Source organism: Bdellovibrio bacteriovorus, from assembly GCF_048286975.1.
Taxonomy (GTDB): Bacteria; Bdellovibrionota; Bdellovibrionia; order Bdellovibrionales; family Bdellovibrionaceae; genus Bdellovibrio; species Bdellovibrio bacteriovorus_H.
This window is the reverse complement of the sequence record NZ_JBLVRT010000005.1, coordinates 113373-168696: the sequence shown is the minus strand read 5'-3', so window position 1 is coordinate 168696 and position 55324 is coordinate 113373. Positions and strand designations below refer to the sequence as shown.

The 55324-nt window shown below is 49.3% G+C and carries 57 protein-coding genes, 1 tRNA gene and 1 riboswitch (2 of these 59 only partly in view); of the genes, 37 read left to right on the top strand and 21 right to left on the bottom strand.

Features of this window, described 5'->3' with window-relative positions:
- The 3 genes from lon to ACNQKP_RS15140 form a co-directional block, all read right to left on the bottom strand.
- Window positions 1-1385 carry the 5' portion of an endopeptidase La gene (gene lon / locus ACNQKP_RS15150; protein ID WP_417865679.1) on the bottom strand. Its footprint begins 997 nt before the window's first position, so 1385 of the gene's 2382 nt are visible here — the first part of the coding sequence; its start codon is at window positions 1383-1385; its stop codon lies beyond the left edge, outside the window.
- A gap of 64 nt (window positions 1386-1449) precedes the next feature.
- The gene (locus ACNQKP_RS15145) at window positions 1450-1857 is read right to left on the bottom strand and encodes a response regulator (protein ID WP_417865677.1); all 408 of its coding nucleotides are present in this window, start codon (window positions 1855-1857) and stop codon (window positions 1450-1452) included.
- The gene (locus tag ACNQKP_RS15140) at window positions 1854-3194 is read right to left on the bottom strand and encodes an ATP-binding protein (RefSeq protein WP_417865675.1); all 1341 of its coding nucleotides are present in this window, start codon (window positions 3192-3194) and stop codon (window positions 1854-1856) included. The genes ACNQKP_RS15145 and ACNQKP_RS15140 overlap by 4 nt, the downstream gene beginning before the upstream one ends.
- Window positions 3195-3425: 231 nt before the next feature.
- Between ACNQKP_RS15140 and ACNQKP_RS15135 the strand changes: the two genes are divergently transcribed.
- Both ACNQKP_RS15135 and ACNQKP_RS15130 read left to right on the top strand, forming a co-directional pair.
- Window positions 3426-3911: a hypothetical protein gene (locus tag ACNQKP_RS15135; RefSeq protein ID WP_417865673.1), complete on the top strand. Its 486-nt coding sequence runs from the start codon at window positions 3426-3428 to the stop codon at window positions 3909-3911.
- A 130-nt stretch (window positions 3912-4041) separates the two neighbouring features.
- Window positions 4042-7029: a DUF3857 domain-containing protein gene (locus tag ACNQKP_RS15130; protein WP_417865671.1), complete on the top strand. Its 2988-nt coding sequence runs from the start codon at window positions 4042-4044 to the stop codon at window positions 7027-7029.
- On the opposite strand, the gene ACNQKP_RS15125 is transcribed toward ACNQKP_RS15130, so the two are convergent.
- Window positions 7030-7917, bottom strand: coding sequence for a 3'-5' exonuclease (locus ACNQKP_RS15125; protein ID WP_417865669.1), 888 nt, complete (start codon window positions 7915-7917; stop codon window positions 7030-7032).
- Between the two features lie 140 nt (window positions 7918-8057).
- Here ACNQKP_RS15125 and ACNQKP_RS15120 point away from each other — a divergent pair, with 140 nt between their 5' ends.
- Genes ACNQKP_RS15120 through ACNQKP_RS15110 form a run of 3 tightly spaced genes read left to right on the top strand, consistent with a single transcriptional unit; the run spans window position 8058 to window position 9673 of the window.
- Entirely contained in the window at window positions 8058-8672 is a 615-nt protein-coding gene (locus ACNQKP_RS15120; RefSeq protein ID WP_417865667.1) for a LuxR C-terminal-related transcriptional regulator, read from the top strand.
- Window positions 8645-9139 (top strand): ribonuclease H family protein, encoded by a 495-nt coding sequence (locus ACNQKP_RS15115; RefSeq protein ID WP_417865665.1) that lies wholly within the window; start codon window positions 8645-8647, stop codon window positions 9137-9139. Before ACNQKP_RS15120 ends, ACNQKP_RS15115 begins: the two co-directional genes overlap by 28 nt.
- Before the next feature lie 36 nt (window positions 9140-9175).
- Window positions 9176-9673 (top strand): transposase, encoded by a 498-nt coding sequence (locus ACNQKP_RS15110; protein WP_417865663.1) that lies wholly within the window; start codon window positions 9176-9178, stop codon window positions 9671-9673.
- Here ACNQKP_RS15110 and ACNQKP_RS15105 read toward each other — a convergent pair.
- Together ACNQKP_RS15105 and ACNQKP_RS15100 are read right to left on the bottom strand one after the other, a co-directional pair.
- Entirely contained in the window at window positions 9670-9876 is a 207-nt protein-coding gene (locus ACNQKP_RS15105; RefSeq protein ID WP_417865661.1) for a SlyX family protein, read from the bottom strand. The two genes, ACNQKP_RS15110 and ACNQKP_RS15105, sit on opposite strands and share 4 nt — an antisense overlap.
- Before the next feature lie 9 nt (window positions 9877-9885).
- Window positions 9886-11001 carry a calcium:proton antiporter gene (locus ACNQKP_RS15100; RefSeq protein ID WP_417865659.1) on the bottom strand — a complete coding sequence of 372 codons (1116 nt, stop codon included), beginning with the start codon at window positions 10999-11001 and terminating at the stop codon, window positions 9886-9888.
- Window positions 11002-11226: 225 nt separating this feature from the next.
- Here ACNQKP_RS15100 and ACNQKP_RS15095 point away from each other — a divergent pair, with 225 nt between their 5' ends.
- The gene (locus tag ACNQKP_RS15095) at window positions 11227-11520 is read left to right on the top strand and encodes a hypothetical protein (protein ID WP_417865657.1); all 294 of its coding nucleotides are present in this window, start codon (window positions 11227-11229) and stop codon (window positions 11518-11520) included.
- A gap of 62 nt (window positions 11521-11582) precedes the next feature.
- Here ACNQKP_RS15095 and ACNQKP_RS15090 read toward each other — a convergent pair.
- Window positions 11583-11659, bottom strand: a tRNA-Met gene (locus tag ACNQKP_RS15090).
- A gap of 137 nt (window positions 11660-11796) precedes the next feature.
- Between ACNQKP_RS15090 and ACNQKP_RS15085 the strand changes: the two genes are divergently transcribed.
- Window positions 11797-12768, top strand: a complete 972-nt coding sequence (locus ACNQKP_RS15085; protein ID WP_417865655.1) for a hypothetical protein — start codon at window positions 11797-11799, stop codon at window positions 12766-12768.
- 29 nt (window positions 12769-12797) lie between these two features.
- Here the strand turns inward: ACNQKP_RS15085 and ACNQKP_RS15080 are convergent, their stop codons facing one another.
- Window positions 12798-13850, bottom strand: a complete 1053-nt coding sequence (locus ACNQKP_RS15080) for a rhodanese-related sulfurtransferase (protein WP_417865653.1) — start codon at window positions 13848-13850, stop codon at window positions 12798-12800.
- Window positions 13851-14151: 301 nt separating this feature from the next.
- On the opposite strand from ACNQKP_RS15080, the gene ACNQKP_RS15075 reads away from it, so the two are divergent.
- From ACNQKP_RS15075 to ACNQKP_RS15060, 4 genes are read left to right on the top strand one after another with little or no spacing between them, the layout of a single operon-like run.
- A complete protein-coding gene (locus ACNQKP_RS15075) occupies window positions 14152-15759 on the top strand; it encodes a peptide chain release factor 3 (protein WP_417865651.1) in 1608 nt (535 codons plus the stop codon).
- Window positions 15759-16676, top strand: coding sequence for an ABC transporter ATP-binding protein (locus ACNQKP_RS15070; protein WP_417865649.1), 918 nt, complete (start codon window positions 15759-15761; stop codon window positions 16674-16676). The genes ACNQKP_RS15075 and ACNQKP_RS15070 overlap by 1 nt, the downstream gene beginning before the upstream one ends.
- Complete coding sequence (locus ACNQKP_RS15065) at window positions 16673-17446, top strand: ABC transporter permease (RefSeq protein WP_417865647.1); 774 nt, start codon at window positions 16673-16675, stop codon at window positions 17444-17446. Before ACNQKP_RS15070 ends, ACNQKP_RS15065 begins: the two co-directional genes overlap by 4 nt.
- Before the next feature lie 6 nt (window positions 17447-17452).
- Window positions 17453-17707: a DUF2945 domain-containing protein gene (locus ACNQKP_RS15060; RefSeq protein WP_038449336.1), complete on the top strand. Its 255-nt coding sequence runs from the start codon at window positions 17453-17455 to the stop codon at window positions 17705-17707.
- Between the two features lie 54 nt (window positions 17708-17761).
- On the opposite strand, the gene ACNQKP_RS15055 is transcribed toward ACNQKP_RS15060, so the two are convergent.
- Window positions 17762-18265, bottom strand: a complete 504-nt coding sequence (locus ACNQKP_RS15055; RefSeq protein ID WP_038449334.1) for a hypothetical protein — start codon at window positions 18263-18265, stop codon at window positions 17762-17764.
- A 349-nt stretch (window positions 18266-18614) separates the two neighbouring features.
- Window positions 18615-18884, bottom strand: coding sequence for a hypothetical protein (locus ACNQKP_RS15050; protein ID WP_417865645.1), 270 nt, complete (start codon window positions 18882-18884; stop codon window positions 18615-18617).
- A gap of 189 nt (window positions 18885-19073) precedes the next feature.
- On the opposite strand from ACNQKP_RS15050, the gene ffh reads away from it, so the two are divergent.
- From ffh to ACNQKP_RS15000, 10 genes are all read left to right on the top strand, one after another.
- A complete protein-coding gene (gene ffh, locus ACNQKP_RS15045; RefSeq protein ID WP_226988149.1) occupies window positions 19074-20405 on the top strand; it encodes a signal recognition particle protein in 1332 nt (443 codons plus the stop codon).
- Between the two features lie 68 nt (window positions 20406-20473).
- Window positions 20474-20722, top strand: a complete 249-nt coding sequence (gene rpsP / locus ACNQKP_RS15040) for a 30S ribosomal protein S16 (RefSeq protein WP_011164565.1) — start codon at window positions 20474-20476, stop codon at window positions 20720-20722.
- Between the two features lie 64 nt (window positions 20723-20786).
- Entirely contained in the window at window positions 20787-21026 is a 240-nt protein-coding gene (locus tag ACNQKP_RS15035) for a KH domain-containing protein (protein WP_038446499.1), read from the top strand.
- Between the two features lie 108 nt (window positions 21027-21134).
- A complete protein-coding gene (gene rimM / locus ACNQKP_RS15030) occupies window positions 21135-21653 on the top strand; it encodes a ribosome maturation factor RimM (RefSeq protein ID WP_231839123.1) in 519 nt (172 codons plus the stop codon).
- Entirely contained in the window at window positions 21646-22473 is an 828-nt protein-coding gene (gene trmD / locus ACNQKP_RS15025) for a tRNA (guanosine(37)-N1)-methyltransferase TrmD (protein WP_038449327.1), read from the top strand. Before rimM ends, trmD begins: the two co-directional genes overlap by 8 nt.
- Window positions 22451-23050 carry an RNA methyltransferase gene (locus tag ACNQKP_RS15020; protein ID WP_232469285.1) on the top strand — a complete coding sequence of 200 codons (600 nt, stop codon included), beginning with the start codon at window positions 22451-22453 and terminating at the stop codon, window positions 23048-23050. The genes trmD and ACNQKP_RS15020 overlap by 23 nt, the downstream gene beginning before the upstream one ends.
- Before the next feature lie 50 nt (window positions 23051-23100).
- The gene (gene rplS, locus ACNQKP_RS15015; RefSeq protein ID WP_011164560.1) at window positions 23101-23472 is read left to right on the top strand and encodes a 50S ribosomal protein L19; all 372 of its coding nucleotides are present in this window, start codon (window positions 23101-23103) and stop codon (window positions 23470-23472) included.
- 164 nt (window positions 23473-23636) lie between these two features.
- Window positions 23637-24254: a ribonuclease HII gene (locus ACNQKP_RS15010; RefSeq protein ID WP_048349745.1), complete on the top strand. Its 618-nt coding sequence runs from the start codon at window positions 23637-23639 to the stop codon at window positions 24252-24254.
- A gap of 58 nt (window positions 24255-24312) precedes the next feature.
- Window positions 24313-24606: a YraN family protein gene (locus ACNQKP_RS15005; RefSeq protein WP_011164558.1), complete on the top strand. Its 294-nt coding sequence runs from the start codon at window positions 24313-24315 to the stop codon at window positions 24604-24606.
- Window positions 24607-24638: 32 nt separating this feature from the next.
- A complete protein-coding gene (locus ACNQKP_RS15000) occupies window positions 24639-24977 on the top strand; it encodes a hypothetical protein (protein WP_417865641.1) in 339 nt (112 codons plus the stop codon).
- Here the strand turns inward: ACNQKP_RS15000 and ACNQKP_RS14995 are convergent.
- Window positions 24974-27334 (bottom strand): LPS-assembly protein LptD, encoded by a 2361-nt coding sequence (locus ACNQKP_RS14995; RefSeq protein ID WP_417865639.1) that lies wholly within the window; start codon window positions 27332-27334, stop codon window positions 24974-24976. The genes ACNQKP_RS15000 and ACNQKP_RS14995 overlap by 4 nt on opposite strands.
- Window positions 27335-27506: 172 nt before the next feature.
- Between ACNQKP_RS14995 and ACNQKP_RS14990 the strand changes: the two genes are divergently transcribed.
- Window positions 27507-27833, top strand: coding sequence for an STAS domain-containing protein (locus ACNQKP_RS14990; protein ID WP_417865637.1), 327 nt, complete (start codon window positions 27507-27509; stop codon window positions 27831-27833).
- Here the strand turns inward: ACNQKP_RS14990 and ACNQKP_RS14985 are convergent.
- Window positions 27830-28963: a hypothetical protein gene (locus ACNQKP_RS14985; protein WP_011164554.1), complete on the bottom strand. Its 1134-nt coding sequence runs from the start codon at window positions 28961-28963 to the stop codon at window positions 27830-27832. The genes ACNQKP_RS14990 and ACNQKP_RS14985 overlap by 4 nt on opposite strands.
- A 141-nt stretch (window positions 28964-29104) precedes the next feature.
- On the opposite strand from ACNQKP_RS14985, the gene ACNQKP_RS14980 reads away from it, so the two are divergent.
- Entirely contained in the window at window positions 29105-29695 is a 591-nt protein-coding gene (locus tag ACNQKP_RS14980) for a hypothetical protein (protein WP_088565156.1), read from the top strand.
- Window positions 29696-29729: 34 nt separating this feature from the next.
- Here ACNQKP_RS14980 and ACNQKP_RS14975 read toward each other — a convergent pair whose 3' ends face one another.
- A complete protein-coding gene (locus tag ACNQKP_RS14975) occupies window positions 29730-30938 on the bottom strand; it encodes a vitamin K epoxide reductase family protein (RefSeq protein WP_417865634.1) in 1209 nt (402 codons plus the stop codon).
- Between the two features lie 82 nt (window positions 30939-31020).
- Between ACNQKP_RS14975 and ACNQKP_RS14970 the strand changes: the two genes are divergently transcribed.
- Complete coding sequence (locus ACNQKP_RS14970) at window positions 31021-32652, top strand: ChaN family lipoprotein (protein WP_417865632.1); 1632 nt, start codon at window positions 31021-31023, stop codon at window positions 32650-32652.
- The gene (locus ACNQKP_RS14965; RefSeq protein ID WP_417865630.1) at window positions 32649-33053 is read left to right on the top strand and encodes a DUF4339 domain-containing protein; all 405 of its coding nucleotides are present in this window, start codon (window positions 32649-32651) and stop codon (window positions 33051-33053) included. Before ACNQKP_RS14970 ends, ACNQKP_RS14965 begins: the two co-directional genes overlap by 4 nt.
- On the opposite strand, the gene ACNQKP_RS14960 is transcribed toward ACNQKP_RS14965, so the two are convergent.
- A complete protein-coding gene (locus ACNQKP_RS14960) occupies window positions 33046-33318 on the bottom strand; it encodes an HU family DNA-binding protein (RefSeq protein ID WP_011164549.1) in 273 nt (90 codons plus the stop codon). The two genes, ACNQKP_RS14965 and ACNQKP_RS14960, sit on opposite strands and share 8 nt — an antisense overlap.
- A 171-nt stretch (window positions 33319-33489) precedes the next feature.
- Between ACNQKP_RS14960 and ACNQKP_RS14955 the strand changes: the two genes are divergently transcribed.
- The 5 genes from ACNQKP_RS14955 to pyk all read left to right on the top strand — a co-directional run bounded on the left by ACNQKP_RS14955 (window position 33490) and on the right by pyk (window position 38914).
- Window positions 33490-34203, top strand: coding sequence for a hypothetical protein (locus ACNQKP_RS14955; RefSeq protein WP_417865628.1), 714 nt, complete (start codon window positions 33490-33492; stop codon window positions 34201-34203).
- A gap of 41 nt (window positions 34204-34244) precedes the next feature.
- Window positions 34245-34919, top strand: coding sequence for a tetratricopeptide repeat protein (locus ACNQKP_RS14950; protein ID WP_417865626.1), 675 nt, complete (start codon window positions 34245-34247; stop codon window positions 34917-34919).
- A 34-nt stretch (window positions 34920-34953) separates the two neighbouring features.
- Complete coding sequence (locus ACNQKP_RS14945) at window positions 34954-35658, top strand: hypothetical protein (protein ID WP_417865624.1); 705 nt, start codon at window positions 34954-34956, stop codon at window positions 35656-35658.
- An 86-nt stretch (window positions 35659-35744) separates the two neighbouring features.
- Window positions 35745-37421 (top strand): hypothetical protein, encoded by a 1677-nt coding sequence (locus tag ACNQKP_RS14940; RefSeq protein WP_417865622.1) that lies wholly within the window; start codon window positions 35745-35747, stop codon window positions 37419-37421.
- 5 nt (window positions 37422-37426) lie between these two features.
- Window positions 37427-38914, top strand: coding sequence for a pyruvate kinase (gene pyk, locus ACNQKP_RS14935; protein WP_417865620.1), 1488 nt, complete (start codon window positions 37427-37429; stop codon window positions 38912-38914).
- 61 nt (window positions 38915-38975) lie between these two features.
- On the opposite strand, the gene ACNQKP_RS14930 is transcribed toward pyk, so the two are convergent.
- The 4 genes from ACNQKP_RS14930 to ACNQKP_RS14915 all read right to left on the bottom strand — a co-directional run bounded on the left by ACNQKP_RS14930 (window position 38976) and on the right by ACNQKP_RS14915 (window position 42651).
- A complete protein-coding gene (locus ACNQKP_RS14930; protein WP_417865618.1) occupies window positions 38976-39959 on the bottom strand; it encodes a cyclic nucleotide-binding domain-containing protein in 984 nt (327 codons plus the stop codon).
- 146 nt (window positions 39960-40105) lie between these two features.
- Window positions 40106-40762: a CoA transferase subunit B gene (locus tag ACNQKP_RS14925; RefSeq protein ID WP_417865616.1), complete on the bottom strand. Its 657-nt coding sequence runs from the start codon at window positions 40760-40762 to the stop codon at window positions 40106-40108.
- Window positions 40763-40771: 9 nt separating this feature from the next.
- A complete protein-coding gene (locus tag ACNQKP_RS14920; RefSeq protein ID WP_011164541.1) occupies window positions 40772-41470 on the bottom strand; it encodes a CoA transferase subunit A in 699 nt (232 codons plus the stop codon).
- Window positions 41471-41475: 5 nt separating this feature from the next.
- On the bottom strand, window positions 41476-42651 hold the full coding sequence (locus tag ACNQKP_RS14915; RefSeq protein WP_417865614.1) for a thiolase family protein: 1176 nt from the start codon (window positions 42649-42651) through the stop codon (window positions 41476-41478).
- A gap of 146 nt (window positions 42652-42797) precedes the next feature.
- On the opposite strand from ACNQKP_RS14915, the gene ACNQKP_RS14910 reads away from it, so the two are divergent.
- The 3 genes from ACNQKP_RS14910 to ACNQKP_RS14900 all read left to right on the top strand — a co-directional run bounded on the left by ACNQKP_RS14910 (window position 42798) and on the right by ACNQKP_RS14900 (window position 45462).
- Complete coding sequence (locus ACNQKP_RS14910) at window positions 42798-43778, top strand: DUF4097 family beta strand repeat-containing protein (protein WP_417865612.1); 981 nt, start codon at window positions 42798-42800, stop codon at window positions 43776-43778.
- Between the two features lie 65 nt (window positions 43779-43843).
- Window positions 43844-44740 (top strand): hypothetical protein, encoded by an 897-nt coding sequence (locus ACNQKP_RS14905; protein WP_088565170.1) that lies wholly within the window; start codon window positions 43844-43846, stop codon window positions 44738-44740.
- Between the two features lie 150 nt (window positions 44741-44890).
- Window positions 44891-44988, top strand: a riboswitch (purine riboswitch).
- On the top strand, window positions 44983-45462 hold the full coding sequence (locus ACNQKP_RS14900) for a hypothetical protein (protein ID WP_417865610.1): 480 nt from the start codon (window positions 44983-44985) through the stop codon (window positions 45460-45462). It overlaps the preceding riboswitch by 6 nt.
- A 70-nt stretch (window positions 45463-45532) precedes the next feature.
- Here the strand turns inward: ACNQKP_RS14900 and ACNQKP_RS14895 are convergent, their stop codons facing one another.
- The 3 genes from ACNQKP_RS14895 to ACNQKP_RS14885 form a co-directional block, all read right to left on the bottom strand.
- The gene (locus ACNQKP_RS14895; protein WP_417865609.1) at window positions 45533-46288 is read right to left on the bottom strand and encodes a substrate-binding periplasmic protein; all 756 of its coding nucleotides are present in this window, start codon (window positions 46286-46288) and stop codon (window positions 45533-45535) included.
- A gap of 96 nt (window positions 46289-46384) precedes the next feature.
- Complete coding sequence (locus ACNQKP_RS14890; protein WP_417865607.1) at window positions 46385-50155, bottom strand: tail fiber domain-containing protein; 3771 nt, start codon at window positions 50153-50155, stop codon at window positions 46385-46387.
- Window positions 50156-50272: 117 nt separating this feature from the next.
- A complete protein-coding gene (locus ACNQKP_RS14885) occupies window positions 50273-50902 on the bottom strand; it encodes a hypothetical protein (RefSeq protein ID WP_417865605.1) in 630 nt (209 codons plus the stop codon).
- A gap of 94 nt (window positions 50903-50996) precedes the next feature.
- Between ACNQKP_RS14885 and miaB the strand changes: the two genes are divergently transcribed.
- The 4 genes in view from miaB to ACNQKP_RS14865 are tightly spaced (at most 59 nt apart) and all read left to right on the top strand, a layout consistent with a single transcriptional unit that may run on beyond the window.
- The gene (gene miaB / locus ACNQKP_RS14880) at window positions 50997-52358 is read left to right on the top strand and encodes a tRNA (N6-isopentenyl adenosine(37)-C2)-methylthiotransferase MiaB (protein ID WP_417865603.1); all 1362 of its coding nucleotides are present in this window, start codon (window positions 50997-50999) and stop codon (window positions 52356-52358) included.
- Between the two features lie 2 nt (window positions 52359-52360).
- Window positions 52361-52918: a hypothetical protein gene (locus ACNQKP_RS14875; RefSeq protein WP_417865601.1), complete on the top strand. Its 558-nt coding sequence runs from the start codon at window positions 52361-52363 to the stop codon at window positions 52916-52918.
- A gap of 18 nt (window positions 52919-52936) precedes the next feature.
- Window positions 52937-55177: a cation:proton antiporter gene (locus ACNQKP_RS14870; protein WP_417865599.1), complete on the top strand. Its 2241-nt coding sequence runs from the start codon at window positions 52937-52939 to the stop codon at window positions 55175-55177.
- A 59-nt stretch (window positions 55178-55236) separates the two neighbouring features.
- On the top strand, window positions 55237-55324 hold the 5' end (the start) of the coding sequence (locus ACNQKP_RS14865) for a patatin-like phospholipase family protein (protein ID WP_417865597.1). 1082 nt of this gene lie beyond the right edge of the window; the window shows 88 of its 1170 coding nt (coding positions 1-88); its start codon is at window positions 55237-55239; the stop codon falls past the right edge of the window.

The window sequence follows — 55324 nt, the reverse complement described above, 5'->3', positions numbered from 1 at the left end:
GATAAATCAAATGGCGTGTCCAGATAGTGATCCTGGAAAGTGTTGTTTTGTTCAGGATCCAGAACCTCCAGCATCGCACTGGCGGGATCGCCGCCAAAGCCGCGGGTCAGTTTGTCGATCTCATCCAGGATAAAGACAGGATCATTCTCGCCTGCCTTTTTGATTCCCGCGATGATTCTGCCAGGCAGAGCGCCGATGTAAGTGCGGCGATGCCCGCGGATTTCCGCGTCATCTCGAACACCACCCAAAGCCACGCGTACATACTTTTTACCCAGGGCGCGGGCAATGCTTTTGCCTAAAGATGTTTTACCCACGCCCGGAGGGCCGATGAACATCAGAATTGACCCTTGCTGTGACTTGCGCAGTTTCATGACCGCCAAGTGCTGCAGGATCCGTTTTTTGATTTTATCCAGACCATAGTGGTCCTCATTCAGCACGCGTTCAGCGGCTTCCAGATCGATATCCTGTTGAGCTGACGACTGATTCCATGGAAGGCTTGTCATCAACTCAAGGTGGGTTCGAATCATCTGGTATTCCGGTGACGCCGAGTTGGAGGTTTCCAGTCGTCGCAGCTGGTTCTTTGCCAGCTCCAGCGCCTCCGTTGGCATTCCAGCTTTATCAATCTTGTCTTTGAATTTGGTGAAAAGGTCCTCGCCCTCGTTGTCGCCAAGCTCCTCGCGGATTACGCGCATTTGTTCGCGCAGAATGCTTTCTTTTTGATTCTGTTGAAAGCTTTCCTGCAATTTGTCGCGGATGCCGCGCTGAATTTTCAGGCGTTCTTTCAGTTCTTGCAGACGGTCCAGGAGTTTCAGGGCACGGTCTTTCAAAACCGGGATTTCCAGGATTTCCTGTTTGTCTGATATATTGATATCTGCGTAGGCAGCACACATGTTTACGAGTGTCTGCAGATCTTCAATTTCAGCAATCATCTCACGGATCTGCCTTGTGTTTCCGGGCAGAAGGTCCAAGAGGTCATCGCTGAGTTGGCGCAAAGAGGAAAGCAGGGCTTCTTCGGTCTTTTTATCCAGACCTCCGGTATCCTCCACGGCTTCGGTTTGAGCTTCAATATGTCCGTCGGATTCACGGCTGTGAATCAGGCGAATGCGCTGGTGCGCTTTGACGAAAATATTGTAACTTCCGTCTTCTTCCATACGGAAGGATTCAACTTTCGCCAGGGTTCCGACCTGATAGAGGTCTTCAATTTTATCCACCGACGCATTGGGATTTTTTTGCGTCAGCAATATCACCCAGTGATTGTCGCGCAGGGCTTTTTGTAAAGCCGATATACTTTTTTCACGTCCAATTCTTAAAGGCATACTGATGTCAGGAAACAGTACGGAATTCTTCAGAGGAATGACTGGGACGTAACCAGAGACGTATGACACGTGTTACCTCGTTTTCTCCCCATTATTGGGGGCTTCCTTAAAGATGAGCACGATCCGCCCGCCGTCAAGCCAGGGTGACTCCATATTCTTTTTCGATACGGGATATGAGTTCCTTATAGTTTACCGGCTTTGTAAAATAGCCCTGTGCACCAAGGTTGAGGGACTTTCGGATACTAAGTTCATCGTCATAGGCACTCATCATATAGACATCAATGTCCGGAAAACGCTGCTTTACCTTCTTAAGCAATTCAAATCCCGAGACATTGGGCATATTGATGTCAGTGAATAAAACTTCGGAGCCCGGATTTCTTTTTGCTCCTTCCAGATATGTCAGGCAGGACTGGGCGTCTTCAAAGTAATGAAATCGCATGTTGCCTTTTTCGATGGGCTTTCTGAATTTCAGTTCGCACAGCGCTCCGACGCTGCGTTCGTCATCGACGACGACGACATCCAGGGGGGCTGACGCATTCATAGGCTGACCTCTGCCACGCGTTGGGCGCTGGGAAGTTCAATCGTGATTTGGGTGAATTCATTTTCCTTGCTCATGATCTGGAAAGACCCGCGGTTCTTTTCAACATTCTGCTTGGCAATCCACAGTCCCAGGCCGGTTCCTTCGCCCGGAGGTTTTGTGGTGTAGAATTCATCACACACATTGGGCAGGTGATTTTGCGGAATGCCGGTTCCGTTGTCCCGAATCGTCAGGCGGCACAAAGTTTTCCCGGGGGTCAGCTCGACCTGCAGTTCCGGAACAAAAGTCGTGCGGTTTCTTTGGAATTTTTCATTCAGGGCATAAAGGGCATTGTCGATGATGTTAATAAAAACTCGCTCCATGGCCGGAGCATCCACCAATTTTGTCTGGACCTGGGGAGCAATGCGGATCTTTTTAACCAAAGCAGTTTTCAGGTCGATATCAGAGATGGATCGTAAAAACATATCCAAGGCCCGTTCGACCAGAGTGGAAAAATTGACCCATTCCGGTTCCTGGCTTGTTTCCTGGCGTGCCTGTTTTAGCATATTGGTGATGATGTCATTGGCACGCACACTGTGCTGCTGAATCATCTCGATGGCGCGCAAGTGGGACTCTTTATCCAGGTCCTCATCTTGAAGCAGTTCCGAAGCGTTGATGATGATGTTCAGTGGATTCTTCAATTCATGGGCAATGCCAAACGTGATTCTGCCGATGGTCGCGAGTTTTTCCTGCGAGATCAGTTGTTTCTGTGTGGCCTGCAGCGAGGCGAAGGCTTTCTGCAGTTCACTGGTTCGCTCATTTACCAGACGCTCCAGGCTTTCGTTGATTCTTTTCAGTGAATCCTCGGCGGCCAGACGGCGGTACTCAGTGCCTATGCGGGCGGCGAAGAATTCGACGATCGCGGTGGGTAGTTCCAGATTTGTAAAGGGTTTGTCGTCCATAATGACCAGCAGGCCGATCAGACGCCCGTCGGTGTGAAGAAACGGGGCCCCAAGATAGGATTGAACATTCATATCCTTCAGCATCTGATCTTTGGGGAACTCTTTTTGTACATTCGTGGAAAAGCAGGCCACCCGGGTGCCGCAAAGCACCTGAGTGCATGGAGTGTCTTCAAGGCTATAAACGACGTTGTCAGTGAAGCCATTGTCGGCCCATAGAAAATCGGTTTGGATGGATTTTCGTTCGGGCTCTAAGGCGTGACCAACCATCACGTATTTGACGTCCAGGGTGGTCGCCAGACGGTGTACCAACTCGCGAATGTATTCTTTTCCAGAAAGCAACTGGTCGACATTATAGATGTCCTTAATGACCTCCAAGGATTGTAGCGTGTTGCTTTCCATAGCTGGCCTCCAGCGAGTCCATTTTATCACTCCATCCGGGGAAAGATCGTTTTGGTCCGCAGGCGTGTCAAAAGTCATCCTATTTTCCGGATTTCAGGACAGTTCGTCTTGAAATGTAGAAGGCGGGGACTGCGATGACATCAACTGCCGGCTGGATGGGTTTGACAGGGCACACCCCTTGCTCAAAGTTCGATCAGCATTGGAAATGAGTTTTTTCCAGAAAGGTCATATATGAAAAAGTTAGTGTTTTTGGTTATTGGTTTGGTGTTGGCGGCGGGCGGGGCGGGAGCTCAGGCGGCCAAGGCATCTTTGACGGAGCGAGCTCAAAAGCTGTCGGCTCACTTGAAGGGCGTGGAAGGTCAGTTGATCTATGCGGATTATGAAGAGGTCCGTGACAGTCTGGACAGGTTGGAGTTGGTTTTGAGTCGTTACCAAAAACCAGAAGTTCGTTCCTCTTTGGTTTGTATTTCTGATGGTAATGCGGATTTGTTTGAGCGTTTTCTGCCAACAGATTTGAATTCTGGAGCTGCTTTTGGTGGAGCAACGACAAGAAAGAACTGTGAGACTCTTGTGGCGCAGGCGACAGAAAACTTCATGTGTGTTTCTGATGGCAATGCGGACCTGTTTGAGCGCTTCATCGTGTACGATATCAAGAAAGCCCGCAAAGTCGGTGGCGGTACATCTTTGAAGAGCTGTCTTGCCGCAATTCCCCGTTAATTTGTTAAAAAATGCAGCTTTCCGTAAAGCCACCTGAATAATAGGGTGGCTTTTTTGTTTCGAAATGAGATGGATTGTGAAATAAACTTAATGCTGTTAAGTCCTTCCATGGATATCCGATCCAGAGAATATGACTAAAATCTTGTTTATCTCCATTTTTTTTAGTTTGAAGTCGTTACCGGTTCTTGCTGATTGGGCACCTTTGGAAAGTGCGCCGTATGAAATTGTTTCTTCAAATGATGAGATCTCGGTTTCAAAAGACGGGTCCTCTGAAATTGTCTCTGACATCACCCTTAAAGTGCTGAATGAGCAGGGTCGGAACTCACTTGTTCTTAAAAGCATTCCATTTATTCCTGACGTGAACAAAGTGACTGTGCTTAAGGCCTCAAGTGTAACGGATGGAATGGATGTGCCGGTAAAATTGAATACAATCAAGGCCAGAGCTGTCGCCGGTCCCCAGGGAGGTCTTACTCACAATCAAGAGATGGTGATTCCTTTTACAAATATCAAAATTGGCTCCCAGATTAAGTACAAGTATCGCGATCAGCAGTTGAAAACATTGGTCCCAGGTCATTTTGCGATGCAGTTCGTATTTGGTACGTCTGTCCCCGAAGAGGGTTCTTATACAATCATCAAGTCTGAACTTCCATTGAATATGGCCGTGACGGATCCCTGGAAGTCATTGGCAGTAAGCCCTCGCAAAGAGGGAAATCTGTATGTTCTGGAGATTCGACAAACAAAGAAGATCTACAAAGTTCCCCTTGAGTTAAATCCGCATATTCGAAAGAACCAGATCACAATGGTGGAAGTAAGTACTATGAACTCATGGAAGACTTACGTCGAGCCTATTGCCCAACGCTATGAAAAAGAATTAAAAAATGTGCCACTTCCTGCAGTCCTTCAGAAAATTGCGGATAAAGCTGTTAAGGGTGCAAGTATCATTGAAAAGATCGATATCGTAACATCTGAGCTTCAAACGAGCATGACTTACTCAGGGGACTGGACGAGTTTTGAAAAGATGTTCATTCCAAAGTCTTTGAAACAGATTGCTGCCTCAAAAACGGGAGATTGCAAAGACTTTTCGCTTGCCACGGTGGCGATCCTGAAAAAAATGAATATTGATGCGGAAGTGGCAATGACAATGAGAAAGCTCAGTGTGCCGCAACTGGGAGTGATCGTAGTGGATCCGATAGACCTCAAGCTGCCCGCCCAGCGCTTCAATCATGCCATCGTGAAAGTCAGAGATGGCGAGCAGATTATTTGGGTTGATCCGACAAATGTGGTTAGTAATGCAGGTTACGTTTTCAACGATATTGCCGGTTCCTATGCTCTTGAGGTGTCTGGTCGCGCGGTGGAGCTTGAAAAGATTCCTTACCCGGCGGAAGGCAAGAGTGCTCTAAAGGTCCGAAAAGAATATATCATCAGAGAAGATATGAGTGCGGAAACAACTTCTTCTTTTGAACTGACAGGTGGGTTTGCCAAATATGTTGCTGAAACGGCACTTACCAGCAGTCAGGTTGATGCCGGCAAGCTTTTGATGTTGTTTAATCGAACAGACAGCGAAAAAACACGGCCTCATTATGAGGGGGTTGATTTCAAGACTCGCATCGCATCTCAGGTTAAAGGGGTTGAGAAAGCTGTCGGTGAGGTTGTGGTGAAAGAGAAGGAGGGGAAGAAGTATTTCTACGCTCCATTGTCTTTCACTTTGAGGGGATTGTTGTCAGTTGCAGGCACAAGAAGGGTGACTGATCTTAACATTGAGGCTCGCTCTTCTGAAGAAACAGTGTTGGTTGTCTCGGGGTTTGATTTTGTCGGTTTTCCCGAAGGTTGCACCGTTATAACTCCATGGTTTGCATTGTATAGAACATTTATCAAAACAAAGAGTGGATTTGAAGTCAGGGATGTCTCATTCTTTCGTTCGGTTGAGATACCTGTTAATGACGTAAATTCCGACAAATTTAAGATGGCGGTTCAGGATGTATACGAGTGTGCGGGAACACAGGCTGTAGAGGTTAAGAAGCTTGAACCTCTCGACACCTGGGAAGCGCGAACCAAAGGATATACTCCATCTGTCGCGCGGGAGCTTGTTGATAAAAGAGGTCCCGGGATGGTGTCTGCGGCCAGACAAGCACTGCATATAGTGAATAATATCCTGTCGGAACAGCCGAAAAATAAAGAGGCTATGATTGAGAAGATTCGCGCGATACGTTGGGTTGGCTATAAGAGCAATGCCGTTGATGGTCGGGAATATCATATGTACTCTGATGCATTTCTCGCAGCACTCTCTGTTGAGCATCCTTCGGATTCCGAGGTTTTGCGGCAGAGGACCTGGAGCGCCTGGTTTGCGAAAGATAATGCCCGACTCACGGAAAACTTCCATAAGTATCATGCTGTAGCGGCAAAAAATTTTAATTTCTATAATCTCGGGGGAAATGTCGCTGAAAGACTGGGTAAACAGGATGCCGCGCTGGGCGCTTATCTCAAAGCTCTGGAGCTTGCCGAGAATAATGGTGATAAAAGCAGCGCAATGGTAAGTATCGCGGAAATTCTCATTGAAAAAGGCGAGATCGATAAGGGAATTACTTATTATAAAAACGGGGCAATGAAAGATCCTGAGAATACCTGGGTGCAAGGCAATCTTATGTCTATCCTCAGTCAGCTGAAGAGATGGGATGATGCGATTGAACTTGGTGAGGCGGTGATGAAGACCGGTGGCTACGGTGTCGCCAGGATGGGGCTTGCTTACGCGTATAACGGCAAGGCGCAAGATATGTACTTCAAAGGTTTAGGTTATGACTTCAGAACCGATGAAGGTAAAAAGCATCTTGATGAAGTTGAGTCCGTATTGATGAAAGGACTAAAACACTATTCAGATTGTGGACCCTGTCTGGTGGCTATGGGAGCTGTCTATAGATTGAGAGCGACAGTGACTTTGGATCGTGAGATGGCGATTAAGTCGAAAGCTTACTATGAAAAGGCAACAAATGAGGGCGAAGTAAATGAGTCACAGGTGAAACTAAGCATGCTTGAGGTAGGTGATATTATCTCGGGACGCCGTAAGTTAGCTTCTGCACCTGGGGCTGCCATAAAGCGCAGCCCCGTTGATCTGAAAAGATGATCAGGACTTAAACCCATCCACCAAGGCGATATCCCGGGTCATGCCGCCGAAGGGGCCGCAATAAACGGTCTCTTCAAGCCATTTGGTTTCATCCGGGACTTCGTCTTTGAAAATGATTTTAGACCAGAAACGATTGATGCTGTCCCAGTTATAACCGCGACCCTTCAGGTGGTCTTTGGATTCAAAAGGTGCCGAAGTCGCAATCACATGAGTCATGGGGCGGCGGGCATTGTTGATCAGCTCAAAAAGGTAAGGCTTCTGTGTTTCAGCATCTGGAAGACTCAGCAAATAAAGCAAAGCATCCACGTCGTTGATCGCACGGTGGGAATCCGTAAAGAACCCGTGGTAGATATTCAAAAGCTCCAGCTTCGGGCTGGTGAATCCCTTGTCGGACCATTCAACCTGTTTAAACGAACAAGCCCACACGCGTTCAGGGGATGTTTTGGATCTGCGATCGATGAACGGGCGGTCAAACTTCGCGTTGTGAGCGATGATCAGCTGACATTCATTTAAAAGAGCATCGACAGTCGTCCAGTCAATCTGCTTGCCCGCGACCATTTCGTCGGTGATTCCGGTCAGTCCCTGAATTTCGGGACTGATGGGTCTGCCCGGATCCTGGAAGCTTGAATATGATTTGGTGATGGCCAGGACTTCGCCCGTGTTTTTATTGAAAAGGAACTGGCGAATTCCGATTTCGATAATGGTGTCCTCTGCCTGATTCAGACCTGTGGTTTCAACGTCTAAAATGGCGGCAACGCGAACGATGTCGGCATTGTCCCGAACCCAGGTCGTGGTTGCGTAGGGGGGTGTGTTTAGTTTGCAGTCCTCAAGGTGTTTGAGGGTGACTGATTTGCCGTCTTCTGATTTGCCGATCCAACGAAATGCCAAGGGACAACTCCTTAAAAATCGGGCCCATTTTAGAGGGGCTGAAGTCCACTTGTCACGGGGCGCCTGTGGCGAAGCGATGCGGCGAGAACCTGAGTCCCCCCGGAATTGACTTTTTTGGGCCGGGCGTAAACAATTTTGATATGAGCTTGGAAAAAGTTTTGATTATTGATGACCATCCGATTGTCCGCGCCGGTTTGAAAACTGAAGTGGAGCGCCTTTCTGACACTTTCACCGTTGTGGGGGAAGCGGAAGAAGCGGTTCGTGCCCTGCAAATGATTCAGACCGAAAATCCTTCGGTGGTTTTGCTGGATCATCATCTTCGGGGATCCAGTGGCTTTGAAGTTCTGGAATTCATTCGCAAGTTCAACGCATCCATCCGCGTGATCGTTTTCACGCAGTCACTGGAATCTGCCATTTTGAAGACGTATTGGAATTCTCCGGTGGTGGCCATTGTCAGCAAAGGTTCCTATCTTGAAGATGTACCAAAGGCATTGCTGGCGTTGAAAAAAGGAGAGCGTTTCTTGTCTGATAATATCCGCCAGGCCATTGATAAGGCGGGCGTCGAGATTCTGACCAAACGAGAGGTCGAAGTCGCAAGAATGATTGCCACAGGCCGCTCCAATAAAGAGATCGCCGAGGTTCTGGGCTGTTCGGACCAGACGATCAAAACACACAAGACCAATATCATGACTAAATTGGGCGTGAACACTTCTGTGGAAGTTGCCATGTGGGTGACGAAGCAGGGGTTATCCTAAGTTTCATTCAATCTGTTATTCACAAGGTGCGCAGATTCTTTCTGCCGCGCTTTGAAGTGTACACCGACGGCAGCGTTAAAAACGGCCGTGGTTCCTGGGCCTATGTTATTGTCCGTCGGGATCGGGTTCTTCGCGAAGCCAGCGGGACACATTTAAGGCCCACCAGCAATCAGATGGAGTTTCAGGCGGCCATTGAGGCGCTGTCGTCTTTGCCGGAAAATTCCCGTATTGAACTTTACACCGATTCGCGTGTCCTGATTGAAACCCTGCAAAAGGTCCCGGAATGGAAAGTTCTGGGGTGGGTGAAGTCCCGGGGGCAGCCGATTCCGCAGGTGAGTCAGCTGAAACAGCTGGATCAGTTGCTGGCGGTGCGGGATGTTCAATTGAAATGGGTGAAGGCGCATTCAGGAATTAAGCACAACGAACGATGTGACGTGCTTTGTATCCAGGCGCGGTCTGGGTCCTGAGTTGACTTGAGATCAGCTCAACGTCATCATTACTTCATGTTTAAATCCAAAATCATCCTGGCGTTGTCATTGTGTACTTTGTTTGCGGCTTGTTCTCCGATCAGCTCCATGACTGCAAATAAACGAGATGTGGAATTTTATAGCCGCTTCGTAAATCCGGCGGAGCAAATGCCCAGCGCTCCGGAAAAATTGGATCAGGTAAAACTTCTTGAAACCGGTTCTGACTATCCAATGCGCATGGCTTTGTTCACGAACGGCAAATTCTATTATCAGGTGGATAAGCTGGGTGATGGACAGGGTCTTTGGGATGTGGCTGACGGGGTTTTGCGTCTGAGAGCTATTCGCCCTCTGTTTGATATGCACCTGTTTGTATCCGGTGCGCAGGCTGATGGGGATGAAACCGTGATTCGTTTCATTGATCGCCATGGCTTTAATTCAATCAAGATCCAGTTGCGTGATCCTGAACTGATGAAGCAGCAGGGGGTTGTTCCCCCGGCACTGCCGCTGTATCAGGCTTCTGAAAAAGATATCTAGTAGTGAGGCGGCTTTTCATTGCCGCGAATCTCGTCACCCTCTGAGCCCAGCAGCTCTTTTAATCGACTGGTCAGACCCTGCAGCAGGGTCTCCAGTTTGTCGATGGTCTTTTGCTGTTCGTAAAGCACCTGGTGCAGCTCTTCCAGTTTTTGTTCCTGATGAGTCAGCTTTATTTCAAGATCCACGAATCTGTCTTCGCTCATAAAATCCTCTTAAGGGATGAAGGACATCACAAAATAAGTTAATAGAATCACACCGTGAACGGCGCCCTGAAGCAGAGTGGCCTTTCCTGTGCCCAAAGTGATCGTCCCCGCCATAAATGTCATGATCAAAAAGACCATGTTCTTGTTATCAAGACCCAACATCAGGGTCTGGTTTGTGAAAAGGCAGAACACAATGACTGTGGGAATGGTCAGCGCAATACTGGCGATGCCGGAACCCAGCGCCAGATTCAAACTTGTTTGCAGACGGTTGGCGCGAGCGGCATTGATCGCGGCCCAAGTCTCAGGCAAAAGGACGATACCCGCAATCAGCAGACCCACCATGGATTTCGGTGCCCCAACGTAGTCCACGCCCTGTTCGATCAATGGTGAAATCATTTTCGCAAGACCAATCACCGCAATCAGACTGACTGACAAAGAAATGAAACTCAGCCATGCATCGGCTTTGGTGATTTCATGGGTGGACTCAATCGGTGAAATATCACTTTTGGTGTCCACGGCCTCGAAGTATGTTTTGTGTGTGGTGGTCTGGAAAAGAATGAACAGAAGATACAAGACCACGCAGATAATGCCGATAAAGATCATTTGTGGGGGATTGTAGGTCCCTACGGACGTGGTTGTGGTGTAGTTCGGAAGCACAAACACCAAAAGTGCCAGGGTCATCAAGACAACCATCAGGCTCTTTGAGCCTTGAACCTGGAACTCCTGCTCTTTGTACTTCATTCCGCCCAGAATCAGGCATAGCGCCACCATCCCGTTGGTGATGATCATCACCGCAGCAAACACGGTGTCACGAGCCAATACTGCCGAATCCGCGCTGACGGTGGACTGGTTCATCAAAGATACGATCAGCCCGACTTCGATGATTGTCACGCAAAGGGCAAGAACCAGGGTGCCCAGGCCTTCGCCGATTTTGTGGGCGATGACTTCGGCATGATGGACAGATGACATGACGGCAACACCCAGAAATACCGCAGCCGTGATGGAAACCCACATGTTGTCCGTGGCGAAGATGCCGGAAAGCAGAAAAACCACAAAACTTAAAGAAGAGACCAAGTGCTGGGGTTCCAGTCCTTTACGGATGAATTGGGCTGTGCTCATGATCATAGATGTCCTCCTGTTAAGTGTTGAATAAAAGCCTTAGAACGGGAGGGTCCCTGTGCGCAAGTATAAATCCAAAATAATCCAAGAAATTAACTATTTGAGAACGATAATGCCCTTTATGTGGGCAGATATTTCCAGGCTGGATAAATAGTGAGAGATTTACTAAAAATTGAGATCGGCATTGACGAAAATTACGAAATCCCCGAAATCATTTAATCAGGAGATTATATGAAGCAGTTATTCTTGGTTTTGTTTGTGGTGTTTGGGCTTGCAGGGAACGCACTGGCTTTGGATTGCAGTGACAGTGTTCTGCGCTTTCCGATGAGTGAAATCACGCGCATGGTGCAAATAAATCCGAATGCTGCTGATACGCTGGAAGGTGTTCATCTGTATTGGATCCGCTGGCAAGATTATCCGGAGGCGATTCAAGTGACAGAGCTTGCATTGTCCTGCCTTGAAAGTCAGGGCGTGATGGAACAGTTCCATGTTGCGAATCGAGTTTTGTGGAGACGCGCTCGATAGAGCGCTTAAAACAAAAGGCCTAAAAATGGAAAAGGCCCGATGGTTTACCATCGAGCCTTTATTGGTTGCGGGGGCAGGATTTGAACCTACGGCCTTCGGGTTATGAGCCCGACGAGCTACCAGACTGCTCCACCCCGCGACAAGGAAACATAGGTATAGGTGCAAAGCGCCGAGGGGTCAACCCCTCATTATTAATAATTCTAATATAGCACCATGTATCATTGTCAGTACTCGCTTTTCATGGTTCAGTTCGACTGTGTTGCAGGAGGCGTGAATATGAATGCGAAAAACTTGCTAAAAATTCTGGGAATCAGCTTTGTCATTTCAGCAGTAGGTCTGGTGGGTTTCTTATTCTGGGGTCTTTCCAAACTTCCCTCAGCTTCTGATCTTAAGAAAGCGCTGACGCCTCCAGCTTTGCAAAAAAATGCTCACGCCAGCAGCACTGAGGCTGCGGAATCCTCGGTAACAAGCAATTCTGATAAATCTTCCGAGACAGCCGAAACATCTTCCGCAACACCCGCGACTACACCGGTGTTGAATGCGCGTGAAAAACTGGCTCAAGACACTGTTGATGTTTTGTTAAAGGACTTTGCGGATCCCCGCAAACCTTTGGTAGATGGCTGTCGCAACCTTGAAAAAGCAGCGCAAAGCGGTCTTTTGCGTGATCCGCAGAATGCTTCGGCGAAATACTTCTTCAGCAGTTTGTCGGATGGGAATCATGACCCGATGGTTGAAACGGCTGCGCCGATCTTGCGATTTATCTTCCGTGCCCCGGGCATGGAGCAAGTGGTGGAGCAGATTATGAATGCAGATGCACAGAACGATCAGGGCCTGCTGAAAAAAGCAGAGTTCTATTACGAGATCTATCGCGCCGGAGATTACCTGCAAAAGCACACGGCCGACATGGATCAGATTCTGCAAAAAAGCTACAACATGCACTATCTGGCGCGCGCCGTGGCTGCGAAACCTGAGCTGGCCCGCGATTCGGCGACGTTGGATTTCTGTGATCAAATGGAAAAAAACATCAATGCCGGGGGCGAGTTCAACGCTGACGAAGCTGCTTCAGAGATGTCCAAGTTCTTAAATAGCGCAGGTCTTGATGCCAAAGCGATTGGTTATGATCCCGCTTACCGTTCCAAGGTGAAAGTGCAGTTCAACAGCACCCGTGTGGGTGTGAATGATTCCTGGGTTGTCAGCTTGTTCGCGCGGGATATAGAGAGGGCTCAGAAAGCCCCCTCAGGGAAATAGATAGCTACTTCAGCTTTCGCGACTGGCGCCTATTCAGCAGTCTCTTTGGTGGAGCGGGTTTCCGCTTCGCCGTTCTTGTTCAAAGAAATATACTTCGTGCGGGTCACACGGATTTGCGGAACTGCTCCGGTGTCCTTGCCTTCGGCTTTCATCTTTTCAATTTCAAATGGCACCAGTTGTTTCTGGCCTTTGCGGGCCGGATGTTTTTCCAGCTGGTAAGCGCAGTTTCTAGAACAAGTGTCTTTGGCGTAATCGATTTTGATGCAGTCTTCGCAAACCAGTGCATGGGAATCACAGCGTTTGCAGTCGACATTGATTGTCGCGGGCTGACCACAGTGCGGGCACAGACCGAACTTGGTGGATGGTTGCAGGTTCTGATCCACCGCCACACGATGATCAAAGACGAAGCACTCGCCCTCGAACTGATCGTTCGGGTACTCTTTCATGTAATTCAGAATGCCGCCGTCCAATTGGAAGACGTTGTTGTAGCCCTTGTCCTGAAGTTCCAGAATGCCTTTTTCACAGCGAATGCCGCCGGTGCAGAAAATCAGCATCTTTTTGTCTTTAGGGATGCCCTGGGCCTCGATGTATTGCGGGAATTCGGTGAACTTTTCAATGTTCGGATTCAGCGCGCCCTTGAAGGTGCCGATTTTGTACTCGTACCAGTTGCGCGTGTCGATCATGACGTAATCAGTCTCTTCTTTCATGACCTTGTTCCACTCTGTCGGGGACAGGTGATGATTGACACCTTCCGGAGGCATCACTCCAGGAATACCCGTGGTCACGATTTCATTGCGGACTTTGACCTTGAAGCGACGGAACGGAGACTTCGTGGATTCTGAATCCTTGAAGAACTGATCCGGAGAATTGAAGTACTCGCGGATAAAGGTTTTCCAGGCTTCGAAGGATTCGATCGAAGAAGCTGCGCATGTGGAGTTGTAGCCCTCATCGCCCAGGATCACGAGTCCTTTGACGTTAAGTTCTTCCGCTTTGTCTTCCAGAGCTTTTTGGATGGCTGGCAGATCCGCCAGTTTAGTAAAACGATAATAGGCCGTAACATAATAGTTCAGCGATTCAGACATTGTGTCACCTTCGTGTCCTGCCGGCGCGCGAGCGTCCGGGTAGCTTGGCTCCAAACCAAGGGGAGTTCAAAGTAGTCGGACGGTTATAAGGTCTTTTGCGGTTTGGCGCAAGGGGGCCTCTGCAATCCGTCCGGAAAACGAGGAGAAGTCTGTATGAATTGCCCGGTTTTGGGCATGATCGCCGTCAGGTTGGGCCCAAATCCACCCAAGGAGGGTTTCTAGCGCCAAGGGCAGTGCGGCAAATGCTTGTAACCCGTCGGATTTCCCCGTAAAAAGGAGTTTTCAAAGGAAAGATTCCACAATGCAAGTCACTCCTCAGATCCAAAAAGAAATTCAGCGTCGCCGCACGTTTGCGATCATCTCTCACCCGGATGCGGGTAAGACCACGCTGACAGAAAAATTGCTTTATCACGGGGGCGTGATCCACGAAACCGGGGAAGTAAAGGGCAAGCAGGGGACCAAGGCTGTGACATCGGACTGGATGGCCATGGAGCGCGAAAAAGGGATCTCTATCACATCGTCCGTGATGACTTTTGATTTCGATGGTTTGCGTGTGAACCTGTTGGATACACCGGGGCACAAAGACTTCTCTGAAGATACTTATCGAGTCTTGATGGCCGTGGAATCCGCCTGCATGCTGATCGACGTTGCCAAGGGTGTGGAAGAACGTACCAAAAAACTTTACGAAGTCTGCCGCCTGCGCAAGATTCCGATTTTCACATTTGTAAACAAACTCGATCGTGAGGGGAAAGATCCTCTGACTTTGATTGATGAAGTTGAAAAGACTTTGAACATGCAATGTTATCCGGTGACCTGGCCTCTGGGTATCGGTCAGCGTTTCCGTGGTATTTACAACCGTCTGACCAAAGAAATCTGGATCTACGATCAGCGCCGTGAAGAAGTGGAAGACTACAAAATCATTCCATTTGAAAAAGGCAAGGACGATCAAATCCTTTACGACTATCTGGACAAGGAATCCGCGGACCAGGTCCTGGAAGAGCTGGATCTGATTGAAAGTGCGTTGCCGCCATTTGATGTGAACGAATTCCTGAACGGCACGATCTCGCCGGTGACCTTTGGTTCTGCCAAACAGAACTTCGGGGTGGATACATTCCTGCAGTTCTTCACCAAGTACGCTCCAGGTCCCCAGCCGCGCCATTTGAAGGACGGTAAGGACATGGATCCATGTGACGCGAACTTCTCGGGTTTTGTCTTTAAAATTCAGGCCAATATGGACAAGCGTCACCGCGACCGTATTGCCTTTATCCGTATCTGTTCTGGTAAATTTGAGCGTGGCATGAAGGTGAAACACTCCCGTCATGACAAAGAACTTAGACTTTCTTACGCCAGTCAGTTCGTCGCCGCTGATAAAGAAACCGTGGATGATGCCTACGCGGGCGATATCGTCGGGGTGGGTGACACAGGAAACTTTGCCATCGGGGATTGCGTTTATGCATCCGGCAAAATCCATTTCGAAGACATTCCCAAGTTTGCGCCGGAACTGTTCGGCAAATTGTCCGTGCGTGATGCCTTGAAACGTCAGAAGATGAACGAGGCCCTGAATCACTTGTCTGAAGAGGGGGCGATTCAGTTGTTTATTGATCCTATCATCGGTCATCAGGATCCGATTATCGGCGCGGTCGGTGAACTTCAGTTCGAAGTTTTGATCCGTCGCCTGCAGGATGAATACAACCTGGAAGTGAAGTTGAGCCGTCTGCCATACGGTGTGGCCCGCTGGCCGCGCACTGAAGACGGAAAACCAGTCACGGACCTTAAAGGCGGCGCCAACATGTTCCGCGACCTGCAGGACAACCCGGTTGTTCTGGTAAATCAGGAATGGGACTTGAACTGGCTAAAACGCGAAAACCCGACAGTGGAATTCCACACTAGCATATCGAGAGCTAGATAATGAATTTGCCATTGGAAATCACTGATCTAAGAAAAACCTACCGCGGCGGCACAGTCGAAGCGGTGAAGGGTATGACCTTTTCCGTAAAACCCGGCGAAATCTTCGGTCTGCTGGGTCCTAACGGGGCGGGTAAGACGACGATCATTTCAACCATCACGACGCTAGAAAAGCCCACTTCCGGGACGGTGAAAGTGTTCGGTGTGGATGTTTGCAATGATCCGATGTTCACTAAAAAACAAATCGGCGTCGTTCACCAGGAAGTGATCACTTCCGGATTCTTCGACGTTGAAGAGATTCTGACTTTCCATTCCGGCTATTATGGTCTGCGCAAGAACAAAGAGCGCATTCACTTCCTGCTGGAAAAACTGTCCTTGTATGAGCACCGCCACAAAAAAGTAAAACAGCTTTCCGGCGGGATGAAGCGCCGTTTGATGATTGCTAAAGCGCTTGTGCACAATCCCAAACTTTTGCTTTTGGATGAACCCACTGCCGGTGTGGACGTTCGCTTGCGCGAAGACCTGTGGAAGTTTGTGCAGGAGCTTCGTGGCGAAGGTATGTCGATTCTGCTGACAACGCATTATCTGGAAGAAGCCCAGCAGCTGTGTGACCGTGTTGGCATTATCAACCTGGGATCTTTGGTGGTTCTGGGTGACACCAAGGCCATCATCCGTGAATACACGCATAAAAAGATCCGTGTTCTTTTGACAGAAAAACATCTGATCCAGTCCGACTATCTGACTGAAGTGGATGGGAAGGAATACAGCTTCGTTGTGCCTCAGAATAAAACTTTGGGTGAATTCCTGAACGAAGTGAGCATTCCGACGGGACTTATTGCTGACGTTCAGATCGAGGAGGGCAGTCTGGAAGACGCGTTCCTGAAGCTTGTTGCCAAGAAAGAATCGCAGGTGTCGCTATGACCGGGTTTGTGACTATTTTCCAGCGTGAAATTGCACGATTCCTGAAGGTGCTGGTGCAGACAGTGGTGACGCCGTTTGTTTCTTCCTTCCTGTATCTTTTGATCTTTGGTGTGTCTTTGGGTGAACAAATGGCTTCACACCAGGGCGTAAGCTATCTTAGCTTTCTGATCCCGGGTCTGATGATGATGGGTATTATCAACAATGCTTTCCAGAACTCATCCTCTTCGATTGTGTCTTCCAAATTCTCGGGTGATCTGGAGGATCTGCGTGTGGCGCCTGTCACTGATCAGGAGATCATCTGGGCCATGAGTCTTGCGGCCCTGGTGCGTGGCAGTATTGTGGCGGTGATCACCTATATCGTGGGATCAATGTTCATGTACTATCAAAATGGCGCATGGCTGGTGATTGCCCACCCGGTGGCTGCATTGTTCTTTGTTGTGCTGGCAGGTCTGATCTTTGGAATGATCGGAATCAGTATTGCCTTCTGGGCGAACACTTTTGATCAGTTGTCGGCGTTTTCCGCGTTCATCCTGCTTCCACTGACTTATCTTGGTGGGGTGTTTTTGTCGATCGAACATCTGCATCCCTTCTGGCAGGCGGTTTCCAAAGCCAATCCGCTGCTGTATCTGATCAATGGACTTCGTTACGGAATTCTGGGAGTCAGTGATGTGAATGTATGGACCGCGGCCCTGATTTCACTGATTGGTATCGGTGTGTTCTATGCGGTGGCCCGGATTTCTTTGCGCAAAGGCTCTTTCCAGCGCTGGTAGGTGTTTATGAAGCCCTTTAAAGTGCACGACAAAATTCAATGGCAGTGGCTCGGCAGAGCAATTACAGGTACAGTTGAAGAAGTGTATCTGGAATCAGTCACCCGGACCATTAAAGGCAAAAAAATCACCCGGCATGGCAGTCCGGAAAAGCCGGCTTATCTTGTTAAGTCCGACGCGGGTAATGAGGCCCTGAAGCTGCATACCGAACTGCAACCTCTTAAGAAAACCAAGGGTCCATTCAAGATTTTTGCGGACAAATAAATCGACCCTTGGAAACTGGAAAAGCCCTGACGAAACTTCAGGGCTTTTTGTTTTTTAGTGAGGATAAACGCCTTCACAAGTAGGGAAGGTGAAACGCTTCCAGAAAGACTGGTCCGCTTCACCGCGAGTGATGATTACTTGGGTGTCGATAGTGCGTGGCACTGTCACGATTTTGGAACCAAAACGGGTGCACTCTGGAGTTTGCTCACCGTTGGCAGGAGTGAACTCTTCACACACCGGTTGCTCGTAGCTGCGGGAAACAGCCAAGGTTGTAGTTTCATAGCGGGCGCAAACCCACTCAGTGTAGCCACCTTGCTCACTGTTTGGATTGCCCACCTGGCGAGGCACCAGTTCTGCGCACTCACGTGTTGGTGTGATGGAGCGGATTTCAGTGTCAGTCATACAGGCATTTTCAAGCTTGATGCCGCCCAATGCATATCCGTGGGTTACAACCGCGTGACGGGACGCAAAGATTTCAGACCAGGAACTGCCCTGGTGAACGGCGTGAGCACTGACAGAAACCAGCATTGCGGCCATTGTGAATAGAACCTTTTTCATTGGAACTCCTTACCAAAATTGGTGTGGTTATTGTTTGTTTCGCAAAAGGAGTAAAACACTCCAAAAGCGCACGACAAAACCTAGTAAGAAATTCGTGGAACGGTCTAAATACAAAAATGTAATTGGCAACTGACACGAAAAAACCGTGGCTTTCCGTGTGTATCCACAGAATTCCAACAAAAAAACCATTTCAAACGTGTAGAGGTTCAAAAAAGAAATAAAAAATGGGCGCAAGTTTTACGCCCATTTTTCAGTTAAATCGAGATCGCAGTCGCGGGATTTTGTGAAACAATCCTTTGGCAAAAATGCGCAGGAAGTGTTTCGAAAAAATCCGCGAAAATCCGGTTTTTTAGAAGGAAGAAGTCGTCGGTGCGGACGCTTGAGTGTCGTCGTTCACCACGCTGAAGTTCAAAGAGTCGAATTCGCGGAAACGTTTCTTTTCGTCTTCCATGCGTTGTGCTTCCAGTTTTTCCAAGATGGAATTTTCAGTCTGAACTTCCATTTGTTTGCGGGCGTCGCGAAGACCTTCCATTGTCGTGGTGTGAGTCGTTCTTAGTCCTGTCTGCGCATTTGCGATTGCAGCAGTCCCCAATACAGAAACAAGTACAATTTTTTTCATAAAAGTGCCCCTTTGCGAACTCTCATACACACAAAGCATGGAGAAAGAATGGATTGACGCTCCGCCGGAGTATATTATTCCCAGTGTGAAACGGTGCCAGGCAACCCGTATCGGGGCGCGCCGCGTTAAGTGTGGTTCTTTGTCATTCCGCCGGACTTGTTATAAAGAATGATCCTTCAGGAGTTTCACATGTTTGAGAATCTATCAGATAAAATCATGACAAGCCTTAAAAAGGTCCGCGGTCAGCATAAGATCAGCGAAGCCAATATTGAGGAAGTCATCAAGGAAATCCGTCTGAGTCTTCTTGAAGCCGACGTGAACTTCAAAGTGGTGAAAACCTTTATCGACAAGGTGAAGGAAAAAGCCCTGGGTCAGGATGTTCTGACCAACGTCAATCCCGGCCAGATGTTCGTAAAGATCGTCCATGACGAACTGGTGAACGTTCTTGGTGGCGGCGCGGTTGATATCAATGTCCGTGAAAATCCCAGCGTGATCTTCCTGGTGGGTTTGCAGGGGGCGGGTAAAACCACGTCTGCTGCGAAATTGTCTCTATATATCCGTCAGAAGCTGAATAAAAAACCGGGCTTGGTTCCGGCCGACATCTATCGTCCGGCGGCGATCGACCAGTTGCAGGTTTTGGGTAAGCAGAACAACATCCCGACTTTCCCAACCCAAGTAGGCATGAAGCCGGAAGAAATTCTGGAAAAGGCCAAACAATGGGCTCGCGACAACATGGTCGAAGTGGTCATCGTCGATACCGCGGGACGCCTGCAGATCGATGAAGACCTGATGGGCGAGCTGGGCCGTTTGAAAGAGATCTGGACTCCGCAGGAAATTCTGTTGGTGGCCGATGCGATGCTGGGTCAGCAGTCCGTGAATGTGGCTGAGGGCTTCCACAAGCGCTTGAATCTGACCGGTTTGGTTCTGACCAAGGTGGACGGGGATGCGCGCGGTGGTGCGGCCTTGTCGATCCGCGAAGTCACCGGGATTCCGATTAAATTCCTGGGTATCGGTGAAAAAGTCACGGCGTTGGAAGTCTTCCACCCGGACCGTCTGGCCGGCCGTATCCTGGATATGGGCGACGTCCTGTCTTTGGTTGAGAAAGCCCAGGAAGTCATCGATGAAAAGTCTGCGCGTGATTCCGCGAAGAAACTCATGAAGAATGAGTTCACTTTGGAGGATTTCCTGACTCAGATCCAGCAGCTCAAGAAGATGGGCGGCTTTGAAAGTATTTTGAAATTTTTACCGGGCATGGGGGAGCTCAGCAAACAGCTGAAAAATATGACCCCTCCGGATGCAGAAATGAAAAAGATTGAAGCGATCATTCGCTCCATGACCTACCAGGAACGTCATAACCATAAGATTTTAAACGCTTCGCGTCGTCAAAGGATCGCGAAGGGGAGCGGAACTCAAGTTCAGGACGTGAACAAGCTTATAAAGCAGTTTGAGGATGCAAAAAAGATGATGGGCGGTATGATGAAAATGGGTATGGGCCGGGGCGGAATGAAGTTTCCATTTTAGGGCTTGATATTTAACCACGATCCAAGTACAAACTTGGACTTACTGTTTTTGATACATGAGGTTTAGAAATGGCAGTTGTAATTCGTTTGGCTCGTATGGGCGCTAAGCATGAACCTAAATACCGCGTTACTGTAGCGGATTCCCGTCGTTATGTGACTGGTAAATTCCTTGATATTCTTGGAACTTACATTCCATCTCCAAAAGGTAACGACAAAAAGATTGAGCTTGATCTGGCTAAAGTTGAAGAGTGGATCAAAAAAGGTGCTCAACCTACAGATCGCGTAAAACACGTGATCAAATTGGCTCAAGCTAAATAAGTTGTTGGCTTCCTACTTGGTTTTGCTAAACTAGATCAGGTAGGTACTATCTGTGGGGGTAAATATGGATAGCTTGAAAGACCTCGTTGAGTTCATGGCGAAGTCCCTGGTGGACAAACCTGAAAATGTCGAAGTTGATGAAATCCCTGGTCAGCAAACCACACTTCTTGCTTTGAAGGTTGATAAAGAAGACCTTGGTAAAGTGATTGGTAAGCAAGGTAAAACTGCTGCTGCAATGAGAACTATCATCCGCGCAGCTGGCACCAAGCTTAACAAGCGTTATCACCTGGATATCGTTGAATAGTTTGGTTTAAGTAAATTTAGAGTTAATTCTCATGGAAGGGGTTACCAATCAGGTGACCCCTTTCTTATTTGTGCTGGCAGACTTAAGTCTGTCTTGCTGGAGTCAAAAATGAAATTGGTAGGAAAAATCCGCGAAGCTCACGGCCTTAAAGGAGACCTTTATGTTTTGGTCTTCTCTGGTGAAATTGCCTGGGCAAAACGCATGAAAACCTTCGGCCTAAAAGCCAAGGATTCAGATGAAATCAAAACTTTCACTGTTGAGCGCACCAAGCCTTTCAAAAAAGGTCTGATCGTGAAAGCCGCTGAAGTGGCTGATCGCACCGCCGCTGAAGGTCTGGAGCACATGGAGTTCTTCATCGACGATGAACTGATGGTGTCCAAACCAGGTGAAACCATCTTCCTGTCTGAGATTAAAAACTTCAAGTTGAAGAACCCAGAACAAACCGTACTGGGCGAAATCGTTGGTTTTTCCTCTAACGGTGTTCAGGATTTGCTGGTGGTTGAAACGACTGATGGTAAAACTGCGGAAGTTCCGTTCGTGGATGCTTTCATCAAAAAAATCGACTTCAAACATCAGGCTGTCGTGATGGATTTGCCTGAAGGGCTTTTTGATATCGAAAATGCTTAAAATCGACGTGATCACTCTTTTCCCTGAGATGATCCAGGGCGCAGTGTCTCACGGCGTCCTGGGGCAGGCATTAAAGGGTGATCTTTTGTCGGTGCAGGCGCACACTCCGCGCGAATTTGCCACCGACAAGCACCGCACGGTCGACGATCGTCCCTTCGGTGGTGGTGACGGCATGATCATGTTGTCCGAGACCCTCGAAAAATCCATTCAAAAAGTGCAACATAAGAATTCTAAAGTCATCTATCTGTCTCCGCAGGGTTCAGTTCTTACTGATGACAAGGCCCGAGAATTGTCCCAGGCAGAGCATCTGGTTTTGATCTGTGGCCGCTACGGCGGAATCGATCAGCGAATCATCAACACCTATGTCGATGAAGAGATCTCCATCGGGGATTATGTGCTTTCCGGCGGGGAGCTGGGGGCGTTGGTGGTGATCGATGCGCTGTCGCGTTTTATTCCGGGTGTGCTGGGGCATGTGGATTCAGCGGACAAAGACAGTTTTTCAGAAGGTCTTCTGGAGCATCCCAATTTCACCCGTCCTCGCGAGTATTTAGGACAGGATGTTCCCGAAGTTCTTTTGAGCGGCAATCACAAGTTGATCGCTGATTGGAAAGAAAAAGTTTCGGCGCTGGTGACGTTAAAAAAACGCCCTGATCTGTTCATCATCTATCTGGCGGAAGAACGGGAAAAATACCGCGCCCTAAAAAAGAAAAAAACGGCAGAGCCCCTGAAGGAGCTCTTTAAGTTCTGGCAGCAACTATCCCCTCAGGATCGCGAAGTTTTGGGTCTTGAGGATCTGAATGAGGAAAGCTTCAATGGCTGAAGAAACACCTTACGTGCCCCGTCTGGCGATTGGACTGGTTCACTATCCGGTCCGCGACAGCAAACAAAAAACGGTGGCCACCAATATCACCAATTTCGATATCCATGACATCGCCCGGGCGGCGACTGTCTTCGGAGTGGAAAAATATTACATCATCCATCCCATGAAAGAGCAGCTGATGTTCGTGGATCGCGTTTTGGATCACTGGCGCACCGGTCAGGGGTCGAAGTTCAACCCCATGAGAAAGACCGCCCTGGGGAACGTAAAGGCGGTTGAGAGCGTCGAAAAAGCGTTTGAGGACTGGAATGTCCCGGAAGCTCTGACGATCGCGACAACGGCCCGTACGGAGTGGGCGAAGCATAAGTACTCGTTTGCCGAGCTGCGCAACGAAATGCATGTGGCCAAAAAGCCAGTTTTTATGCTATTCGGAACAGGCTTCGGTTTGACGGAAGACCTCATCAGATCCTCGTCAGGGGTTCTGGAGAGCATTAGGGGTGCTCCCCCCAAAGATTATCGGCATCTTTCAGTAAGATCTGCCGTAAGTATCTGTCTTGACCGTGTCATGGGTCCATGGTAGACCCTTGTTTTACTTTTTGTGAAAATTGACTGCTATAAGGATTTTAAGCAATGGCTAAAGAAACAAACCTCGTTCGTCGCGTTAGTGTTAAAGCTGCTAACAAAAACATTCAGTCCTTCAACTCTGGTGATACTGTTAACGTATTCGTTAAAGTAAAAGAGGGTGAGAAAGAGCGTGTTCAGCTTTACAAAGGTATCGTAACTAAGATCCAAGGATCTGGTGCTGCGAAGTCTTTCACAGTTCGTAAAATGTCCGCTGGTGTTGGCGTGGAAAGAACTTTCCCGTTCGCATCTCCAGCTTTGGATAAAGTTGAGATCGTAAACGTAGGTAAAGTACGTCGTTCTAAACTTTACTACCTTCGCGCTCTTAAAGGTAAAGCAGCTAAGATTGAATCTGAGCTGGTTTCCTCCAAAGCAGAGTAGTTTTTTAAAACTAAATACAGCTTTATGCACAAGACCTGGGATTTTACGATTCCGGGTCTTTTGTTTTTTCTGAACAGTATCAGCGTCTGACGCACTCAAATCTTGAGTGACCAGTCTTGCTGTTTCCCTCTATCATTGCAGGCCTTAAGCATCGAGGCATCCGCATGGCAAAAAAAGAAAAAATAGAGTTCCCAAAAATTGAATGGCGCGACTTTTCTCCTGCACCGATTATTGGTGTGGATGAAGTGGGGCGCGGTTGCCTGGCGGGACCTGTGTATGCGGCGGCAGTCATCTTCAAGTCTGATGCTTTGAATGATCTGGTTACGGATTCAAAACTTCTGTCCGAAAAACGCCGGGAAGAGCTGGCGGATCTGATTTTAAAAGAACACATTGTTGGCATCGGTTCTGCTTCTGTGGAAGAGATCGACGAAATCAACATTCTCAATGCCTCACTGCTGGCGATGAAACGCGCGGTGGAAAAGTTGGGAGTGAAGAGTGGTCACGTCCTGGTGGACGGCAACAAAAAGATTCCGAACCTAAAAGGTTTTGAGCAAAGCACCATTGTGAAAGGTGATTTGCGAGTGGCGCCAATTTCGGCGGCCTCCATTGTTGCGAAAGTGACCCGGGATCGTCTGATGAAAGATCTGGGAGTGAAGTATCCGCACTATGGATTCGAAATTCACAAAGGCTACTCCACGCCGGTTCACAAACAAAGCATCGTCGACCACGGGCCGTGCATCGCCCACCGCAGATCCTTCGCGGGCGTCAAAGAATACGTTTAACAGCTCTGGGGGCCCGACGTACTGGGCGCATGAACGGGGACTTTATTCTGAAGCCCTGGTGATCAAATACTATCAGCTTAAGTGCTGTCACTTGCTTGGACAGAGGGTGAAGACTCCTTTTGCTGAAGTGGATCTGCTTTTTAAAACTCCCCGGCAGACTTTGCTGATGGTGGAGGTTAAAACCACGAACCTGTCCGATTTTCAGCCCTTCCGAATCACCAAAAAACAAAAAGCCCGCCTGGTGCGCGCGATGCTGTTTCTGGCGGCGCGCTGGGATGTGCTGGTTGAAATTCACTGGGCCTTTGTCACAAAAGACGGTGAGATCACGGTCTTTGAAGACATCAGTGATTGACTGAAAACCCCGCTTTCGGGGGACAATGTCTTATGAGAAAAATCCTGCCACTTTTGATTCTGGTTCTGTTTCAAACTCAATCCGTCCAGGCGCAAAGTCTGAAGCGCTTCCTGACCAGTTGTGCGTGGGGAACGCTGGGTGGGGCGGCAGTCGGTGTCGTCAGTCTGGCGGTTGAAGACAAGCCCAGCCAGAGCTGGAACAACGTGGCTCGCGGAGCTTCATTGGGTCTGTATGCGGGAATCGCTTACGGGGTTTACTCTATGAACAAACAGCCGGATTTGTCTCAGCAGCCGGACTTTGCCATCGCGCCGACTTTTGAAAAAGGTCAGCTTGATGGTGCTCAAGTTTTTGCCACGGTTCTGGATTTTTAGAATCCGTATGAATCCAAAGCTTCCGGCGGCAGGGCCGGTTTTGGATTTCCATCGAATGTGAATTCGAAATTCAATTTGAAATTCGTGTCACCACCGGTCACCTGATCGTGAATGAAGGTGATCATCATGCAATCACCTGGTGGTTTGAATTGCGCAATGTAGGCCCATGATTTCACCTGATCACGGGTCGTGGATTCAGCCCAGTTGGCGTCGTAAACAAACTTGCCCATCAAGTTGATGAATCTGGAAGTGAAGCCCGCCGAGAACGTGTAATCTTCCTGACGATCGCTGGTGTTTACGGATTGTCCCGGCGTGATCTTGTACTGACGGGTCAGCTGCACCTGGAAGAACTGTCCCATATCATTCAGCAAGCGCACACGCGAAGACGCATTGGTCACGTTCTGGTAGGGGAAGTAATTGAAGATGGAATAAGTCTGGAAGCGATCCAGGCGCACATCCAGTGTGGCGGTCAGATCGGACCAGGGTTCTTTTACGCCGACTTTGTTTTCCTGGGTGCCGTCGTAAGATTGCGCCAGTTTCAGATATCCCACCTGGCGGTATTCAGGGCGGTCGCCAATCCAGCGTTTTTCGGTGATCTTGTTGGTCATCGCCAGTGTCACCAGATTTCTGTCATAGACCCGGTCGTAATAGTCAAACTGCACGCCGTAGTCGCTGGCGATATCCAGATCCGTGATACTGTCGCGGGCCGTGTAGGGCGCATCCGAGATTGAACCCGTACCGAAGAAAGGATTGTCATCCTGGGAAACCCATGGCAGGCGGGTGTAGATCACTTCTGGTATGATTTCGTGTTTATAGCGAGTGGCCTTGGAGTTGACAGTGTCGCCATAGATGCGGCTCAAGTTTGTGCGCGCGCCGATTTCAGTGCGGATGTAGCGACGGGACAGATATTGGTCTTCGTCAATGTTAAAGCCATAGTGTGTTTCACGATAGCTGACCGCCGGAATCACATCCAGGCCTTCGCCGAACTTGATCGGGTAATAAAGGGCAGGCATGAAATCCAGACGCTGGCCGGTGCGGATTTGATCCAGGCCCGGATTGTAAGATCCATCATACACACGACGGCAGTTGGGATTGTCCTCCCAGCGCGGGTCGTTGCACGTGTTGGTTGGGAAGCGGATTTTGTTCCCGTTGATGGTTTGCTCGGTCATGTCGTCATAAGCCTGACCGGCACGGGTGAAATTCACATAGGTTAAATTCAGGGAATAAATGAAATTGGTCTCACCAATGTTTTCCTGGGTCTGCGAGAAGCGCAGTTCAGGAATGCGGTGAACGGCGTCTTCATTTCCCTCCTGCGGGTTTCCGTGCAGCATGTTCACATAGTAGGATGAATCGACACTGTAGTGCTGATCCAGAGTGTTCTTGGTGAAGGACATACGGTTTTCCATCGCTGAGTCGCCGTGATTCAGTGTCTCCGTCGGGAAGTCCTTGGGGTATTGCAGATCGCTGGCCAGATTCAACTGGGCGCGGTGAATGATGCCGTCGGGCATGTCATAATAGTGATCATAGCGCAGAAACCAGCGTTCCAGAGGATCGCCTTTTTCTGTGGCCGGGCGGTACAAATTCAACCGGTCATCTTGTGCGAAAGCCTGGTCAAAGATGGTGCCGAAATTCATCGTTCCGCTGGAAGTGTCGTTCAGCATGTAACGATATTCGACCAAACCTTTAAGGCCCCGCTTGGCGTAGTCTTTTACTTCAAATGTCGCATCGGTGCTGCGAGAAATCGCCCAGAAGTAAGGTTGGGAGATCGCAAAGCCCCCCTTGTCGGAAACCTCGAAGGTCGGAGTCAGAAGGCCGGATTGGCGGTCGCTTTTCAGCGGGACAATCAGATACGGCATCCAGAATACCGGAACATGGCCAAAGCGCAGAACGGCATTTTTGATGTAAGCATAGCCACCCAGTTCGGCGCGCACGGTGGTGCCGGAGAAACTCCAGGACGCCGGGCAGTTGGTGCAGGCGGTATAATCAGCGCTGCTGACAATAAATTCGGATTCGCCGGTTTTTTGTAAAACGTCGCCCGAGAACATGATCGGACCGGATTGCACCGAACCGTTATAGATCATGCCAGTGTTGTTTTCATAATCCAGGAATACCTGATCACCCACGATGGTGTTCTTGGCATCCATGATTTCGACGTTGCCGTACAGTTCCACCTGGCGGGAACGCAACGAGGTGATGGCTTTGTCGGCTTTGATGTGCTGGCCTTTGTAGACGATCTGGATATTGCCTTCCAGCTCCACGACTTCTTTTTCGGTGTCGCGGTACATGCTGTCGGCATTGATCAGCATATCATGGATCTTCGCCATGGGCTCTGCACCCAGGGCAAAAGAAGATGACATCACTGTCACTAGCAAAAATGAAATCAAGACGATCCAGCTTCGAAGCACCAAAGTATTCTAGGGATGCTTTAGGGCCTTTGTCGAGGTGAAACTGGTCTCTTTTTGGACTCAAAATGTCATAGATTTTGGCCGTTAAGTTAGAACACTTAACTTAGGTTGATGAGGTCTTAACATGGAAGTCAAACTCGTGCTCGATGGTGACATCACCGTTGTGTCTTTGAGCGGTCGCATTGAAATCGAAAAAGCTCAGTCTTTTAAAAAAGCCTGCCTGCAGAATTTTTCCGACCGTAAAGTCGTATTCTGCATGAAAAACCTGCATTTTGTGGGGTCTTCCGGGATTCAGTCTTTCTTTGGTATCTTGAATGAATTGAATGCGGGGAGCCGCATGAATGTTAAGATCGCGGGTCTGACTCCGGACTTCCAGCGCCTTTTCTCATTCTCTGAGTGTGCCAGTCTGGAAGTGCACGAGAGTATCGAAGGGGCCCTGCAAAGCTTTTAAGCTGTGGGCCCGTCCTGTTTACGCAATTCGTTGAGTTTCTGACTTAGCTCAAGGTTCAAACGCTCCAAAGCAGCGGCTGCGACCTTGAGTTTTTCATTTTCCTCATTCTTGGCAGTCCACATATATCTCAGGCTTTCCAGTTGTTCCTGGGCCTGATAGTGGTCTTTTTCAAGTCTTTGGATTTTTTCCTGATCTTCCACCACGCGAATCTGCAAATCTGCATGTTCGACGCCCAGTTTTTGGTTCTGGCGGGTCAGTTCGCTGATGCGTTCCTGCTGGCGGGAGATTTCCTGCTCATAGCGGTCTTTGAGCTCCTCTTTACTGCGACGAAGAGTGACGACTTCGTTTTCCAAAGTGTCCTGGCGCTCCAAAGCGCTGTGCAGCTTGATGGATTTTACTTCAAGTTCTTCTTGAATCTGATGCAGCTGTGCGACTTCCTTGGTCAGACGTTCAATCTGCTCTTCATAGAAGTGAACCATCTCTTGAGCTTTTTTCTCGGAAGCTTCGACTTGATAGCGGGAATTCTTGGTCACCTCAATGATTTGATGACGCAGATCGCGCAGCTGGGCTTCTTTGTGGCTGGAGGCATTTTCCAGCTCCTGCAGGCGCAAATCCTGGGTGCGGGAGTATTCTTTCAGTTCCGAGATATAAGGCTTCACCTGGGTCTTGATGCGCTCATGGTATTTTTCATGGCGCGCCAGTTCGGTGGCCATGTGTTGTGTTTTCTCGGTCAGTGCGCGCAGTTTTTCAGACTGGATTTCTTTTTCTCTTTCCAACTGATCGACTTTTTGTCTCCACAGATTGTCCTTTTCCTTCCAGACCAGAATTTGATCGGTCACAGAGGATTGGGACAGGCGGGCCTTGTTGGCTTCTTCGCTGAACTTCTGATTTTCAGTTTCCAAAAGGGACAAACGGCGCAAAGTCACCTTCAGGCGGGCCATCAGGTCTTCATTTTGAGAAATCAGATTTTCAACAGTGGAGGACTTCAGGATCTCTTTTGGGAGATGGCTGAAATCATTCTGGCGGGGCAGTTCGTCAGGCAATGGGATCTTGCCCACCGGCTGGTTTTCCCGGGGTGAATCAAAGTCTAAATGTCCAAGTTTCGCGGTCTGGAAAGATTCGGTTTCCATAGCCCTCCTCCATGAAGTCTAGGTCGCCCTAGGTCCATGTTCTCAGGATGAGACATAATTAGTCAAACCAAGGTACTAAGACTGGACCTTGGTAGTAACAAAAGACCTTAATATCGGCACCAAACAGCCGAAAAGATACTCATGTCAGTACCCGCATTAAAAGACGCCGCAAACGCTGCGGATCCAGCAAAGAAAAGGGAAGAAGGCGCCTTCTTCGATATGAATGTCGACAAGTCGGACTTGGGCCGGCCTGAGTCTTTGCGTTACAACATCCTGACATGGGTTTTGGATGAGCGATACGATCGCGCCATCGAAGAGCTGAAAGATTTCCTGGAAAAGCCTTCGGAGTACCCGAACTTTCAGGATAAAGTCACTCGATACATCAATCATTCCATCGATTTGATCTATGCAATTAAAGCCAAAAGAAGCTTTCCTGGGATCAACTCCCTGACGCGCGCCAAGCAGCAGGAGCTTCGCGAGAAATTCAAAGAGCACTTCCGCGAACTTCAGTATGTTTTGAAAATCGTTGAAAAAGTTCAGGGCGATTTGCGTATTCAGGATGTTCGTTCCACCATTTATGTGGTGAAGGCGGCGTGGTTTGCATCCCTGGCAATTATTGTCCTGGCGTTCTGGTTGGATATCGTCAACGGTCTGGCAAAGACCAGTGTTGTGGTGTTTGACGACGGCTTCGGGAAGCTCGCCAACATACTGGCCGAAATGATCGGATTCTAAAAAGAAAACGGCCTCTTAGAGGCCGTTTTTCATCTTACTTTTTCAGTGTTTTATAAGCAGCTTCAAGGACCGGAATCAGTTGGCCGCCGTCCAGCAGCTTGCCATTTACAAAGATCGCCGGAGTCCCGCGGATCTGCGCCACTTCGCCTTCTTTGGCGGTGTTGCGCACGATTTCAGGAATCTCGGTGCCTTTCACGCAGGTTTTCAGTTCTTCCAGCTGGATGCCGGTCGCTGTTGCGATGGATTCAAGATTCTTATCCAGGTTCATCATGCGCGTGATCTCTTCCTGATTGTCGAAGATATAATCGTGCGCCACCCAGCCTTTTTGAGCGATCTTTTCAGAGCACAAAGTGGCAAAGGCCAGACCGCAAGAGATGCCGTCACCGCCGCCGTTTTTCATGGCTTCGTTGCACGTGCCATCCAGTGGGAATGGTTTGTAGATCAAACGCACGTCCGGATGATTTTTAGTGAAGTTGTGCAAGGGTGCGGCCGCGTGTTTGCAGTGGCCGCAACGGAAGTCTGCAAATTCCACAATTGTCATTACAGGTTCATCAGTTCCTTTTTGCATGCTTAGACCCTTTGTCAGGTCAAAGTTCTGCTGAGGAGCCACTTGCCAGTAAGCCACTTTTTCTTTGGCCATTTTTTCCATGTCAGACAGGCCATGGCTTTCCAGATACATAATATTTGCAAGGAATGCGAAGGCTGGGATCGCCAGAAGGAAGCCCGCAACCCAACGTTCTGAGGTGAAGATATCTTTGATATCGTTGCTGATATTTTCAGCAGTAACATCTTCTGCACCCATCCAAGTGAAGATGAAACCGACGACAGAAAGCACATAAGCACTGATGCAGAAGATGCAAAGGTTGCTCATCGCCGTAACAGAGATCAACCCCATCACCACGGAGGCCACAACCGTCACCCCGGACAGCAACAAAGCGTAGCGGGACGTGCGATCTGAATCCTGCACAAGGTTGAAGCGGGTGACACCCAGGAAATACAGCAAAACCAAATTGGTCATCACACCCCAAAGTGCGATCGGCACCCCAAGAAGGGCCGAGAATTTGCTGGCAGTCACAGCATCGCAGTTCAGTACTTCATTGATATTGCACATTGAATCGCCGGCAGACAGGCCGAACTTGATATCATAGTAGTGCAGGGTCAAATAGATATGAACACCCACGCCGATCAGGGTGGCGATCATCGCGATAAGCAGGAACTTGGATTTGCTGGCTGTGTTTTTCATGACCCCATTGAATCTTAGAATCGTGTTTGAAATCAATCGAAATTATGTAAAAATACTTCGGAATGCTCTCAAGGAAGACAGCTTGAACGACCTACAAAAATGGATACGTATTCGGAAAGACCTGTACTTGCAGATGGAAAAGCAGGTGCGGCATCGATTGGGGCGGGACACGCCCGAATTGATGCGCTATCAAAAGGTCTATGAAAAGGAGTTCGCCAAGAAATGGACGGCCTCCACCAAGGAAGCTCTTTGGGAGCAGATGAGTCACTCTCAGGTCGTTATGGTCGGGGACTTTCACGCCCTTCATCAGTCCCAAAAAGCCCAGGCGCGCATCCTGCGCCATATTCCCAAAGACCGTAAAACCATCCTGGCTGTGGAGTTTCTTGAGGCCGCCGATCAGGACAAGATCGACCGCTATATGTCCGGAAAGATGTCAGAGCGTGATTTTCTAAAATCAGTGCAATGGCAGTCCAAGTGGGGATTTCCCTGGGAATACTATCGTCCTTTGTTGCGCTGGGCGCAAAAAAACAAGGTCGCTGTCCGCGGAATCAATCGCAGCTATAAAAAACGCAATGCCACGACTTTGAAGTCACGGGATGTCTTTGCCGGTAAGAAAATTGCGGAATTGGTTAAGGCTCATCCCGATCATTTGGTTTTCGTTATCTACGGGGATTTGCATCTGGCATCAGAGCATATTCCCGCCGAGATCGTCCGTATTCTGGGTGCGCCGTTTGCCAAGCGTATTCTGCGAATCTTCCAGAACTCTGAAAAGATCTATTTTCAGCTGCTGAATCGTGAGCTGGAAGCCAGTACGGATTTGGTGCGCCTGTCACAGAATGTTTTCTGTCTGATGAGTGTTCCGCCATGGGTGAAATGGCAGAATTATCTGATGTATCTGGAACAGACTTACGATCTGGGCCTGCATGACGATGACGACGAAGATGATGAGGATCTGCTGGATTATACAGATCATGTTGGTCGTTATGTGAAGATCATTTCGGAAGAACTGGGGTTGACGGTTTCGACCTCCAGTCTGTCTGTGTACACGGCCCGGGACAGTTCTTTCTGGAGTCAGGTGCGTGAGCACTATGATCCCAAAAAATTGCGCTGGATTGAAATGATGATTGCGGATGAAAACTCGTTCTATTTACCAGAAATTGGTGCGGCCTATCTGGCGCGGGGAACGGTGAATCACGCGGCCTCTTTGGCGATGCACTTTGTGCATGCTCAAGTCAGTGGTGAAAAGCTGATCCCCACGGATGTTCCAGCAGATTTCCTGCGTCTGATATGGAAGGAAGCTGTGGCCTATTTTGGATCCAAGATCATCAATCACAAACGCAAGACCGACACGATTGCAGATATCAAGGCAAGTTTGGCGGCTCGCGGTCCCTCGGATCTGGGGAAAGAGGCCCTGCAGCTGGCGCTTGCGCAGAAGATGCATGAGTTGATGGTGATCACCGGTGTTCCGGGGCATCGTCTGCAGGCGCGTCCGCGTAAAAAGTGGAGCTATGTTCTGGCTGCGTCTTTGCTGGGCGGGATGATGGGGGAGCGTTTGTTTGGCGGATATCAGAAAAAACTGATCAAGGCCGCCACTTTGGCAACCTTCCTGAAAAAGCCATTGGGCAATCAGCATTTTGATGTGGTTTACTATGAAGCGCTGGAAGTGATCGAGTCCTTGCCGGCACCGTTCCTGAGTAAAAAGGAAAAGCTATGAAAAATGACCGTTGGTACTACAACAAAAATCTAAAGCCCCAGGGCCCTGTCGGTTTTGAAGAAATCCGTCAGCTCATACTAAAAGGTGATATCGGTCCTCATGATTTGATTTCGTGTGATGCGGATGGCAGCTGGAAGTCGGCTTGGGAGTGGGGGTTTGATCGCAGTTTATTCCCGGCGACCCAAGGTTATGTGCAGGGGATGGATATCGCCGCTGATGATAAAGAATGGGTGTTGCTGGTGGCCTCAGATGATGGCAAGGCCATGGTGCAAGAAGGGCCTTATTCTGTGCGTGAAATTCAGGAATCCGTGCGCAGTCAGCGCGTCAGTGCTCAGAACTATATCTGGAAATCCGGTATGAGCGGTTGGTCGCGAATTTTGGATCGCCCTGAGTTTAATTAAGGGCGTCTTTAAGGTCTTTGCCGGGTTTGAATTTGGGAATGTAGGCACTGGGAATTTTCACCGTCTCGCCGGTTTTAGGATTGCGTCCCTGGCGGGCTTTGCGGGAACTTCTGGAGAATGTGCCAAAGCCAACAAGTTTGACTTCGTCTCCGTCTTTTAATGCTTCTTGAATAGCTTCCAGGGTGGCGTCGAGAATCAGTTCGGATTGACTCTTGGTTGTCTTTGTTTTTTCTGCGACCAGTTCCACCAATTGCGCTTTATTCATAGCTCATCAATCCTTATCCCGAAGGAACCTACCCTAATTTTCCGTGTCGGGATGGTCAAGTTAAATGAAATTTTCAGGTCCTGGATGTGTTGCAGAAATTAATGGCTGTTAAGTGTCATGCTTTTTATTTTCTGATCTATTGGGTACTATGGACTTTCGATGGGGGGCTTTATGGTATTCATTCTTGCACTTTTGTTTCCGGTTTTCGGATTTGCTCAAAACTATTCTTCTGCAACCCTTTACGATTTGAAATCCAATCGCCAAAAAACTCTCTTTACTTTGAATATAGATCTTGCTGCGCAGGCCGACGGAGTGCAAACGCAGACGGAATTCCGTGATGCCGAAGGCAAGGTTGTTGTGAGTGAAAAAGGCCTGATAAAAGGGGCCGAGGTGCTGTCTTATGAAATCGATCGAAAGCAAACGGATGAAAAAGGCCGCTTCCAGGTTCGCGACGGGCGCATTTATTTTGAATATGAAGGCCCTGGTGGGAAAAAGAAAAGTGCGGATGAAAAACTGAGTGGTTTTGTTTTAAGCACTCCCAATTTCAATGCTTTTGTTGAGAAAAGCTGGGGCGACTTGGCAGCCGGAAAGCCGCTGGATGTTCGCTTCGCTGTTTGGGATCGCCTGGAGACGGTTGGATTCACCCTGCAAAAAGTCGGCGAAAAAGATGTGGCCGGCGTCAAGTGGATGGAGCTTCGCATGAAGCCCACAAGTTTCATCATCGCCGCCATCGTCGATCCGATTCATCTTTGGTATTCCCAGGCGGACAAAAAGCTGCAGGTGATGAAGGGGCGTGTGGCGCCGAAAATTCAGAAGGATGGCAAGTGGAAGGATCTGGACGCTGAGATCGTCTATACCTACGACCAGAAGTCCGTCTCGAAATAAGACAGTCTCAATATTTATCGGTTTTTGCCGATAAGTGAGACATGAAAAATCAGAACTCTTTATTCGTCGTCTTCTGCCTGTGCCTGGCTGTCGGATTCATGGGGGTGTATGCCACATTCGTGGCGCATTTCAATGGTCATGAAGAGTATGAAATGCGTCTGGCATCCCTGCAAAAACAGGTGGAAAAAGAGAAATTCAACAACTCTCTTTTGAGTTACCAGTTGAAGGACTTCCAGCAAACCGTTGCGCAGGTTCTTCCGAACGACAAAACACTTCAAGCAAAGTATGAACTTCACAATCTTTCCGCGGTGGTGCGTGCTCCAGCCAGTGAAGAGGCTTTGGATCTGTCCGGTGCCATTTATGAAAAGGGAAAGCGTTACTTTAATGGTCAGGAATATGACCGCGCCATTCGTGAATTTGGTCAGTTGCTGGAAAAATACCCATTGTCCCAGCACAGTGTTGAGGCGCGTTTTTTCATTGCTGAAAGCTATTTCCTGAAAAAAGACTACCGCAGCAGTCTGGGTCAGATTGACGAGATGGTGACCCAGTATCCGCAGCACGATCTGACGGGTTTTATTCTGCTTCGCATGGGGCAGATCAGCGAAATCAACAGTCAGACAGAGGAAGCGGCTGAAATCTATAAAACCGTGGCTAAGAACTTCAAGAATGAAAACCTGAAAAAGCAGGCGCGCAAACTGGCGCAAAGTGTTGAGTAGTATGAAGAAAGTCGTGCGCTTGATGTTATTCTTGATGGCATTTCAGATGGAGGTCCGGGTTCGGGCCGCCGGCGATCTGATTGAGCAACCATCGGCTTGTCTGAAGTCTCAGGAAAGCTGCGCGATTCAGGTGACCGGTTCTGCTTTCCATTTTGAAAAAGGCAACAATCAGCTGCATGCGACGGCTGGATCGGCCCTGGTTCGTCTGGCGCCGGATCAATGGCGCTTGGTGAAGGGGGCTGTGTGGGTTGCAGGTGGAAAAAACCTGCAGCTTGAAAGTCTTTATGCCACGACCAAGGCGACGATGGGGGAATATTGGGTGATTTCCCAGGATTCCCGCATTTTGATCCGCAATATGAATGCATCCCTTAAAGTGACTTTGCGCGATGGGAAGACTTTGGAAATCCCTGAGGGCTTCGAGGTCTGGGTTGCCGGTATGAACTCTCAAGGCAAGAACGAATACGGCATGATTGAGCCTGTAAATATGAAAGAGCACCTGCCGATGTGGAACTCCCTGTATCGTGGCAGCAAAGAGGACTTCGCAAAAGAAGTGCGTCTGTACCGTGATAACTGGGGTGATCTGGCTCAGAAATCAAGCCAGCTTTATCAGGCGCTGACTGAAAGAAAGATGGCTTCTATCGAAGCTCAGGAAAAGGCCGAAGAAGCGCGCCGCCAGCGAAAAGCCGCGGAAACTCAGCGCATGAAAGAGCTTTACCGTCAGCGCGTCTTTGAGCGCTAGACTCTGGTCCTGATTTTAATTTGCATTCCATGTCAATTGAAGTTTCTTCCCATCCCTCATGTTAATCTGAGGTCTGGGAGGATAGGATGTCTTCTATTTCATCATCGGATCGTGCGCGTCAGGACGAAAAAATTCGCAAGACTCGGGAAGAGTACGAAAATCGTGAAAGCGAAAATGCCAAGCGCCGTAATGCAGAAGTTAAAAGACTTGAGCAGCGTCACCATGACGAAATCAAGAATATCACTGATGAATATGAAGGCCGTATCGCCGAACTGAAGGATCGTAACCGCGAGACTTTGAGTGAGCGCGACTATGAAAACTCCAAGAAAATCGACGAGGTCCGTCAGACTTATCGTGAGTCTCTGCGCAATAAAACTGAAGATGCCTATAACGCCCGTGAAGAGCAAAAAGCGGCGTATGAAAGCACCATCAAAAAGCAGAAAGAAATCAACGAATCCCAGAAACAAAATCTGGTGGGTCAGTTGAATTCCGAAGTCAGCCATCGTGATGAAAGATTTCAGAGCGCGATTGAGGAAAATCGCACCAAATCCCAGAAAGCCATCAAAGACAATGCTCGAAAGCTGAATGAAGCCCACGAGCGTGAAAGAGAATCCATTGTAACCAGTCACGATGAAACATTGCGTTCGAAAGACCGCAATGAACGTGAAATGCGCAAGTCCTATGAGGGGCGCCTGAAGCAGTCTGAGCGCCAGCGTGAGGCCGACAATTCCCGCTGGTCCCAGAAGTATTCTGATTATGTGACCAACAGCAAGGAAGAGTACGGTGACAACCTGCAGATGAAGCAGGAAATCATGGATCAGGAGCGTGTGGCGGTTCGCGATAAGTACGAAAACACCCTGTCCCAGAAATCCAACTTGATGGACGAGCAGAATCAGAACTTCAGGGACTCCGTGAATGGTCGTATTAACAGCCAGATTCGTTCCCGTGACAGTCAGATTCAGCGTCTGAACAGCCGTTTGAATAATGAGATTTCCAAAAACGAACGTCTGCGTGGCATTGAGCGCCGCAACCTGACTCAAGCTTATGAGCAGCGGTTGAATCTTTCTGAAGAACAGCGCGAAAACGCTGTGGATCGCATGAAAGACATCAACGATGAGCGTATTGGCAAGGTTTTGACGGAAAATCAGAAGCTTTTGCGCAATACGGATCGTGAAAACAAATCCCAGGTCAGTATTATGAACACTCGCCATCGCGAGGAAAAAGAAAACCTGCTGACGACCCATAAGGATCAGGTTACGCAGGTGGCGAATAACGCTGAAGCCCGCGTGAAAAAAGTGATCGATCTGACCAATAAGAATCAGGATCAGATGGAGCGCTACTATAGCGATTCTTTGGACACCATGAAGGCGAACTACATGGAGCGCATGGACGTGGTGCGCGAGAAAAACAGTGCCGATCATTCTGCCAATCATAAAGCCATGACGGAGCGCTTCAGAACTATGGAAGCCAGCTTCAACTCCAAGTTGGAGCAGACTGTTAAGACTTATGAAGATCGCTTGGCTGCCCTGAAAGACAGTCAGGATCGTGAATTGAAGCGCATCGAGAAAATGTACGCAACTCGTGTGGATGAGCGGGATAAGTCCGGTAAAATGGAAAAAGAATCCATGCAAATGAAGTACGAGGCTAAGATAGCTCAATTGAACAATTCGCATCAAGATCAACTTGATAGAATGAATAGACGCCATCAGGAAGATATGCAAAACTTGTCTGTGAAGATGAGTTCATATAGCAGGAAGGCGTAGTTCAAATGTTAGCAGATCGTCGAGCGAAGATTGTGGCCACTATTGGGCCAGCGACACGTGATGAGAAAAATCTGGAAAAAGCAATTAAGGCGGGCATGAACGTGGCTCGCCTTAACTTTTCGCACGGAAGCCATGAAGATCACCTGAAGGTGGTTCATTCTCTGCGCAAGCTCTCTAAAGAGCTTCAGGCTCCGGTGGCGATTCTTCAGGATCTTCAGGGGCCGAAGGTCCGCGTTGGTAAGTTTGAAAATGGCTCCATCGAAATTAAACCTGGCGAAAAACTGGTGGTAACGACGGCAAAAGTTCTGGGGAAACCAGGATTGGTTCCGTCCGACTTCCAAGAGCTGCCTTTGGCCTGCGTGCCGGGCACGCGCATCCTGCTGGATGACGGCCTGATGGAAGTGAAGGTTTTGCAGGTTCGCGGTGAGGAAATCGACGTGGAAGTTGTCTATGGCGGTATTCTGAAAGACCGCAAAGGCATGAACCTTCCGGGTGTAAATCTGCCTGTGGACTGCATGACTCCAAAAGATCTGGAGGATCTGCAGTTCGGTATTGCCAATAAAGTTGATTATATTGCTTTGAGTTTCGTTCGTCATGCCCGTGATATCCGCAAGCTGCGTGAATTGATCGAGGCCGGGAATTCCAATGCGAAGATCGTAGCCAAAATTGAAATGGTGGAGGCGATCGAAAATCTGGAAGAAATCTGCCGCCTGAGCGACGCTGTCATGGTGGCGCGCGGGGATTTGGCTGTGGAAGTCGGTCAAAGCCGTCTGCCGGGTTATCAAAAGCGCATCATTCAGGTGTGCAATCAATTGGGTAAGCCGGTGATCACAGCGACGCAGATGCTGGATAGCATGGTTGAAAACCCTCGTCCAACTCGTGCGGAAATCACGGATGTGGCCAATGCGGTTTTGGATGGAACTGATGCTTTGATGCTGTCGGCGGAATCTGCCAGCGGCAAATATCCGTTCAAGTGTATCCGCACTATGCACGAGATCATCACTGAAGTGGAACGCAACGAAGAAGAGTATTATAAAATCTCTCTTGAGAACGAGTTTCTGAGCACGCCGGCGTCTATCGCCGCCAGTGCTTCATTGAGTGCGCTGAAGCTGAATGCAACCGCGATCATCTGTCTGACGACTTCCGGTAAAACGGCAAATATCATTTCGGCCTTCCGTCCGAAGGCGCGCATTATTTCCGTGACTCAGCATCTGGATGTTTTGAATGGCATGGAATTGGGCTGGGGTATTCAGACCCACGCGATCAAGCCATATAAGACGATGGAGGATATCCTGCGTGAAGTGGATCTGTTGTTGGTGTCCCATGGCTTGGGTAAAACCGGGGACCGTGTGATTCTGACATTGGGTCAGCCGATTGCTTGTGGTGCAAAAACCAATTCGATCTATGTGCATACAGTGGGCGGGGAAAACGTGGCGAAGCTTCCTAATGACAAGTTGCCTCTGCGTTGTCAGGAAGAGCCGGTTGTTGAATAAGTTTCTTTGAAAGAATGAATAAAAAAGCCAGGGAGTCCCTGGCTTTTTTATTTTCCGCGTTCTAGCGAAGTTTCTTTTTTAGGTTGTTTACGATGGTCCAATTGCGCGCCAAAGGTTCAACGTAAGGCAGTTCCACCATGATGTAGACGCCTTTTTCATCCATGATCTTTTCCGTCAGATATTTTTTCTCAATCAAAGAATTCACATCGTCCGCGCGGATCAGCTGACCCAGCTCTTTCATGGATTCGTTCTGCACATCGGTCAGATCTACTTTGTACAAACCCTTGTGGTTCGGCTGGGCACGGCGGGCAAATAGCAGGATGCCGTTTAGAATGTTGACCTCAGGTTCGGTTAACGCCGGCAGGCGGTCTTTATCCTGTTTGAACAGCCACTCGTTGTACCAGTCGACAAAGCCAAACAGTTCCTGTGGTTTCAGGTTGGTGATTTTCTGTGTGCCGTCGCCACGGTCTTCCTGGGAAAGATAGCCAAGATCAGTCAGGGCATTGGTGATGCTTTGCATTTTGTTGGTGGCTTCCTGGAAAATCTGAATCGTGTAGTTGCGAATCAGAACAGACGAGAAGCTCAAGCCCCCGCCTTCTTCCGGTTTCCCATACTTGTTCCCAACCAGATTCAGAATGGAAATGTACTTGTTCACGATGTGAGGCGGGAAGCGCTCTTCATCGGGATTGGTGTTTTCAAGCAGGCGGATTTTTTGGTTCGCATCACGCAGTTTTTCATTCAGCGTTTTCATGATGGCGCGAACCCACACCGGCAGCTGATCCATCTGTTTGTTCAAAGAGTCATAGGGAAGTGCGATCACTTCAGAATCTTTGGTGGCTTTTACATTGGCGCTGCGGGGTTTTTTGTCGAACAAAGCCATTTCGCCGACCATCGCGCCAGGCTGGATTTCTGCGATGACAACTTCAGTGTTGCCTTTGCTTTTGGTGATGGCAAAACCGCCGGTCTTAACGATATACATGGCATCCGGAGCATCCCCATCTCTGAATAGATAGGTGTCTTTTGCCACTTTTTTTGCTTCTGCCACGAAAACCCCACTCGCAAGTACGTGAAGATTTATTATCTATGGGATTTTCAGGCAGAGCAATGAGGCACTGGACCTTGGTGGGTGCGCGCCGGGGAAGTGTATAAAACCAAGACGGCTTCTTTGTGGGAAGCCGTCTTGAAGTGAAACTAGAATGTCATCGCTTTGCAGTCTGGAGCAATCTTCATTTTGCCCTCAGTGGCTGCCAGAACTTTTTCCGGCGTTAGATCCGGAGCATATTCTTTCAAAACGAAACCTTCAGGTGTGATTTCGATCACGCCGAAATCGCTGACGATTTTCTTGATGCACTTTACGCCCGTCAAAGGCAGCGTGCATTTGGTGCGAAGCTTGGAATTGCCTTCCTTGTCCGTGTGTTGCATAGCCACGATCACATTGCGTGCGCCTGCAACCAAGTCCATTGCGCCGCCCATGCCTTTAACCATCTTGCCTGGGACCATCCAGTTGGCAATGCTACCGGTTTCATCAACCTCCATCGCGCCCAGAACAGTCAGATCCACGTGACCACCGCGAATCATCGCAAAGCTGTCAGCGCTGGAAAAGAAGCTGGCGCCCGGAAGAGCCGTCACAGTTTGTTTGCCGGCGTTAATCAGGTCGGCGTCGACATTGGCTTCTTTTGGGAATGGACCCATGCCCAAAAGACCGTTTTCACTCTGTAGCATAACGAACTTGTCCTGAGGGATGTAGTTCGCCACCAAAGTGGGGATGCCGATACCCAGATTCACGCAATAGCCGTCTTCAACTTCCTGAGCGATACGTTGAGCAATTTGCTCTCTTGTTAATGGCATTTTGCTCTCCTATCCCTTGGAAACAGTTTTTTGTTCGATGCGTTTTTGATAGTCAGTGCCCTGGAAGATGCGTTGAACGTACACGCCCGGCGTATGAATCTGATCCGGATCCAGTTCGCCAATCTCGACCAGCTCTTCAACTTCAGCCACGGTGATTTTCCCGGCTGTTGCCGCCATCGGATTGAAGTTGCGCGCAGTTTTTCTGAAGATCAGATTTCCGAACTTGTCGCCCTTCCACGCTTTCACAAAGGCGAAATCACCTTTGATGCCTTTTTCAAGAACATAGTCGCGACCGTCGAATTGTTTGATCTCTTTGCCTTCAGCCACCAGTGTGCCCACTCCTGTCGGAGTGTAGAAACCAGCGATCCCTGCGCCTCCTGCACGAATGCGCTCAGCCAAAGTGCCTTGCGGGCAGAATTCCAATTCCAGTTCGCCGCTCATGTAAAGCTTTTCGAACAAAGCGTTTTCGCCGACATAGGAAGAAATCATTTTTTTGATCTGGCGCTTTTGCAAAAGCAAACCCAGACCGAAATCATCCACGCCCGCGTTATTAGAAACGCAGGTCAGATTTTTCACACCCATTTCATTCAAGACAGTGATGCAGTTTTCCGGGATGCCGCAGAGGCCGAAGCCTCCCAGCACCAGAGTCATGTTGTCCTTGACGTCAAAGAGCGCGCTCTTGGCGTCTTTAAACACCTTTTTGCTCATGATGATTACGCTTTCTCGATGATCAATGCCACCGCTTCGCCGCCACCGATGCACAAAGTGGCAAGGCCGTAGCGTTTGTTGTGAGTGTGCAAAGCGTGAACCAAGGTCGCCAGGATGCGCGCGCCAGAAGCGCCGATCGGGTGACCGATAGCCACAGCACCACCGTGGATGTTCACTTTGGAGGCCGGGATTTCAAGCTCTTTCATCGCCACTTGAGTCACAACGGCGAATGCTTCGTTGATTTCCCAAAGATCCACATCGCCCACTTTCAGGTTGGCTTTGTTCAGAGCGGCTTTGATCGCGCCCACTGGAGCTGTGGTGAAGTATTTTGGCTCGTGAGCGAATGTAGCGTGTGCCACGATTTTCGCCAAAGGTTTGATGCCGCGTTTTTTCGCTTCAGATTCAGACATCAAAACGTGCGCAGCCGCACCGTCGTTGATTTTGGAAGCGTTGGCCGCCGTGATGGTGCCGGCTTTGTCGAAAGCGGGTTTCAAACCTGGAATTTTGTCGAAGTTCGTGTTGAACGGTTCTTCGTCTTTATCGATGGTTACAGCGCCTTTGCGGCCTTCAACCACAACAGCGGCGATTTCGTTTTTGAAAGCGTTTTTCGTCCACGCGTCCTGAGCCTTTTTGTAGGAATCAATCGCGAAAGCGTCCTGTTCTTCACGAGTGAAGCCGTGTTCTTTCACGCAGATTTCCGCAGCATTACCCATGTGGAAGTTGTTGTATGGATCCCAAAGACCGTCTTTGATCATGGAGTCGGTCATTTGCGTTGGACCCATGCGGTAACCAGAGCGGGAGTTTTCAAGCAAGTGCGGAGCCAAAGTCATGTTTTCCTGACCGCCAGCCACTGCAATTTTAGTGTGTCCCAAAGCGATAGAATCTGCTGCCAGCATCACGGATTTAAGACCGGAGCCGCACACTTTGTTGATGGTCATGCATGGAGTGGAGTTTTTCAAACCCGCACCCAGAGCCGCTTGACGCGCTGGAGCCTGGCCGACACCTGCAGTCAGGACTTCACCCATGATGCATTCATCGATTTCGTCAGGAGAAACACCTGCGCGAGAGATAGCTTCCTTGATTGCTGCCGCACCCAGTTTTGGTGCAGGAACAGAGGCAAAGCCTCCTTGGAAAGTAGCTACAGGGGTTCTTACGCTGCTCACAATTACGACATTTTCCATTTTCACCTCAAATTTTACCTGTCAAATTAGTCTCGGGCGCTTTCCGCCCGAAGCTTTATAAATACCTTATTGTAAATGCCCGGATACTTTTTTATATTTTAGGAACAGAGTCAATAGCCCCCGGGATGGGGCAGGGGAGTCAACGCATGTCAGCGATTAGTTTCATTCTTGCCCACCTCGTGTTTCAGCCAGTGATGGCGGCGACTTTCGACGTGCCAGTCTCTGAGGGGGATCGTCTGGTCCTCAAAGGACTTGAGGCTCAGGTTCAGATGGTGGCGCAGCCGGGTGCCGCGTTGCGGGTTTCTGGAGTGGAGCAGTCCGGCACCGAAGGCATGTTCATCGTTGAAAAGAAAAATAATATCATCGAAGTGCGCATGAATGAATACAGCGGGAAAAGAACCTGGCTGAACATCTTGCCAAAAGCGAATACACAACTGAAAAAAATCGAAATCACGGGCCCGGCAATGCCTGCAGAAGTGCAGTTGCGCGGCGGATCCGTCGTGGCGCAGAAGTGGAATAAAGACCTTAAAGTGAGCCTGACTCAAGGCCGCGTTGCGGCACTTAACGGCGCAGGGACGTTGCAGGTCTACGTGCAAAAAGGCGACGTTTCTGTATCCGATCATCTGGGCAAGGTGGAGGCGGACTCTTACTCTGGCAGCATGACCTTGAAGAACATCCAGGGGGATGTCGAAGCGTCCCTTTTCTCGGGTCAGATGAACATTGAAAAAGTGCGTGGTTTCCTGACCGTGTCGGCGCAGCAGTCGGCGGCCAAGGTCAACCAAAGCAACGGGACTATTCAGTTTGAAAGCGGCAAGGGCAGCCTGAATATTCAGGGCTTCCAGGGGCGCATCGAAGGTCAGAACCAGGATGCAGCCATCACAATTGGCATGACTCTGGATTCTGAAGTGGATGTGAAATCCAAGTCCGGCAAAGTCAGCATTCAGACGCCTCCGGGATCGGGAGCTTCTTTGAATTTGATGACGGTGGAAGGTGAAATTGTTGTTCCTTCGGAACTTCGTGTGACGAAGCTCAGTGCGGAAAAAAGTGTGCGTGGGCGTCTTCGTGGCGACGCACCTAGAGGAAGCATTTTTGTGCGCAGTCAAGATGGCACTATTTCAGTGAAATGAGTTGACAGCTTTTCTCAAATGTCTGACAGATGAAATGATCATCTAAAGCACTACCAGGTAGAACTATGGCAAAAATCGTTAAAAAGAAGCCCGCGGCGAAAGCCGCTGCAAAACCAGCTAAAAAAGCGCCCGCAAAAGCCGCAAAGCCAGCTCCAAAAAAGCCGGCTCCGAAGGCTGTTGTAAAGAAAAAGGCCGATAAAGCCCCTGTTAAGGCGGCTAAAAAGCCTGAGGCGAAGAAAAAGCCGGAAGTAAAACCGGCTAAAGCCCCGGTTAAAGCAGCCAAAGAGACCAAAGAGGTTAAAGAAACCAAGGTCGAAGCGGCCAAAAAAGCCGAGAAAAAGGCAGCCCCGCAACCTGCTCCTGAAAAAGCTGCGCCTAAAAAAGAGGCAAAAGCCCCTAAAAAAGGCAAAGCGAAGAAGGAAAAGGACGAAAACGAGCTGGAAGACGATTTTATCGCCGATGACGATCTGATGGGCGATGAAATTGGTGAGTACGAGGAAGAACTCAAAGCCGTCGAGGAATCCGAAGAGGAGATCGAGGTTGATGAAGAGTGGGTTGCCGAGGAAAAAGCCAAGTCTGACGAAGAAGTGGTTCTGACGGATGCCGAAGGCCGCCGTTACTGCCGTGCCCGCGATTGCGATCAGATCGCTGCCGTGGATGCTTACTGCCGTTACCACTACCTGATGTTCTGGAAGAAAATCCAAGTTCGTAAGAAGATCCTTCAGGATGGTAAACTTGAGCGTTATGTGGAAGAGCTAACCTCTCGTTATCCGGACAAATTCCTGGAAATGATCCGCCGTGATTTGCGCACTGAAAAAGACTTCCTGGCTGCCATCCAAGAGCTGGAAATCGACGAATCAGCGAGCGACAATGACTTTGAAGAGGATAACAGCGCGTTCATCGAAGAAGTTCGTGGAATGGGCGAAGGATCCGGCTCCGGAGTCGAAGACGACGAGTACTAGTCGGCCGGTGAAAAAGGCCTTGAAGTTGTTCTTGAATAGAATTTTTAGAAAGACCTGCCTGATGAGGGTGGGTCTTTTTTTTGTTTGGGGACATAGGCTGGGTGCGTTAGGGTCCTTAGTTTTTTATTGCAAAGAAGAAATCGCACCATTACTACTAACCGCGGTTACACAAATATAAGTCGGAGATAGGGTCTGACGTTTCTACCTGCCACCGTAAAGGGCAGTCTATTTGGAGCGAATATATGTTGAAGAGCGCAGTTCTCTTTGTTGTTCTTTTGTTCTCTGTTTCCATGTCCCAGGCTTATGAAGCCTTCCCAAAGGGACCAGATGCTTCCCTGACGCCGGGGGCTCTTTGCAACCGTCCGTCTGAATACCGTTACCCTGAAAAGATCAAATACTGTGAGCGTGATGTGTCTTCTTCTCAGAAGGCTGCTATCTTCCAGAAATACGACCAGATTGGATACAGAACGCGTTCTATGAAGCGTCTGGCGTTCAAGATTGATCACTATATCCCACTTTGTGCGGGTGGCAGCAACGACGCTAAAAATCTGTGGCCACAGCATGAATCTGTCTATGAAATCACTGACAAATTGGAAGCTCTGATCTGTGAAAAAATGGCTGCCGGCCGTTTGCTTCAGAAAGACGCTGTGGAAATCATCATCCAGGCAAAAAATCACCTGAATGAAGTTCCGGAAATCGAAGCTCGCGTTCGCGAACTTTAATCCTTAGAATTTATATTTATCTCTGTTCGAGGGGCGCCCGTGTCTGAGTAAGGCACGGGCATTTTTCGTTTTAGGGGTTCATGGTGTGCAGGGAGTTGAATCGGGTCATGATGCGCTCGTAAGTGCCGTCAGCGCGTATGGCCTGCAGACCCTTTTCAAAAACATGAGCGTAGTGCGCTCCATCTTTATGATTCTTTGAAAAGTTCAAATACAACCCGTCCTTGGAAAGGCGGCCCACCGGCTGGATTTTTTTGGCCAGTTCGGGATGGCTTTTCAGAATATATTCCCCGGTCAGCCCCCACACAACGGCATAGTCGATGCGGTTGCTGGCCAGCTTTTCCAGTTGGGATTTTTCCGTGGGGCTTTGTGAATGCAGAATCTTTTTGTTCTGTAAAAACTCTGTCGGATAAGTGTAGCCATTCGTGGTGCCGACGACTTTGTTTTCCATGTCTTTCAAAGTCACATTCTGTTTGCCGTCGCGGATACGGCCATAGACGACCATTTCTGCTTCAAACATCGGCGTCTTGTGAAAGATGTATTTATCTTTGGTGTCCTGGTTGATGATGGTGTCAAAGCATCCCAAAGACTTTCCTTTTTCCACTTCATAGATACAACGGGCAAAAGGCACGGGGCGGGTGATGACGGTGATACCCTGACTTTTGAATGCGGCTTTGACAATTTCCGGGGCCAGACCCACAACGTCCTTGTAGTCGGCGGAAGCAGATGAATACGGAGCCCAGTCGTCCTCACCATTGATTACGATGGTCGTAGCAAGGGCGAAATTCCCGGAACAGGTGAGTGTCAGTATTAGAAGTAGTTGCAGCATCCTGAGTCCTTCAAACATCTTCTTTCATTATCCTGATATGAGGTGTGCACGCTAACTAAAAAAGCCCCTTAATAAAAATTCCGCGGCCAATGTTGTCTATTTGCAAATTGGATTTTGCGGTTCTTTTTCACAGACATAGTCTTTGAAAACTTTATTTTGCTGTTTCAGATTTTGAACCTCCTCTTTCAGTGAGGCTATTTCCCTCTTGGTGTTCTGAGAATCTTTGCTCCAGATTTCATAGAACTCTTTCAGAGCATTAAACAGCGGCGCCACCAGGTTTCCGTAAGTCACTGATTTGTAGCCTTCCGCATCTGTTTTTACGGCTTGCGGGAACACTGTTTCCACATCCTGCGCGATCACCCCGATTTGCTGTGTTGGATCCGGGTTCACTCCGGGCTTCCAGTGGTAAGTCACGCCTTGGATTTGCAAAGCTTTTTTCAGTGCATTCGGAATCACTTCAATATGGGTTTTGAAGCGACGGTCGGAACCGTTCGAATATGTCCCGGCGATCCACATGTTTCCGGAAGAATTCGTGAAGTTCATGCGTTGCCCGGCAGTGCTGTCCCAGAAGCGGAACATGCCGGTGCTGGCCTGATAGCCATACCCAAAGTATTTTCCGCCATCGGCACCTTCATAGGGAACGTACACGTCGAGGTTGGCGCTGGCTGCGGATCTGCGCAAGGTGAAAATTCCCTGGTCGTGGCCGTAATCACCCAGGGTCAGTAAACCGCTTTGAAAGGCTGTGCCCGAAGCGCCGATTGAGACTTGTCCGTTCTGACCGACAATCATGCGCAGGGTGTTGGTGTTCGGGTTCCCGGGTGTCAGACCATTGGCTCCATAAAAAACAACCCCATTTGGACCGACGGCCAATGCGGAGGCGGTGGTGCTTTCTGCGATCCAGGCCGAGCCTGTGTATTTGGTACCTCCGGAAAGGATCAGACCCGGAGAGCTGGTTGGAGTCGTCAGATAGCCAGCATAGGTGCCATTGGAAATGCGAACGCCAGAAGCAGTTGCAGGCCCGGTGACGTTCAGGCGGTGCGAGTCTGCTCCGAATTCACCGATAGAGACATTTCCACTGGAGTGCATGGACATCACATTGCCGGTGCTGCCGCTGACGCCAGAATGGTCGCGCCAGATATTCAAGGTTCTGTTGTTGGCGGATGTGTCTTGTACGATCGCCCAGCGGTTGGTGGTGCTGCCGCCCATGGTGTAACCACTCTGATTGGCATCTGCGCCAAAGGCGCCGACAATTGAATCACCAGTGCCGTTAACCTGCAAATTATAACTTGGAGACGTGGTTCCGATGCCGACTTTTCCAGAGCCATCTATGCGCATTTTTTCTGTGCGTGTGGCAGATCCGGTTGTTGTGGTTTCAAAAATCATTTTGCTGCCGCGATTGGTGGTGCTTTGTGTTTCCGAAGCACTGACTTCGATGGCGGCGTTGGTGGTTCCGGTGCCGGAGCCATCGTGGGCGCGGAAGTACAGCCCACCGATGGTGTTTCCGGAATTGACTGCAGTGCCGGATGCGATGGTCCCGCGGGTTCGTGTCAACATCAGTGCGGCTCCGTTATAATCGGCGTCTGAAGCATGGAACAGGCGCTGCTGGAACGCATCTGAAGTTTGGATGTCAAGTCTGTAGGAAGGGGAATTGGAGCCAATGCCGACATAGCCGCCGTTGGTAACACTGAGTTCGTTGTTGGATCCACCTGTACCCAGATCCGTTCGGTTGGTCGCAAAGTCCATGGCCAGAAAGTCATTGGTACCGGTGCAGGCTGTGTTTGTGCATTTCCCCATGTTAAAGCTGACACCATTCGTATACATGGTTGTCATATTGCCACCACGATCCAGTAAGAATCGCGCAAAAACTCCAGGGTCTCCTTTTACAATGAATGGATGCTCTGTTCCTGTGTAGGTGGTGCCGACACCACCGGCGACGATGACTCCGTCATCGTAATACAACTTTGTCCCTGAAACCTGCCATTGTCCCAAAGTGGAAGGCAGAGCACTGGATGGCAGTTTTCCACTGCCATCAAGCAACAGCACCTCGTTGGCGGCGGTTCCGGCCGCTCTTGTGGAGGCTGTGCCAAGGCCTGTGACTTGTGTGTTGGCGATAGATATGTTCTGGCACTCAAATTTATCAGTGATCGAACTCCAGTTCAAAGTCTGAGCTGCTGTACAGCCGGCGGCATTGAAGGCGCTTCCGCCAGTCAGGTTTTGCAGTTCACTCAGTTTCACAAAACCCGGAGTCCATTTGCTGGTGCCGTTGTCCCATTTCAAATAGGCATTGGCCGTCGGAGCCGTCGAAGCAATTTCATATCCCTGAATCTTTGCCACGGTCGGATTGGGATAAGTGCTGCCAAGGTCTCCGCCAGCGTTGCCGGTGGGCGCAGATCCCGTGGCGGAAATTGAAATGCTGCCGTTGCCATTGGTGATCGAGATTCCAGACCCGGCTGTCAAAGTGGCTTTGCTCAAAGTGTTTCCAGTCGAGTTACCAATCAACAACTCACCATTGACGAAGCTGGTCTGGCCCGTTCCGCCCTTATTGACTGGTATGGTCGGAAGATCACTTGAGGTGATGGTGATTCCATAACCTGACACCGTCGTCGGTTTACCAGTTGTGATTTTGCTCCAGTCCAGAGCTGGGATATCAGCAGCGGCGATGGGTCCGTTGACTTCTGTCGCCGGCGCCCATTTGGTTCCGTCGTATTTAAGCACCTGGCCCGATGTTGGGGCTGTGGCATCGACACTGACGCCTTTGATTTTATCAACGCTGACTGCACCGATGGAGCCGCTGACATCTCCTGCAACAGACACATTGATTGCCTGACACAGGAATTTTCCGGCGACGGAGTTCCAGTAGGCGGTTTCATAAGCTGTACAGTTGGCGCTGCCAACGGCAGTGTTAAAGGTCGCGGTCGGCAGCAGTCCGCTCAAAGAACTGTTCAGATTTGTCACATCGGCAATGGCAATTGCGGAGCTGGTCCATTCGGTGCCGGAAAACTTCATAAAGTGTCCGGACGTGGGCGCTGAGTTTGATACAGCCACGCCCTGGATTTTTGCGACGGAGGGATTTGGGTAGGTGCCGCCCAGATCTCCATTGGCGTTGCCTGTGGGGATGCGCGCATCTGTGAAGCGCGTATCATTGCCTGCGGCCACCGTATTGGCGGTTGTGCCAACGTTGACAGTCAGAAGTGGGGTGGAATTGCCGGTAGCGACAGTCAGATAGCTATTGGCGGAGGTGACATCTGTCACAGTGCCGCCAGATGCGCCGGTCACTGGTGCGCAGGAAAAGCTGGTGCCGTCGAAGGTCAGGAAGTTATTTGCCGGGCAGGCTGCGACGGTGTTTTTCAAGACAAAATCCGTGGGCTGATATGAGCCCAGCTTTTGAGCCGACAAGGAATAAGCGGCGTAGGGAACAGAACGTATTTCATTGTCAGGAGAGATCGTCTTCCAGCCTGTGCCGTCATGGAATCTGACGCGCAGACGGCGTTGATCATTGACGGACGGATTGTAAATGGCGCCGCCATCACAGGAAAGGCTGCCGGAATTTTTAAATGAATCAAGCAATGTGAAAGTGCCGGCGGTTGGGTGGCTTTGGGAGCCGGTTCCGATTGGTACATCGAACACACCACCAGAGTTTGTCAGGTCAATGTGATCCACTTGCTCGCGATAAATGATGCACTGGCCGTTGGGATTGGTGATTTCAAATTGAAAACTGACGTTGCTATATTCCAGCGGTGTTCCGTCGGCCTTAAGGATTCGACCTTGATAGGTCAGTGAGTTGGGGGCTGCCTGTGCTGAAACTTCCAGCAACAAAGAAGCTGTTAAGATAGCAACAAGTGACGTTCCGTATTTGCGAGTTTTCATGCCTAACTTATCGGCATAAACTCGTATTTAATAGATATCTCTCTGATTTGTCTGGAAAAATCTTAATGAAGGGGATGTCTCAGAGTGAGAATCTATCCCCCAGACGGGAGAGAGCCTCTAATGAAGCTGCTTCTTTCCTTTGCCACCAAACATCTTTGGACCTTTGTCTTCAGAGTCTTCCTCAGCTTCTGCCGTGGATTCGTCCTCTTCAGTATAGTCCTCATCGTCGCGTGGAGGCGACAGTTCTTCACTCTGCTCCGCGCGGCTCAAGGCATCTTCATCTTCTTCTTCGTCGGTATCGTGAAGCATTTCTTCCTCACTCAAACCCAGAAGTTTGTTGGCTTCAGCTTCCAGGTTGGAATTTTCCGTCGAGAACTTCAGATAGACTTTTTTGCCCTGGAACGGAACTTCCTTCCAAGTGTACGGGAAGTCCACTTCACCTTCGTTTTCCAGGAACTCCAGCATCATGCTGGCCGCGGCGTCGACACAGTTATGAATGCGGGAAACTGCGTCTTGTTGCTCTTGTGAATAGCTCATGGAAACCTCAAAATTGGCTTGGGCCAGGCGGCCTTCTTCCAGATAGCCAACGCGTAGCGCAATTTCTTCCTGATAGATGCGGCCTTCAATGATCAACTGAGCATTGTCCAGATACTGGGCGAAATTTTCTTTAAAAACAGTCTGAATCTGATCTGAGTATTCTTTAGGGAAGGATGTCCATTTTTTTGAACTTTTCAGTCTTGGGATCATGACGAAGGCCTCCATCAGGTTCGGGCTTTTTTTGACATTCTTAAGACGGTCCTCTATAACTCACTTTCCTTAATGACACAAGAGGTAAGAGCTCGTGGACGACATCACCCAAAATCTTGAAAGTGTTCAGAAAAATCCCGATATCGGGATGGGTCGTGGCGTCTATATTTCAACCTATGGTTGTCAGATGAATGTGAACGACACCGAGCGAATGTACGCTCTGCTTGAGATGCAGAACTTTGTGCCGGTGACGGATCCTAAAAAGGCTTCGCTGATTATTATCAATTCCTGCAGTGTGCGCGAAAAACCTGTTCATAAGGTTTATTCCGAAGTCGGCACGTACAAATACATGAAACGCAAAAACCCGGAGCTGAAAATCGGCGTGGGTGGTTGCGTGGGTCAGCAGGAAAAGGAAAATCTGATGAAGACCCAGCCGATGATCGACTTTGTTTTCGGCACGGATCAGATCGACAGTTTGCCTCAGCTGGTGGCGAAATCTTTTGCGGGTGAACGCAGGCTGGTAAATTCCCGCTTTGAACACCGTTCGCCTTATCACATTGAAACTTTGGTGCGTAATCCGGGGGTGGCCACTTATGTGAACATCACCAAGGGCTGCGATAATTTCTGCACCTTCTGTGTGGTTCCGTACACCCGCGGTCGTGAAAAATCCCGCCCGGTTCAGCACATCCTGACCGACATCCGACATCTGGTGAAGCGTGGAGTGAAGGAAGTCACTTTGCTGGGGCAGAATGTAAACTCTTACCAGGGTGACGAAGGCATCGACTTTGCTGACTTGCTGGCGAAGGTTGCCAAAGAAACAGATGTTGAGCGCATTCGTTACACGACTTCACATCCCAAGGACTTTAACCAGAAGCTGGTCGATGTGATGTCTGAACATTCCAACAAGATCATGGAATACATCCATCTGCCGTTCCAGGCGGGCAGCACCAGGGTGCTTGAACGCATGAATCGCAACTATACGCGTGAAGAATATCTGGAGCGCATTGCGATGATTCAAAAGGGGCTGCCGAATGTCTGCTTCTCAACGGACATCATCGTTGGTTTCCCAGGCGAGACTGAAGAGGACTTCCAGGATACATTGAATATGGTGACTGAGGTCGGGTTTGAAACCATCTTTGCGTTCAGCTATTCACCGCGTCCGTTCACCAAGGCGGCCAAGTTTGAAGACCAGTTGCCGGAAGATGTGAAGAACGAGCGTTTGAATCGTCTGTTTGATGTGCATGAGGCAATGGCCTTTGAACGCGTAAAGCGCTACGAAGGCACAACCATGAAGGTCCTGGTTGAAAATGTGGACCGTGATCACGGAAAAATGCAAGGCAGAAGCACCGGCAATAAGCTGGTTCACTTCCTGGGAACCGCGGATTTGATCGGTAAAACGGTCGATGTGAAAATCACCAAGGCGTTCCCGGCAGTGTTCAGAGGAGAAATGATTTAATCATGAAAGACATCCAGAATTTCAACCCACTTAAAGCACAAATCGTGTTTTCAAATGAATCCCGCGAAGAGGAGTCTTTTCACCAGAAAGAACTGGTGCAACTGTTCCCTTATGGATTGTCGGTGACCACCGATGCGACGCGGCCGTTTTTGCTTTTTAAAGACGAGGCTCATCAATACACGCTGCCGGTGGCCGTCAGTGCCATTGATGCAGGTGTGGCGATGTCTCAAAGCAATAAAATGATTCTGGAGTCTTCTCCGCACAAGTTCACGGCGTTGATGCTGGAATCTTTGGGAATCGAAATAAAACAGGCGGTTTTTGTAGAAATTAAAGGCGCTCATCAATATCTGCGTCTTTATATCAGCGGTCATCCGCAGACGAATTCTTTAAAATTGCGTGCAGATGAAGCGATGTCTCTGTGCCTTTATCTGGGTGTGCCTCTCTTTGCGACAAAGAGTTTCATCGGGCGTTCTCGAGTGATGAATGCTGAAGTCGAGGGCGGCGCGCAAAATATCCAAAATTTTGGTCTAATGGACAAAGGATCTGGATATTTGAACTAGTTTTTGTAACTATGAGGCATGCATCATCTACCTCATTTGATTACGGATCTTGGTTTTATTTTAATGATCGCAGCGCTTTCCACGCTGCTTTTCAAAAAACTCGGTCAGCCTCAAGTTCTGGGATATCTGATTGCAGGTTTCCTGGTCAGTCCTCACGTTCCTTTCTTGCCCACAGTGACAGATCAGGCGAACATTCAGGTCTGGTCCGAGATCGGCGTGATCTTCCTGCTTTTCAGTCTGGGGTTGGAATTCAGCTTTAAGAAATTATTCAAGGTCGGTGGCTCTGCCAGTTTTACTGCGGTCTTCGAAGTAGTTTTTATGGTGGCCCTGGGTTACCTGGTCGGCCGTCTGTTGGGCTGGAACAACATTGACAGTCTTTTCTTCGGGGGAATTCTTTCCATTTCTTCGACCACCATCATTGTTCGTGCCTTCCAGGAACTGGGAATGAAAGGCAAAAAGTTCGTTGAACTTGTCTTTGGTATTCTGGTGGTTGAGGATATCGTGGCGATTCTGCTGTTGGTGCTGCTGACGGCGATTGCCAGCTCCGACACGTTCTCTACCGCGGAACTGGCATTCTCGGGTCTTCGTCTTTTGTTCTATATCGCACTTTGGTTTGTGGTCGGGATCTTCCTGATTCCAATCTTCCTGCGAAAAATCCGCAATCTTCTGGAAGACGAAACACTGCTTCTGGTGTCCATTGGTCTTTGCTTTATGATGGTTATGATTGCGGCCGGGGTGGGGTTCTCTCCGGCATTGGGGGCCTTCGTGATGGGTTCACTTCTGGCTGAAACGCCGGAAGGTCACAAGATGGAACACGTGCTGCAGCCGGTGAAAAATCTTTTTGCCGCGATCTTCTTCGTGTCTGTCGGTATGATGATTGACCCCAAGGTTCTGATTGAACGCTGGGATCTGGTGATTTTGGTCACTCTCGTAACGATCGTCGGTAAATTTATCAGCACCTTCCTGGGGGCGATTTTGTCCGGCCAGGGACGCAAACAGTCCTTCCAGTCCGGCATGAGTCTGGCGCAAATCGGAGAGTTTTCATTCATCATCGCAGCCCTGGGGGTCAGTCTGAAAGTCACCAGTGATTTCCTGTATCCGCTGGCGATTGCCGTTTCTGCCGTGACCACGTTCACCACGCCGTACCTGATCAAGGTCGCGGATCCGTTTTATCGCTGGGTGGAATCCAAGCTGCCAGAAGGTGTGAAGCGCAATCTGGATCAGTATCAGGCTTCCTTCAATCAGGCGGGTGAAAAAAAAGCGGGCGCCCTGATCATGAAAACCTACGGGATGAAGATTCTTTTGAACACCGTGATGGTTGTGGCTATCATGGCTGCGTTTAAAGCCGTGGTGAATGCTGAAATTCAAAAATATCTGCAGGAAAGCCCGTGGGCGAGCGGTATTTCTTTATTTGTCTGTCTGGCACTTTCAGCCCCGTTCTTCTGGGGTATTGTGATGAGTGGTCCTTCCTTGCGCGCTCAGCGTGAAGTGGAAGAGCTGCAAAAGCTGCGCGGTTTGCAGGCGGGTTTATTTGTCGGCCGTTTGGTGCTGGCGGTGGTTTTGCTTGGTGCTTTGATCAGTCAGTTTGCGACCTTGAAAGTGGCCTCCGGCGTGATTGTGGCCGTGGTTGGTGTGGCGGCCCTGGCCGGCCAGTTGTGGGTGCGTCATCTGTACCAGTTTATTGAAAAGAACTTCCAAAAAAATCTGACCGAAAAAGAGCGCAAAGAGCTGGTCAGCAGTTCTGTGGCAAAAAACTTCCTGCCATGGGAAACAACACTTGGGAACTACGACATTGCATCCGAGTGCTCGCTGGTGGGTCGCACTTTGCGGGATCTTTCATTTAAAGAAAACTACGGCGTGACTGTCGCGGCTGTCTTCCGCGGAGCCAAACGTTACTTTGCTCCGGATGGCGAGTTTGTTTTGTGGCCTCACGACAAGCTGATTTGTTTCGGCAGTGAAGAAGAGCTGCAAAGCTTCCACACCTTCCTCGAGGGGGAAAAGGCTGCTCAGGTGCCAGAACCGGAAGCGACCACTCGACAGGATGATTATAAACTGTCTTCATTTGTGGTGTCTGAAGAGTCTAAATTCAAAGACAAAACCATCCGTGAAAGCGGCATCCGTGAATCTTATCACGGCATGGTTGTGGGTATTGAACGTGGTCCTCAAAGAATTTTGGGCCCACGTGCCAGCTTTACCTTGCGCGAGCACGACTTGGTCTGGGTTGTGTCTGATAAAAAGCAAAGTCAGGTGACAGTTTAGTTCGACTTCTTTACCTCTGCATTAGTCAAAGTTAGCATAAATACTCGGGGAGGGTTTTTATGCCAACTCTGGGTCTTGTTCTTTCCGGGGGCGGCGCCCGTGGGGCTTATCAAGCCGGTGTGCTTGCGGCAATCGCGCATATCTGTT

Coding starts and splice junctions, on each gene's coding strand:
- ACNQKP_RS15145 (WP_417865677.1), bottom strand. CDS start 1,857: ATGAATGCGTCAGCCCCCCTGGATGTCGTCGTCGTCGATGACGAACGC.
- ACNQKP_RS15140 (WP_417865675.1), bottom strand. CDS start 3,194: ATGGAAAGCAACACGCTACAATCCTTGGAGGTCATTAAGGACATCTAT.
- ACNQKP_RS15135 (WP_417865673.1), top strand. CDS start 3,426: ATGAAAAAGTTAGTGTTTTTGGTTATTGGTTTGGTGTTGGCGGCGGGC.
- ACNQKP_RS15130 (WP_417865671.1), top strand. CDS start 4,042: ATGACTAAAATCTTGTTTATCTCCATTTTTTTTAGTTTGAAGTCGTTA.
- ACNQKP_RS15120 (WP_417865667.1), top strand. CDS start 8,058: ATGAGCTTGGAAAAAGTTTTGATTATTGATGACCATCCGATTGTCCGC.
- ACNQKP_RS15110 (WP_417865663.1), top strand. CDS start 9,176: ATGTTTAAATCCAAAATCATCCTGGCGTTGTCATTGTGTACTTTGTTT.
- ACNQKP_RS15105 (WP_417865661.1), bottom strand. CDS start 9,876: ATGAGCGAAGACAGATTCGTGGATCTTGAAATAAAGCTGACTCATCAG.
- ACNQKP_RS15100 (WP_417865659.1), bottom strand. CDS start 11,001: ATGATCATGAGCACAGCCCAATTCATCCGTAAAGGACTGGAACCCCAG.
- ACNQKP_RS15095 (WP_417865657.1), top strand. CDS start 11,227: ATGAAGCAGTTATTCTTGGTTTTGTTTGTGGTGTTTGGGCTTGCAGGG.
- ACNQKP_RS15085 (WP_417865655.1), top strand. CDS start 11,797: ATGAATGCGAAAAACTTGCTAAAAATTCTGGGAATCAGCTTTGTCATT.
- ACNQKP_RS15080 (WP_417865653.1), bottom strand. CDS start 13,850: ATGTCTGAATCGCTGAACTATTATGTTACGGCCTATTATCGTTTTACT.
- ACNQKP_RS15075 (WP_417865651.1), top strand. CDS start 14,152: ATGCAAGTCACTCCTCAGATCCAAAAAGAAATTCAGCGTCGCCGCACG.
- ACNQKP_RS15070 (WP_417865649.1), top strand. CDS start 15,759: ATGAATTTGCCATTGGAAATCACTGATCTAAGAAAAACCTACCGCGGC.
- ACNQKP_RS15065 (WP_417865647.1), top strand. CDS start 16,673: ATGACCGGGTTTGTGACTATTTTCCAGCGTGAAATTGCACGATTCCTG.
- ACNQKP_RS15060 (WP_038449336.1), top strand. CDS start 17,453: ATGAAGCCCTTTAAAGTGCACGACAAAATTCAATGGCAGTGGCTCGGC.
- ACNQKP_RS15055 (WP_038449334.1), bottom strand. CDS start 18,265: ATGAAAAAGGTTCTATTCACAATGGCCGCAATGCTGGTTTCTGTCAGT.
- ACNQKP_RS15050 (WP_417865645.1), bottom strand. CDS start 18,884: ATGAAAAAAATTGTACTTGTTTCTGTATTGGGGACTGCTGCAATCGCA.
- ffh (WP_226988149.1), top strand. CDS start 19,074: ATGTTTGAGAATCTATCAGATAAAATCATGACAAGCCTTAAAAAGGTC.
- rpsP (WP_011164565.1), top strand. CDS start 20,474: ATGGCAGTTGTAATTCGTTTGGCTCGTATGGGCGCTAAGCATGAACCT.
- ACNQKP_RS15035 (WP_038446499.1), top strand. CDS start 20,787: ATGGATAGCTTGAAAGACCTCGTTGAGTTCATGGCGAAGTCCCTGGTG.
- rimM (WP_231839123.1), top strand. CDS start 21,135: ATGAAATTGGTAGGAAAAATCCGCGAAGCTCACGGCCTTAAAGGAGAC.
- trmD (WP_038449327.1), top strand. CDS start 21,646: ATGCTTAAAATCGACGTGATCACTCTTTTCCCTGAGATGATCCAGGGC.
- ACNQKP_RS15020 (WP_232469285.1), top strand. CDS start 22,451: ATGAGGAAAGCTTCAATGGCTGAAGAAACACCTTACGTGCCCCGTCTG.
- rplS (WP_011164560.1), top strand. CDS start 23,101: ATGGCTAAAGAAACAAACCTCGTTCGTCGCGTTAGTGTTAAAGCTGCT.
- ACNQKP_RS15010 (WP_048349745.1), top strand. CDS start 23,637: ATGGCAAAAAAAGAAAAAATAGAGTTCCCAAAAATTGAATGGCGCGAC.
- ACNQKP_RS15000 (WP_417865641.1), top strand. CDS start 24,639: ATGAGAAAAATCCTGCCACTTTTGATTCTGGTTCTGTTTCAAACTCAA.
- ACNQKP_RS14995 (WP_417865639.1), bottom strand. CDS start 27,334: ATGTCATCTTCTTTTGCCCTGGGTGCAGAGCCCATGGCGAAGATCCAT.
- ACNQKP_RS14990 (WP_417865637.1), top strand. CDS start 27,507: ATGGAAGTCAAACTCGTGCTCGATGGTGACATCACCGTTGTGTCTTTG.
- ACNQKP_RS14985 (WP_011164554.1), bottom strand. CDS start 28,963: ATGGAAACCGAATCTTTCCAGACCGCGAAACTTGGACATTTAGACTTT.
- ACNQKP_RS14980 (WP_088565156.1), top strand. CDS start 29,105: ATGTCAGTACCCGCATTAAAAGACGCCGCAAACGCTGCGGATCCAGCA.
- ACNQKP_RS14975 (WP_417865634.1), bottom strand. CDS start 30,938: ATGAAAAACACAGCCAGCAAATCCAAGTTCCTGCTTATCGCGATGATC.
- ACNQKP_RS14965 (WP_417865630.1), top strand. CDS start 32,649: ATGAAAAATGACCGTTGGTACTACAACAAAAATCTAAAGCCCCAGGGC.
- ACNQKP_RS14960 (WP_011164549.1), bottom strand. CDS start 33,318: ATGAATAAAGCGCAATTGGTGGAACTGGTCGCAGAAAAAACAAAGACA.
- ACNQKP_RS14955 (WP_417865628.1), top strand. CDS start 33,490: ATGGTATTCATTCTTGCACTTTTGTTTCCGGTTTTCGGATTTGCTCAA.
- ACNQKP_RS14950 (WP_417865626.1), top strand. CDS start 34,245: ATGAAAAATCAGAACTCTTTATTCGTCGTCTTCTGCCTGTGCCTGGCT.
- ACNQKP_RS14945 (WP_417865624.1), top strand. CDS start 34,954: ATGGCATTTCAGATGGAGGTCCGGGTTCGGGCCGCCGGCGATCTGATT.
- ACNQKP_RS14940 (WP_417865622.1), top strand. CDS start 35,745: ATGTCTTCTATTTCATCATCGGATCGTGCGCGTCAGGACGAAAAAATT.
- pyk (WP_417865620.1), top strand. CDS start 37,427: ATGTTAGCAGATCGTCGAGCGAAGATTGTGGCCACTATTGGGCCAGCG.
- ACNQKP_RS14925 (WP_417865616.1), bottom strand. CDS start 40,762: ATGCCATTAACAAGAGAGCAAATTGCTCAACGTATCGCTCAGGAAGTT.
- ACNQKP_RS14920 (WP_011164541.1), bottom strand. CDS start 41,470: ATGAGCAAAAAGGTGTTTAAAGACGCCAAGAGCGCGCTCTTTGACGTC.
- ACNQKP_RS14915 (WP_417865614.1), bottom strand. CDS start 42,651: ATGGAAAATGTCGTAATTGTGAGCAGCGTAAGAACCCCTGTAGCTACT.
- ACNQKP_RS14910 (WP_417865612.1), top strand. CDS start 42,798: ATGTCAGCGATTAGTTTCATTCTTGCCCACCTCGTGTTTCAGCCAGTG.
- ACNQKP_RS14905 (WP_088565170.1), top strand. CDS start 43,844: ATGGCAAAAATCGTTAAAAAGAAGCCCGCGGCGAAAGCCGCTGCAAAA.
- ACNQKP_RS14900 (WP_417865610.1), top strand. CDS start 44,983: ATGTTGAAGAGCGCAGTTCTCTTTGTTGTTCTTTTGTTCTCTGTTTCC.
- ACNQKP_RS14895 (WP_417865609.1), bottom strand. CDS start 46,288: ATGCTGCAACTACTTCTAATACTGACACTCACCTGTTCCGGGAATTTC.
- ACNQKP_RS14890 (WP_417865607.1), bottom strand. CDS start 50,155: ATGAAAACTCGCAAATACGGAACGTCACTTGTTGCTATCTTAACAGCT.
- ACNQKP_RS14885 (WP_417865605.1), bottom strand. CDS start 50,902: ATGATCCCAAGACTGAAAAGTTCAAAAAAATGGACATCCTTCCCTAAA.
- ACNQKP_RS14875 (WP_417865601.1), top strand. CDS start 52,361: ATGAAAGACATCCAGAATTTCAACCCACTTAAAGCACAAATCGTGTTT.
- ACNQKP_RS14870 (WP_417865599.1), top strand. CDS start 52,937: ATGCATCATCTACCTCATTTGATTACGGATCTTGGTTTTATTTTAATG.